At 46.3% G+C, this 57,671-nt stretch carries 47 protein-coding genes (2 of these 47 running past the window's edge); 22 read left to right on the plus strand and 25 right to left on the minus strand.

What is annotated here, in order from left to right:
• On the minus strand, positions 1-321 hold the 5' end (the start) of the coding sequence (locus tag AZI87_RS01775) for a hypothetical protein (protein WP_063204728.1). The gene continues 2,499 nt to the left of window position 1, outside the view; the window shows 321 of its 2,820 coding nt (coding positions 1-321); it begins with the start codon at positions 319-321; its stop codon lies beyond the left edge, outside the window.
• A 157-nt stretch (positions 322-478) separates the two neighbouring features.
• Here AZI87_RS01775 and AZI87_RS01780 point away from each other — a divergent pair, with 157 nt between their 5' ends.
• The 3 genes from AZI87_RS01780 to AZI87_RS01790 all read left to right on the plus strand — a co-directional run bounded on the left by AZI87_RS01780 (position 479) and on the right by AZI87_RS01790 (position 4,932).
• Positions 479-1,945, plus strand: a complete 1,467-nt coding sequence (locus AZI87_RS01780; protein WP_063204729.1) for an anion permease — start codon at positions 479-481, stop codon at positions 1,943-1,945.
• Positions 1,946-2,096: 151 nt separating this feature from the next.
• Positions 2,097-4,247, plus strand: a complete 2,151-nt coding sequence (locus tag AZI87_RS01785; protein ID WP_081112102.1) for a VTT domain-containing protein — start codon at positions 2,097-2,099, stop codon at positions 4,245-4,247.
• On the plus strand, positions 4,237-4,932 hold the full coding sequence (locus AZI87_RS01790) for an endonuclease/exonuclease/phosphatase family protein (RefSeq protein WP_063204730.1): 696 nt from the start codon (positions 4,237-4,239) through the stop codon (positions 4,930-4,932). The genes AZI87_RS01785 and AZI87_RS01790 overlap by 11 nt, the downstream gene beginning before the upstream one ends.
• Here the strand turns inward: AZI87_RS01790 and AZI87_RS01795 are convergent.
• Together AZI87_RS01795 and mtnN are read right to left on the minus strand one after the other, a co-directional pair.
• On the minus strand, positions 4,929-5,684 hold the full coding sequence (locus AZI87_RS01795; RefSeq protein WP_063204731.1) for a class I SAM-dependent methyltransferase: 756 nt from the start codon (positions 5,682-5,684) through the stop codon (positions 4,929-4,931). The two genes, AZI87_RS01790 and AZI87_RS01795, sit on opposite strands and share 4 nt — an antisense overlap.
• Positions 5,685-5,840: 156 nt before the next feature.
• A complete protein-coding gene (gene mtnN / locus AZI87_RS01800; protein ID WP_081112103.1) occupies positions 5,841-6,566 on the minus strand; it encodes a 5'-methylthioadenosine/S-adenosylhomocysteine nucleosidase in 726 nt (241 codons plus the stop codon).
• 210 nt (positions 6,567-6,776) lie between these two features.
• On the opposite strand from mtnN, the gene AZI87_RS01805 reads away from it, so the two are divergent.
• The 6 genes from AZI87_RS01805 to AZI87_RS01830 all read left to right on the plus strand — a co-directional run bounded on the left by AZI87_RS01805 (position 6,777) and on the right by AZI87_RS01830 (position 11,471).
• On the plus strand, positions 6,777-7,139 hold the full coding sequence (locus AZI87_RS01805) for a response regulator (protein WP_063204733.1): 363 nt from the start codon (positions 6,777-6,779) through the stop codon (positions 7,137-7,139).
• A 68-nt stretch (positions 7,140-7,207) separates the two neighbouring features.
• Positions 7,208-8,659 carry a DNA-3-methyladenine glycosylase 2 family protein gene (locus AZI87_RS01810; protein ID WP_063204734.1) on the plus strand — a complete coding sequence of 484 codons (1,452 nt, stop codon included), beginning with the start codon at positions 7,208-7,210 and terminating at the stop codon, positions 8,657-8,659.
• On the plus strand, positions 8,659-9,141 hold the full coding sequence (locus tag AZI87_RS18330; RefSeq protein ID WP_063204735.1) for a methylated-DNA--[protein]-cysteine S-methyltransferase: 483 nt from the start codon (positions 8,659-8,661) through the stop codon (positions 9,139-9,141). The genes AZI87_RS01810 and AZI87_RS18330 overlap by 1 nt, the downstream gene beginning before the upstream one ends.
• 75 nt (positions 9,142-9,216) lie before the next feature.
• Positions 9,217-10,239, plus strand: coding sequence for a hypothetical protein (locus AZI87_RS01820; RefSeq protein WP_063204736.1), 1,023 nt, complete (start codon positions 9,217-9,219; stop codon positions 10,237-10,239).
• Between the two features lie 131 nt (positions 10,240-10,370).
• Entirely contained in the window at positions 10,371-10,898 is a 528-nt protein-coding gene (locus tag AZI87_RS01825; protein ID WP_063204737.1) for a hemerythrin domain-containing protein, read from the plus strand.
• Between the two features lie 3 nt (positions 10,899-10,901).
• Positions 10,902-11,471, plus strand: coding sequence for a cysteine hydrolase family protein (locus AZI87_RS01830; RefSeq protein ID WP_063204738.1), 570 nt, complete (start codon positions 10,902-10,904; stop codon positions 11,469-11,471).
• On the opposite strand, the gene AZI87_RS01835 is transcribed toward AZI87_RS01830, so the two are convergent.
• Positions 11,468-12,457: a YeiH family protein gene (locus AZI87_RS01835; protein WP_063204739.1), complete on the minus strand. Its 990-nt coding sequence runs from the start codon at positions 12,455-12,457 to the stop codon at positions 11,468-11,470. The genes AZI87_RS01830 and AZI87_RS01835 overlap by 4 nt on opposite strands.
• Before the next feature lie 225 nt (positions 12,458-12,682).
• Between AZI87_RS01835 and AZI87_RS01840 the strand changes: the two genes are divergently transcribed.
• From AZI87_RS01840 to AZI87_RS01850, 3 genes are read left to right on the plus strand one after another with little or no spacing between them, the layout of a single operon-like run.
• On the plus strand, positions 12,683-14,227 hold the full coding sequence (locus AZI87_RS01840; RefSeq protein ID WP_253696340.1) for a hypothetical protein: 1,545 nt from the start codon (positions 12,683-12,685) through the stop codon (positions 14,225-14,227).
• Positions 14,228-14,258: 31 nt separating this feature from the next.
• Complete coding sequence (locus AZI87_RS01845; RefSeq protein WP_253696342.1) at positions 14,259-14,864, plus strand: energy transducer TonB; 606 nt, start codon at positions 14,259-14,261, stop codon at positions 14,862-14,864.
• A gap of 21 nt (positions 14,865-14,885) precedes the next feature.
• Entirely contained in the window at positions 14,886-16,703 is a 1,818-nt protein-coding gene (locus AZI87_RS01850) for a TonB-dependent receptor plug domain-containing protein (RefSeq protein WP_063204740.1), read from the plus strand.
• Here the strand turns inward: AZI87_RS01850 and AZI87_RS01855 are convergent, their stop codons facing one another.
• From AZI87_RS01855 to AZI87_RS01865, 3 genes are all read right to left on the minus strand, one after another.
• Positions 16,704-18,230, minus strand: a complete 1,527-nt coding sequence (locus tag AZI87_RS01855) for a chemotaxis protein CheW (RefSeq protein ID WP_253696344.1) — start codon at positions 18,228-18,230, stop codon at positions 16,704-16,706.
• Positions 18,231-18,245: 15 nt separating this feature from the next.
• On the minus strand, positions 18,246-20,336 hold the full coding sequence (locus AZI87_RS01860; protein WP_081112104.1) for a methyl-accepting chemotaxis protein: 2,091 nt from the start codon (positions 20,334-20,336) through the stop codon (positions 18,246-18,248).
• A 292-nt stretch (positions 20,337-20,628) separates the two neighbouring features.
• Positions 20,629-21,378 carry a murein L,D-transpeptidase catalytic domain family protein gene (locus tag AZI87_RS01865; protein WP_063204741.1) on the minus strand — a complete coding sequence of 250 codons (750 nt, stop codon included), beginning with the start codon at positions 21,376-21,378 and terminating at the stop codon, positions 20,629-20,631.
• 360 nt (positions 21,379-21,738) lie between these two features.
• Here AZI87_RS01865 and AZI87_RS01870 point away from each other — a divergent pair, with 360 nt between their 5' ends.
• Positions 21,739-22,962 carry a hypothetical protein gene (locus AZI87_RS01870; protein WP_063204742.1) on the plus strand — a complete coding sequence of 408 codons (1,224 nt, stop codon included), beginning with the start codon at positions 21,739-21,741 and terminating at the stop codon, positions 22,960-22,962.
• 2 nt (positions 22,963-22,964) lie between these two features.
• On the opposite strand, the gene AZI87_RS01875 is transcribed toward AZI87_RS01870, so the two are convergent.
• The 5 genes from AZI87_RS01875 to AZI87_RS01895 all read right to left on the minus strand — a co-directional run bounded on the left by AZI87_RS01875 (position 22,965) and on the right by AZI87_RS01895 (position 31,489).
• Positions 22,965-23,621 carry a hypothetical protein gene (locus AZI87_RS01875; RefSeq protein ID WP_172795498.1) on the minus strand — a complete coding sequence of 219 codons (657 nt, stop codon included), beginning with the start codon at positions 23,619-23,621 and terminating at the stop codon, positions 22,965-22,967.
• Positions 23,622-23,676: 55 nt separating this feature from the next.
• Entirely contained in the window at positions 23,677-26,418 is a 2,742-nt protein-coding gene (locus AZI87_RS01880; protein ID WP_063204744.1) for a PKD domain-containing protein, read from the minus strand.
• Between the two features lie 173 nt (positions 26,419-26,591).
• The gene (locus tag AZI87_RS01885; protein WP_253696346.1) at positions 26,592-28,628 is read right to left on the minus strand and encodes a sensor histidine kinase; all 2,037 of its coding nucleotides are present in this window, start codon (positions 28,626-28,628) and stop codon (positions 26,592-26,594) included.
• The gene (locus AZI87_RS01890; RefSeq protein ID WP_172795499.1) at positions 28,574-29,959 is read right to left on the minus strand and encodes a DUF1254 domain-containing protein; all 1,386 of its coding nucleotides are present in this window, start codon (positions 29,957-29,959) and stop codon (positions 28,574-28,576) included. Before AZI87_RS01890 ends, AZI87_RS01885 begins: the two co-directional genes overlap by 55 nt.
• A 96-nt stretch (positions 29,960-30,055) precedes the next feature.
• Positions 30,056-31,489: a L,D-transpeptidase family protein gene (locus AZI87_RS01895; protein ID WP_063204746.1), complete on the minus strand. Its 1,434-nt coding sequence runs from the start codon at positions 31,487-31,489 to the stop codon at positions 30,056-30,058.
• Positions 31,490-31,693: 204 nt separating this feature from the next.
• Between AZI87_RS01895 and AZI87_RS01900 the strand changes: the two genes are divergently transcribed.
• Positions 31,694-32,383 (plus strand): JmjC domain-containing protein, encoded by a 690-nt coding sequence (locus AZI87_RS01900; RefSeq protein WP_063204747.1) that lies wholly within the window; start codon positions 31,694-31,696, stop codon positions 32,381-32,383.
• Here AZI87_RS01900 and AZI87_RS01905 read toward each other — a convergent pair.
• The 8 genes from AZI87_RS01905 to AZI87_RS01940 form a co-directional block, all read right to left on the minus strand.
• Complete coding sequence (locus AZI87_RS01905) at positions 32,358-34,406, minus strand: YXWGXW repeat-containing protein (RefSeq protein WP_063204748.1); 2,049 nt, start codon at positions 34,404-34,406, stop codon at positions 32,358-32,360. The genes AZI87_RS01900 and AZI87_RS01905 overlap by 26 nt on opposite strands.
• Positions 34,407-34,420: 14 nt before the next feature.
• Positions 34,421-35,638 carry a BamA/TamA family outer membrane protein gene (locus tag AZI87_RS01910; RefSeq protein ID WP_081112107.1) on the minus strand — a complete coding sequence of 406 codons (1,218 nt, stop codon included), beginning with the start codon at positions 35,636-35,638 and terminating at the stop codon, positions 34,421-34,423.
• 49 nt (positions 35,639-35,687) lie between these two features.
• Entirely contained in the window at positions 35,688-36,749 is a 1,062-nt protein-coding gene (locus AZI87_RS01915; protein ID WP_063204749.1) for a hypothetical protein, read from the minus strand.
• Positions 36,712-37,254 (minus strand): hemerythrin domain-containing protein, encoded by a 543-nt coding sequence (locus AZI87_RS01920; RefSeq protein WP_063204750.1) that lies wholly within the window; start codon positions 37,252-37,254, stop codon positions 36,712-36,714. The genes AZI87_RS01915 and AZI87_RS01920 overlap by 38 nt, the downstream gene beginning before the upstream one ends.
• Before the next feature lie 73 nt (positions 37,255-37,327).
• Entirely contained in the window at positions 37,328-38,182 is an 855-nt protein-coding gene (locus tag AZI87_RS01925) for a cyanophycinase (protein WP_216635244.1), read from the minus strand.
• Positions 38,142-39,299 carry an amidohydrolase family protein gene (locus AZI87_RS01930; protein WP_063204751.1) on the minus strand — a complete coding sequence of 386 codons (1,158 nt, stop codon included), beginning with the start codon at positions 39,297-39,299 and terminating at the stop codon, positions 38,142-38,144. Before AZI87_RS01930 ends, AZI87_RS01925 begins: the two co-directional genes overlap by 41 nt.
• A complete protein-coding gene (gene cphA, locus AZI87_RS01935) occupies positions 39,300-41,978 on the minus strand; it encodes a cyanophycin synthetase (protein WP_063204752.1) in 2,679 nt (892 codons plus the stop codon). It abuts the gene before it with no gap.
• A gap of 200 nt (positions 41,979-42,178) precedes the next feature.
• A complete protein-coding gene (locus AZI87_RS01940; RefSeq protein ID WP_063204753.1) occupies positions 42,179-42,727 on the minus strand; it encodes a hemerythrin domain-containing protein in 549 nt (182 codons plus the stop codon).
• Positions 42,728-42,886: 159 nt separating this feature from the next.
• Here AZI87_RS01940 and AZI87_RS01945 point away from each other — a divergent pair, with 159 nt between their 5' ends.
• Positions 42,887-43,090: a hypothetical protein gene (locus AZI87_RS01945; RefSeq protein ID WP_063204754.1), complete on the plus strand. Its 204-nt coding sequence runs from the start codon at positions 42,887-42,889 to the stop codon at positions 43,088-43,090.
• Positions 43,091-43,122: 32 nt separating this feature from the next.
• On the opposite strand, the gene AZI87_RS01950 is transcribed toward AZI87_RS01945, so the two are convergent.
• The 3 genes from AZI87_RS01950 to AZI87_RS01960 are packed head-to-tail and all read right to left on the minus strand — an operon-like array spanning position 43,123 to position 46,744.
• A complete protein-coding gene (locus tag AZI87_RS01950) occupies positions 43,123-44,292 on the minus strand; it encodes a zinc-dependent alcohol dehydrogenase (protein WP_063204755.1) in 1,170 nt (389 codons plus the stop codon).
• 11 nt (positions 44,293-44,303) lie between these two features.
• On the minus strand, positions 44,304-44,870 hold the full coding sequence (locus tag AZI87_RS01955; protein ID WP_063204756.1) for an SRPBCC family protein: 567 nt from the start codon (positions 44,868-44,870) through the stop codon (positions 44,304-44,306).
• Between the two features lie 23 nt (positions 44,871-44,893).
• Positions 44,894-46,744 (minus strand): glycoside hydrolase family 2 protein, encoded by a 1,851-nt coding sequence (locus tag AZI87_RS01960; RefSeq protein WP_063204757.1) that lies wholly within the window; start codon positions 46,742-46,744, stop codon positions 44,894-44,896.
• Positions 46,745-46,920: 176 nt separating this feature from the next.
• On the opposite strand from AZI87_RS01960, the gene AZI87_RS01970 reads away from it, so the two are divergent.
• The 7 genes from AZI87_RS01970 to AZI87_RS18250 all read left to right on the plus strand — a co-directional run bounded on the left by AZI87_RS01970 (position 46,921) and on the right by AZI87_RS18250 (position 56,061).
• Positions 46,921-48,105, plus strand: a complete 1,185-nt coding sequence (locus AZI87_RS01970) for a glycosyltransferase family 1 protein (RefSeq protein ID WP_063204759.1) — start codon at positions 46,921-46,923, stop codon at positions 48,103-48,105.
• Between the two features lie 30 nt (positions 48,106-48,135).
• Positions 48,136-50,277 carry a family 1 glycosylhydrolase gene (locus tag AZI87_RS01975; protein WP_063206531.1) on the plus strand — a complete coding sequence of 714 codons (2,142 nt, stop codon included), beginning with the start codon at positions 48,136-48,138 and terminating at the stop codon, positions 50,275-50,277.
• Positions 50,278-50,286: 9 nt separating this feature from the next.
• Complete coding sequence (gene glf / locus AZI87_RS01980; RefSeq protein WP_063204760.1) at positions 50,287-51,435, plus strand: UDP-galactopyranose mutase; 1,149 nt, start codon at positions 50,287-50,289, stop codon at positions 51,433-51,435.
• Positions 51,436-51,447: 12 nt separating this feature from the next.
• Positions 51,448-52,470 carry a UDP-glucose 4-epimerase GalE gene (gene galE, locus AZI87_RS01985; RefSeq protein ID WP_063204761.1) on the plus strand — a complete coding sequence of 341 codons (1,023 nt, stop codon included), beginning with the start codon at positions 51,448-51,450 and terminating at the stop codon, positions 52,468-52,470.
• Between the two features lie 8 nt (positions 52,471-52,478).
• Positions 52,479-53,585 carry a Gfo/Idh/MocA family protein gene (locus tag AZI87_RS01990; protein WP_063204762.1) on the plus strand — a complete coding sequence of 369 codons (1,107 nt, stop codon included), beginning with the start codon at positions 52,479-52,481 and terminating at the stop codon, positions 53,583-53,585.
• 39 nt (positions 53,586-53,624) lie between these two features.
• A complete protein-coding gene (locus AZI87_RS18075; protein WP_155722479.1) occupies positions 53,625-54,377 on the plus strand; it encodes a hypothetical protein in 753 nt (250 codons plus the stop codon).
• Between the two features lie 307 nt (positions 54,378-54,684).
• On the plus strand, positions 54,685-56,061 hold the full coding sequence (locus AZI87_RS18250; protein WP_253696348.1) for a murein L,D-transpeptidase catalytic domain family protein: 1,377 nt from the start codon (positions 54,685-54,687) through the stop codon (positions 56,059-56,061).
• Positions 56,062-56,121: 60 nt separating this feature from the next.
• Here AZI87_RS18250 and AZI87_RS02010 read toward each other — a convergent pair whose 3' ends face one another.
• Both AZI87_RS02010 and AZI87_RS02015 read right to left on the minus strand, forming a co-directional pair.
• Positions 56,122-56,808 carry a response regulator gene (locus tag AZI87_RS02010; RefSeq protein WP_063204765.1) on the minus strand — a complete coding sequence of 229 codons (687 nt, stop codon included), beginning with the start codon at positions 56,806-56,808 and terminating at the stop codon, positions 56,122-56,124.
• Positions 56,809-56,829: 21 nt separating this feature from the next.
• Positions 56,830-57,671, minus strand: partial view of a response regulator gene (locus tag AZI87_RS02015; protein WP_063204766.1) — the end only. It continues 1,648 nt past the right edge of the window; the window shows 842 of its 2,490 coding nt (coding positions 1,649-2,490); its start codon lies off the right edge, out of view; its stop codon occupies positions 56,830-56,832.

Genomic DNA, 57,671 nt, shown 5'->3' on the forward strand with positions numbered 1-57,671 from the left:
TGTGAACCATTCACTTCTTCGCGGCGCCAAAGCCACATAGCCATTGGGTTCAGCAACTTCAGAGCGGATCACCAGATCAAACTTCTTCGGCGTTTCAATACCGTAGGTGTTCCCAACCACGCGCGAATAATGCTCAACCAGGTTTGCGATATAGACAGATTCGGCTTGAAGGTAATCAGGATAAATCACTCGCACAGATTCATTTTCAATAAAGTGCCAATGCAATGACGGCGAACTTTGCGCGAGGTCAGGAATCACATCCACCGCCCACGCTGGAGCGGCCAAAGATACAAGGGATGCCAAAGACAGAATAAATCTCATGAAACGTCCTTCCGAATATCAAAAACGCTAGTGGTTTTTTTGTTTAAAAGCACGCAACTTTTATAAGGGAAGCGCGAGTGTCATCGCAGTTTTCGTTGAACTCAGAGCATCACTACGTCAGTATAAAAGCACTGTGTTTACACCCCGGAGGCTCTCCATGAAACTTCCTCACGTCAAAGTCGTTCCCGCCGTCATTGCCTTTATCGTAACTTGCATTTTCTGGTTCGTGATTGCGCCCCCTGAAGGCGTCGATATCAATGCCTGGAGATTATTAGGCATCTTTGTCGGCACGATTGTCGCGATCATCGGCAAAGCCCTGCCCATTGGTGGTGCGGCGATGATAGGCATCCTGCTTGTCGCCATCACGCAAGTAACCAACCCAGGCAATCCAGGAAAAGCCATGGCAGATGCTTTGAGTGGTTACTCAAACACCCTGATTTGGTTGATTGGGATCTCATTTTTTATTTCTCGCGGATTTATCAAAACGGGTTTGGGCGCACGCTTGGCTTATCACTTCGTCAGAGTCTTCGGAAAGAAAACCTTGGGGATCAGCTACGGTCTTTCTTTTGCCGAGCTGGTTTTATCACCCGTGATGCCAAGTAATACGGCTCGTGGCGGTGGCGTCATGTATCCCATCAATCGCTCCATATCGGAATCGATGGGATCTTATCCCGACGAAGCTTCTCGCAGAAAGTTGGGCGCGTTTTTAACTTTGGTCGCTTACCAGGTCAATATCATCACGTCGGCCATGTTTATCACGGCGACAGCACCCAATCCGCTAGTGACTGCCGGGATCCGTGACGTGGCAAATATCGATGTCTCATGGAGTGATTGGGCGATAGCTGCGATCGTACCCGGTCTACTAGCCCTTTTGATTATCCCATTTGCTCTTTACAAACTTTATCCGCCCGAGATCAAAAAAACACCGAATGCGGCGGAATACGCAAAAAAGAAATTGCAAGAAATGGGACCAATCAAGTTGGAAGAATGGATCATGGTGGGCGTCTTCTTCTTACTTCTTTTCATTTGGGCCGGAGTGCCGAAATTGATTTCATCCAGTCCTCTTTTTGATATCGACCCTACGGCCGGAGCCTTCGTGGGTTTGAGTGTTTTACTTTTTTCTGGTGTTTTGACTTGGGATGATCTGCTGAAAGAAAAAGGCGCTTGGGATACAGTCACTTGGTTTGCTTCTTTGGTGATGATGGCGACTTTCTTAAACAAGCTTGGAATTATTGCGTGGTTTTCAAATACCGTGCAGACCGATATCGCTAAGATGGGATTGGGTTGGGTTGAAGCGTCGGCTATTTTGATCGTGCTGTACGTCTATATTCACTATCTATTTGCAAGTAATACCGCTCACATCTCGGCTCTTTTTGCGTCTTTCTTTGGAGTGGGTGTCGCCTTGGGAGCTCCTCCATTGATGTTTGGTTTATTTTTAGGATTTGCGTCTTCGCTTTGCGCCTCTATCACACATTACGGAACTGGATCTGCGCCAGTCCTTTTTGGACCAGGATACGTAAGCATGGGCGAATGGTGGAAATGGGGTCTTGTCGTCAGCGTGCTCAATCTGATCATTTGGGTTCTTGGTTGCGCGGGCTGGTGGAAAATTTTAGGTTATTGGTAAAACTCAAAAAGGCGCGGCGCACCCCGCGCCTTTTTTATTTTTGTTGAAATGCAATTTCACGTTTCCCTCTCATGATATCCCATCTGTCAAAATACTCGACCTCGCTGAGTCCAAACTCTTGTTAACATGAAGTTCTTATAGAGGAACGTGCATGAGAGGCGATCTAGTTAAATCGTCAGAGAGAACTATTTTTCGACCAGGACACAACTGCTGGCGCGTGGATCTTTTTCGTCATGCCAGTGTTTTGATTGACTGTGCGGATTTTTATCGAGCTTTGCACTACGCTTTCAGTAAAGCGCAAAAGTCTGTCTTTATAATTGGCTGGGAAGTAGACAGCAGCATCCGTTTGCTACGCAAAGAAGACGAAATGAAAGCGTCTCGCCCGTCTATTCTTGTCGATCTTTTGGCGCAGAAAGCGCAAGAAAATCCAAGTTTACAAATTTATATTCTTCCCTGGGATTCCTCCATCGTGTTCTTGGGCGAACGCGAATTCATGGGGGAATACACCTGGGTCAACAAAGGGTTAGAAAATATTCATTTCTGCTTGGATCAAACAATCCCCTTAGGCGGAAGTCATCATCAAAAGGTGATTCTCGTCGATGACGAAATTGTCTTTTCGGGTGGGATGGATATCGCACGTCAGCGCTGGGATGAGCGCTCTCATCACATTTATGAACCGGAACGCTCTGATGCCAATGGGCCTTACGGGCCCTATCATGATGTGCAGATCATGATGGATGGTCCCATCGTCAAACACTTTGCAGAATTGGCCAGACACCGCTGGCTTGAAGCTGCAGGCTATGAGGCTTTACCTTACGATGGTAAAACCAGCAGTTCTTCCGACTTGCCGCTCGTGTGGCCGATTCAATTCGATTATTTATTTACGGATATGGGGGCCGCCATTGCCCGCACCCTTCCAGCGACGGAAGAGGATCGAGGTTCGCGTGAGGTCTTTAACATGTATATCGACCTCATCAATCAAGCCAAAGACTTTATCTATATTGAAAATCAGTTTCTAACCTCGCAGGAAATCGCCGTGGCGTTAAATGATCGGCTGAGACGAGAAAAAAATCTGCGTGTACTTCTAGTAAGCTCTTATGATCCGCAAGGAGTGTTTGAAACCGAAGGCATGTGGGCCAGTCGCATCGATTTTAAAAGAAGCGTTGAAGATGGTATAGCCAAAGGACGCGTTCAATTTGCCTGCTCAGGTGTGATGACCGAAAAACGTAAAATTATTCATAAGCGCATTCATTCAAAAATCATCGTCATAGACGACCAGTTTATGGTTGTGGGTTCATCGAATCTCACAAACCGCTCTATGACCTTTGATACGGAGTGTGATTTAATCATTCAAGCTCATGACATAGAAGAGCGGCGACGTATTATGCACTTTCGCAATGACCTAATTGCCGAGCATGCGGGCCGTAAAGTTGAAGACATCGAATCTATTTTAAAAGAACCCTACTCTTTTAAAAAACTGATGCTTCCTTGCCAACCCGGTGCGTACTGCCTTTTTGAAATGGATGATGAAAAATTCACCACTCAAAATTTTAAAAAGATCGCCAACAGCGTCGCCGATCCGCAAGTGAGTGAAGGAAAAGCTCTTTTTATCTTTCGCAATCCTAGTAAATACATCGTACCGTTGGCTTTATTTTTAATTGTCGCGGTCAGTGGATTGGTCTGGTTTATCAATGAACACCTATCATGGTTCAGCCCAGAATCCGTTGAAAAATTCTTAAAAACGGCCCGGAGATCCCCATGGGCTCTTTTTCTAGTTTGGGGAATTTACATTGTCGGTGGTTTTATATTATTTCCGGTAACGCTCATGTCTCTCATCACGGCGGCGGTTTTTGGCTCCATCTTAGGCCCTCTTTATGGAATGTCAGGAGCTCTTATCAGCGCCACGGTCATGTTCTATCTGGGACGGTGGATGGGCCACAGAGGCGTAAAAGGATTTTTAGGGAATCGCCTGCGTAAGATCGATCATCAATTCCGTGAGGCCGGGGTTATTGGCGTTACGGTCTTAAGAATGATCCCCGTGGCGCCATTTAGTATTGTTAATATTGCCGCAGGGATTTCTTCACTGCGATTTTCTGATTTTCTTTTGGGAAGTTTCTTTGGGTTTTTGCCAGCATTTATCGTGAAAGGCCTTGTCGGAGATTCGATCACGCAAATCTTTCTACATCCCACCCCGCGCACCGTTGGAATGCTGGCTTTAGGAATTCTGCTCTGGATGTTGCTCGTCGTGGCTTCGTACTTTCTGACGCGATGGTGGCGTAAAAGGAAGCAGTATGATCCTTAGAATCGTGACCTACAATATTCACGGTGCAAGAGGTATCGACGGAAAAAGAGATTACCTGCGCATTGGACTTTTTTTAAAGCATCAGAATATTGATATCGCGCTGATTCAAGAAATGGACACTCGCTTTCATGACCGCGACTCAATCACGGATGTCGAAGAGCTTAAAACGGATCACTTCAAAACCTTCATCGCCGCCCCGACCATGGAAAACTCTGCCGGCTGGTATGGCAATGCCATCTTGTCGAAATTTCCAATGAAAAACCACAACATCATCGACATCAGTTCACCCGGAAGGGAACCTCGAAATATTTTAGAAGTTTTTTTAGACACGCCCAAGGGCCCATTGCACGTCGTGAATACACACAAAGGTTTAAAGCCTTCCGAACGAAATCAACAGATGAAAAAGTTGAATGACTTGCTAGCAAGAAAAAGCGAAGTGCCCTTGATCGTGGGCGGAGATATTAATGAGTGGCAGACTTATTCCGGCGCTCTTAAAAAACTCAACACAGCTTTGCACCCGATCCCATCAGGACCTACTTTTCCCACTCGCGCCCCGTTTTTACGATTGGATCGAATGTGGTGTCGCCCCTCAAATCTTTTTCAAAGTTCTGAAGTTTTAAAAACGAAGGACTCAAAACTTTTTTCGGACCACTATCCGCTGATGGCAGAAATTCAAATTTACTAGCGCGCGAACGCGCTAGTAAGAACAAGTTTCAATCGTGCGGGGCCATTTCCGGCAGGAATCTCGAGTTTATTCATCAAGATTTTGAATCCTCGGGACATAACTTCTAAACGGATCTCTTCGGGAGGAGCGATTCTTTTTTGAGCCGTCCAGAATTTGCCTTCCATGGCCTTGACTCCCGGAATATCACACTCGGGAGTTTGTCTCCATAACACATAATTATTATCCAAGCGCACGGATTCAAAGCTGTCTTCCGGATCATAGTTTTCGGTCCAGACATCTGTAGTCAGAACAAACTTCCCACCCGGAGCCAACGAATTGCGCACAGAATTTAAAAACTGCATGCGCTCTTGACGATCGATGATGCTTGATAAGCAGTCGCGGTCATGGATAAGGTCAAACTTTTCACGAAGTTCTTCTAACTGAGTGACGCCATTAACACCGAATGCAATGTCCAGCTCTTGCGCCAACGCTAATTTTTGGACTACAGAGATTGAAGAGCGGTACACGTCATAAGCCGCCACACGAAATCCCATTTCCGCTAAAGCCATCGCGGCGACTCCGCGACCGGATGATAGATCCAAGGCTTTGCAGCCGAAAGCCTGCGGATAGAATTCATGCACCACTTTTTGTAAGTGAGCGACGGCGTCTCTTTCTGCCAAACCGCCTAACAACAGAATATTGTCTAAAGAAGTGCTTCCTGGAAGAACAGGAACTGCGTTTGTATTAATGTAACCTTGATATAGTGCTTTCATATTTGCCTCCAAGTCAGTTGATACCAGACTTAAAAGCACAGGCGGTGCCACCGGATTTCGCTCTATAAACGAATAGATTCGCTCTGAATCACCCTCTGCCGGGCGGCCGACAGCGCCTCATGCCGAGACATCGGTACCTGCCGAAGTTCCGACAGGCTAAAGCTCTTCAAGACATGAGACCAACTCCGCACACTTTAAAGCGCTCGACTTAAGGAAATCCTTGTATTGATGTGTCGATTGAGGTTTGAGAGTATCCGCCACCGTCTTGACGATGGCAAACGGAAGGCCCTGCTGTTGGCAGATATAAGCGATCGAGCACGCTTCCATATCGACCATCTTTGCAGAAGGGACCCGCGCTTTCAGCAGATTCTTGCGTTCTAGCGATCCCACGAACTCACTTCCTGACAACAAGTCCCCGCGAAAAACGCGGAAGGATTTCTGTTTCAGATGACTTTCGAATTTTCTATTTAGGTCCTCATTTGCAGGCATGAAAATACTTTTTCTATTTTCTGCAGAGACCGACAGGTGAAGCTCTCCGCACGCCATGATTTCAGTGCGGTCATCAAAAGTACAAAGGGCATCATGTTGAACGATTCTTTCAGCGATAACAATATCACTGACCGCGAGTTCAGCATCAATGCCTCCGCCAAGCCCCAACATCAAGACATCGTCATATGTCGAGTCTGCTAGAATTTGTGTCAGAGCAATAGCCGCACTTATAGGTCCGACACCGGTCTTCGCTAGAGTGATTGAATTTCGAGGAGTGGATTTTTCCCACAAAGTCACATCGGAGTGTTTGAGTTTGCGAGATATAAAACCTTGGAGGGCAGCGAGTTCTGAAAACTCACTCTCCATAGCTGCTAGTACGAGATGCTTTTTCATACGAAGTATTTTATCAAAGAATTGCGAACATTTATCGACGCAATGTCGCGCGTCATCACTGGGGTGTTAAGATCCAATCAAGCCGCCTTTAGCATGTATGTCAAAAGTCATTACATAAATGAAACAACTGAAAGGAACCCTTCCCTTCACAGGACTTCACTGGCAAACCTTTTCGACACGTAAGAAAATTGTCCTCAGGAGGACTGTAGCATGAGCGCGAAAAAAGTACTGATCATCGAGGACGCTAAAGACTTGCTTATGCTTTACAAACGTTATTTGCAAAGCCCTGATTGTGAAATTGCAACGGCAACTTCAGCTCACCAAGCTTTAGAATATCTGACCCAAAACAAACCGGATCTTATTGTGATGGACCTCACTTTTCCCGATATGTCGACAATGGATTTTTACGAAAAGATTGCTGCTATGCCAGAGATTGATTCGGTGAAAAAAATTCTTGTCAGCGGACGCGATGATTTGAATACGTGGATGGACGTGTTCAACGCGGAAGAGGGCCTGCGCAAGCCCGTTGAACGCGCGGCAATCACGAAAGCTGTTACTGATAGTTTACGCTAAAATCGCCTTCGGCGATCATGTCCGAAAATAGCCACATTTTTCCTAAAACATAGGATATAGTGGGCTTCATGAACAAGGACGATATCTTTTATCAAGCCATGCTAGCCCGAGACCCCCGCTTTGACGGGAAGTTTTTTATCGGCGTGAAAACCACGGGTATTTACTGCCGTCCGATTTGCCCGGCCAAACCCAAACGTGAAAATGTCGAATTTTTTTCTAATGGTTTGCAGGCTGAAAAAGCAGGCTATCGTCCTTGCTTGCGCTGCCGACCTGAAAGTGCACCGCACTCCCCAGCGTGGGTGGGAAAATCCGCGGTCGTGCAAAGAGCCGTCAAAGTATTAAATGCGAAAGAAAGCTTAAGTTTCAACGAAGATGACTTCGCCGCTCAGTTCGGAGTCACCGCGCGACACTTGCGGCGTCTGTTTATGGAAGAAATTGGTAAAACTCCAAAGCAGCTCTCTTTTGAAAATCGTTTGAACCTCGCACGCAAACTGATTGTAGAAACTTCTTTACCTATCACTGAAGTTGCATTTGCATCGGGATTTGAATCCATCCGTCGCTTTAACGATGCTTTTAAAGACCGCTTTAAAAAAGCCCCGCGCGATATTCGCCGTAACAAAGTCACACCTGGATCAGGATTAAAAATAAGTCTGTCTTACCGTCCTCCTTTTGATTTCCAGGGACTTTTGCAATCGTATCAAAATCACCGGGTGGGAAATTTAGAATGGTTTGACGAAAACACCATGTATCGAGTGGTGGCATTGAACGGACATGTGGGTGTGATTGCCATTTCAGATAATCCTGAAAAGTCCTGCCTTCATGTCGAAATTGATTTTCCCGACACGACTCAAATCCCGGCGATCATTTCTCGCGTCCGTCACCTTTTTGACTTGGATTCAGATCCGGTGATGATCGCTAATATTTTAGAGACAGATACGGGGATTAAAAAGATTCTGAAAACATCACCGGGAATTCGTCTTCCTTCAGGCTGGGACGCCTTTGAAATTGCCGTCGCGACAATTCTTGGACAGCTTGTCAGTGTGAAAATGGGCCGAGAGCTTGTGCATGATCTTATTGAGATTGCGGGCCAGGAAAGCCTTTACGAAAAAGATGGTAAAAGAATCAAACTCTTTCCTTCGGCTTTAGACATCGTTAATGCGGATCTAAGTCGCTTGCGAACCACCAAAGCTCGCAAGCAAACTTTGATGGAATTTTGTAAAGCCGTTCTAGAAAAGAAGATTTCGTTATCGCCCACCCAGGACGTTGACGTCTTTATGAAGGATGTGCAAAAACTCCGCGGGATCGGGCCTTGGACCGCGCAATATATGGCATTAAAAGCGCTAAGACATACCGACACCTTTCCTGCCAGTGATTTGATTTTGGCGCGTACGCTGCAAATTCACGACAAAAAGATTATTGACCAGATGAGTCCCTGGCGCGGTTATGTCGCAGCATTATTTTGGAAGAACTATTCGCAAGACTTAACGAAATCGAAGATCGCGAAAAAAAGGAATCCCTGATGAATTCGCAAAAGCAGTATTTAATGAAATCTTCTTTAGGCCCTTTGCATATCGTGGCCTCTGAACAAGGGCTTCAAGGTATTTTCTGGAAAAAGCAGAATATGCCTTTTGATAATTTAACCGATACAAAACATCCGGCCGTGCAATTTATTTTAAAAACTCAAAAACAAATCGAAGAATATCTCCAGGGCGAGCGTCAGGAATTTGATATTCCCCTGGACCTCATTGGAACCGACTTTCAAAAAAGAGTGTGGTCTCATCTTCAAAAAATCCCTTATGGCGAAACTTGTTCTTATAAAGAAATCGCGGTGGCCCTAGGTGATCCCAAAGCCTGTCGCGCCGTGGGGACCGCGAATGGAAGAAATCCGGTTTCAATCATTGTTCCCTGCCATCGCGTGATTGCTTCTGATGGCACCTTGGGAGGTTATGCGGGTGGTCTTCCGACGAAATCCTTTCTTCTTAACCTAGAACGAAAAAAGTAAGTCTGGTCCCCGTTCGTTGCATACAGTGCAATTAAACATCTTTAAGATCAGGTGGTCCCCTTTCATAATGGGCTCATGCTACAGACTGAAAACCTCAACAAAATCTGGCTGACTCTTTCAAGCAACTCTTCTTTAAAAAAGAAGGTGCACGGTGAACTGGAACGTCTTTTCCAAGAACCCACTTACCAAGGCTGGTGGAAGACAGAACCACGCACCCCTTTTGAATTAAGCCTTCCGGATCTTTTTCCGACGCTAAAGCATGTGGGTTTTATTGACGGCGCAAGGCTTCTGGTGAAGGTCAATCAGATCGGATTTCGCTTGTTCGTCACCGACGGAGCTTGGGTACAAAGTCCTATGCGTGTTTTCCCCGACCCTGATGAAGCACTGGTTCTTTTAAAGCACGTGGAAAAAAAGGGACTACACACTTGGGCTGATTGGGTGATTGATCCGGCCGCGGGCTGTGGTCACACACCTCTGGGTTTTCAAGGATCCGCCAAAAGAATCTTCTGTGATGCCAATGCCCGAGCGCTGACATTTGCTTCACTCAATGCCCTTATCAATGATCTTGCCTCTGAACATTGTTTTGGTCTTCTCAATGACATGAACCGCAAATTTCCCACGCCACTTCGTTTGCAAGGTAAGACTTTGTTCTTAACCAATGTTCCCTTCGCACCGGCCCCGGACGACAGTTCTTTGGCGCTCAATTCCGGCGGTGGTGAGCATGGCGCCGATTTGCAGATAGCCTCGTTTGAGTTAGTTAAAAAATTTTCTGAACAAAATTCCGTCCCGGTGCGCGCCTGTTTTTTGACTTGGACCTTAGGCAATGCCACATCGAATGAGTGGGAAGTGCCTCGTCTCTGCCAAGACATTTTTCCAACCGCCAAAATTCAATGGACTCTTGAGCAACATGATTATGATGCTCCTGACCTGCCAAATCCGGCACCGTTGCGATCAATGTTGCGTCACTTAGCAAGGTCACAATATGTCGTGAAGCACGAAAATAAAAACGTGGAAGAAGCTTATGAAAACTTGGCCGACAAACTGCAAGCGCAAGGTTTTACTCATATCGCTTACGGCTTTCTAGACTGTGAATTATAGAGGGAAATTCACCACAGGACGTGATGAAGAAAACCCCATCTTGAAATCGACCGCAATCTCATTTGGTTGTCGGGAAGAAGTCTGTTGGCATCCCAATTGCTGTTTAAGAGTCTATACTTAAGGAGGATCCTATGAGTAAAAAGCAGACGAAAATTTCCTCTGGAAAAAGCAGCGAACTGGATATTATCAATATGATCTTGGAGGATCACAAGCCTCTGAAAGAGTTGATCGAAGTCATGAAAGATTCTGAAAAGGAACTTGAGGAACGACAAGAGGCTTTTGCCCAGTTTGCTCCGCTTTTAATTTCTCATGCAAAACCAGAAGAACAGTCTCTTTATCGTTATATGAAAGGTGATGAAGAACTTCGTGAAGGCGGTTTTGAAGGGGATGTTGAACATCAACTGGCTGATCAAATGGTCGAAGAAATCATGCGCACCGATGATGACGATTTGTGGAGCGCCCGAGTCAAGGTTTTGGCAGAACTCGTAGAGCATCATATTGAAGAAGAAGAGGAAGAGCTTCTTCCTGATTTCAAAAAACACTCTGAAAGCAGTGATCGCGAAAAATTGGGGCAGCTGTTCTTAGAGCTTAAAACTAAAATTCTTGAGCGTGGTGGCATGGATGCGCCCCATGAAAGAGAATCCCATGCGCGTCACTGATCTATGAAACCCAACGACGTGAGCCGTCGTCATTCGACGGCTCTTCTTATCATCGACATGCTAAACACTTTTGATTTTCCCGAGGGGAAAGATCTTGCGCGCTACACATGGCCTGTTGCCCAAAAAGTCAAAGCTCTAAAACAGAAACTTAAAAAGAAAAAAGTTCCCGTCATCTATCTTAACGACAACTTCGGTCAATGGCGCTCGGATTCAAAAGAAGTCTATCTGAATTGTGCGCATGAAGCGTCTCTGGGTTCAGAGATCGCTAAGATTTTAAAACCCGAAGATGATGACTATTTTATCTTAAAGCCTCGACATTCCGGATTCTACTGCACGAACTTAGATATTCTTTTAGAAGATTTCGGGGTGAAAAATCTGATACTGACAGGAGTCGCAGGAAATATCTGTGTTTTCTTTACGGCCAACGACGCTCATATGCGAGGCTTTAAGATCTGGGTGCCAAAGGATTGTGTCGCCTCTAACACCAAGAAAGATAATGACTACACCTTAGATCAAATGTCACAGGTCTTAGGTATCAAAACCAGTGCATCGACAAGACCCATTCCTTTTTAACGTATCCAATTTTCTAAGATGGCGCCCAATGAAGTGGTGGCCATGATAACCCAAAGTGCCACACCCATGACAAAAGGTTTGATGCCGACACTTTGGACTGTCGCGCGAGTCAGGTTCGCACCAATTAAAAACAAGGTTAGAACTAAAAGACGTTTTGCCACCCACTCAATTCCATGTCCTACGGGTTGCAGTGTTGGTATCCAAGTCATGATACCGGCCATGATCAAAAATCCCAGAATAAACCACGGACGCTTTGCTTTAGCCTCCCCCGCTTCTTGTCCTTGATTCTTATACAGAAGACCAATTCCTAAAGCGATGGGCACGATCCATAAAGCGCGCGCGAGCTTCACTGTCGTCCCCACTTCCAAAGCATGAGGCCCGTATTGAAGGCTGGCGCCCACAACGGAGCTGGTATCGTGAATGGCTAAGGCACTCCAAAGTCCAAACTGTGTTTCATTCAAATTAAAATAATGGCCGATATGAGGAAAAATAAATAGAGCCAGAGCATTTAACAAAAACACCGTTCCCAGCGCAACAGTCACTTCCGGGGGACGAGCGCGAATCACCGGAGCGACAGCCGCAATCGCACTGCCTCCGCAGATCGTTGTTCCGACAGTGATTAGAGTTGAGGTGTTTTTCTCGACCTTGAAGAAACGCCCCATCAGGGTTCCTAATAAAAGACCAAATGTAATTCCCACAACCGTGTATCCGATCCCGCGCACACCGACTTGGCTCACAGTGATCAAGTTCATGCCCGCTCCTAAGCCCACTACAGCAATACTTAAAAGTTGTGACGTCCAAGCTTTCGTTCGCTCTTGATAGGGATTTCCTAAGGTCAATGCCAAAGCCATTCCCGCGATCAAAGCAACGGCGGAAGACACTTGCGGAAGAAAACAAAGAACAGCGAATAAAGGAAATAAAATACGAGCAATATTATGAGAATTCATGAATGTGATCGTGCCTTCTTCTGAATGAACCTGCAACATCGCATTTCGTTTTCGCGCGAATACTTTTACTTTTCCGAGGTAAGATAGAGTGGATCTCTCCCAAAATGCCGGCCCTGGCTAAACGGAGCGCGAAAAAAAGGGCCTCTGTCTAAGGATCAGACAGACGGCTTTGCCTGATCTCAAATATAGGTCCTTCCAAACGGCCTTTTTCTCGGCACGTTCTTTGGATCTAAGCTTCCGAATTAAATTTTTCGGGAGCAGCACGTGAAACGACCCTTTATCTATTCCTTAGCTTTGGCCTTGGTTTTAATCGGCCCAGCCTCTTGGGCTTCGGCGCCCCGTTGTGATTCCATCTTCCTTCCGAGCGTCTGGGCGGAAAATGGCGGAAAACCTTTTCCTGATGATCTGATTTCACTGCAAAAGATTGCCCACGAACAACGTGAGGCCGTCAAAGTTTCTGATTTTTTAATGACTGAAATGCGCGCTCAATCACAAGCCTTGAAATCACAATACAAAAACAAGATTGTTGAACTGGATGTTCTTTGTTTAGGAGCCGGGCCTCAGTGTGCCGCGGCTTCTCTTGTTTTACGGAACACGAAACTAAGAACCTTGGTTGTTGAAAAGACAGATCTGGTGGCAAAAACTTTTGCTGAAAAAGATTTTTATATTAACAGCCTCGAGGCCAGCCGCGTTTCTATGCATGACTTCCCAGGAGGCCACGGAAGCCTTGCTCACTTCACGTCTCAAGGTTACGCGCACTCTTCTCAGTTGGCGGCCCACATTCAGAGTCAGCAGTATGCATCGAAGGTTCCTGTGCTTTTGAAAACAGAAATCGTCGCGGTTAAGAAAGTTCAAGACGGCGGCCGTACCGTTTTAGAAGTTCTTACTCAAGACGGCCTTACCTTCCGCACGAAAAATCTTCTGTTGGGAACGGGCTTAGGAGAAGTCGGCACGAAAGTGAAAGATGGTGGTTACCAAAAGGACTTTGCGCATTTTCTAACTTCTCATGAGGCGCAAAAAGACTCCCTGCAACCGATCATGAGTACGGATGCTTTTTTGGTTTCACTGAAAGAAAACCGCTTAAAAAATCAAAACGTGCGTGTTCCTCGCGAAATAATTTTGATTGGTAATGGGGATGGTTCTCGCATTGCCGTTGAAGCCTTGAATGATAAACATGTGACTTTGCCTGAAGGATTTAAAATCAATTGGATCGGCAACAATTTTAAAACAGCCGAAGAATACGTTGCGAGCCAATCAGGCTGGGATCGCTACATAGATAAGATTGTTCCGCACTATCAAAAAGGACGTGTGACGGGTGTTCCCGGTCACGTTGAAAAGGTGGAAGTCCTGCCTTCGGGTCGCTATCTTGTCACGGTGAAAGATGCGAAGAACAATATCGTCAGTCAAGCCGAGGGCGATATGATTGTCGATTCGACTGGATATACGAACCTAAACGGGAAACTACTAACCGACGCCGTGACAACACCCGAACTCGTGGACGTTGTCGGACCATTGAAAGAGTTGGGTTTGACCGAAACAGTTTTAGCGCGCCAATTTCAAGAAGTGGGCGGCGAAAAACTTCCGATCTATGCCGTGGGGCCCGCCGCAGGAAATTTAGCGAAAGAGACAGAGCTTGTGAATTCTCCGAATAAAAATCCGGTGGCCATCTTTAATACAGTGGCGCGCACATCCCAATTCGTATCACAGCTATTTGGAGTCAAAGCTTTAGAAAGTCGTCGTGGAGATCGCGACGAGCGCCCACCGACCAAGTCGGCAGCGCAAATTATTGAAAGTCTGAAAGGCATTTGACTTCAGATCGTTTTGTGAGAAGTTCAAAGGGTTGAAACTTTCATATTGGATTATATTATCAGTTGCCTTGCATTTATTGGCGGTCACCGCCTTGCACTGGGGTTCCACTCCCGTGTCCTCAGATATTATTGAGGTCGTCGATCTGACGGTGATGAATGCGCCGCTGAGTGGGGGCTCTTCTCAGAACAAACTAGCGGCCCCCGCCACTTCTCAACCAAAAGTTCATCCTTCCACAAGCACGGCATCAGAAAAAGCGATGAAAGCACAAGACACGGCAGCAGATGTCGCGCAAGACGGTCCCGGCGATGGGACCTCCACCTCAAGCAGTGAATTTGGCGGTGGAACGGCAAGCTATAGCGAGATCACCCGATTTCCCAAGGTGAAAAAAGAAATCAAAGCTCAATATCCCGAAGAAGCCAAAAAATCAGGCATTGATGGGCCGGTCGTCTTAGAAATTATCATCGACAAACTGGGTCAAGTGCGTGAAGTTCAACTTATCAGCGGCCCCGGCCATGGTTTGAATGAATCCGCCATCGAAGCCTTGAAAAAATTCGAATTTCAACCAGCTTTCAAAGGCGAAGAATCTGTTGCCGTCAAGATCCGCTACACCTATAGATTTAAATTAGAAGTTAACTAGTCCGCTCAAAGGAAAACATCTGTGAAATACTCGAGTCTCTTACTGACTGCACTTTTAGGCGCTGCCGCGCACGCGCAAGAAAACATCCCGTCTTTCGAAACTGTTGTTGAAGACGTCGTTTTTAATACCTCTAATAAAGTCGTTATCGATGAGGAGACTATTAAAGAATCTCGCGCTCCGAACATCACGACACTGCTTTCAAGCCAGGCCAATATCACCGTGACAAGCACACCTTTTCAACCCAATTCGATCTTCATTCGTGGTGGTGACTCTAGTCATGTGATGATCATTGTTGATGGCGTTCCTTTTTATGATGCCTCGACCATTCAACGCACTTTCAATTTAAACTCACTGGATATTAAATCCGTTCGCCGCATTGAAATCATTAAAGGGGGCCAGACGGTTCTTTACGGTGGCCAGGCCTTAAGTGGCGTGATCAAAATCGACACAATTCCTCAAGAGTTTAAAACAAAGACCGGACTTGAAGGCCAGATCGGCACACAAAATTTCCGCGACATCACCGCCGTTCACACTGAAGCTTTGGATGAAAACAATGCTTTCATCGTACGCGGACATGGCGCGTGGAGAGATGCAGAGTCTCCCGTTTTAGGATCTTCAGAAACCTACGCTCGTAATAACTGGAATGCCGAAGGGACCTATGCTTGGAAAGGAGCGGTGGAAGGAAATCTGAAGGCGCTTTTTCTGCAAGACCTGAACGAATCACCCGCTTCCAGTCGCGTGAACAATCGCATTTACGACACGGTGGACTTTGATCAGTTCACTCGCCAGATCGGTGTTTCGTCGAATTTACGCTTTACTCAAACAGCTTGGGAGCCACGTTTGGCTTTGAGCACACAAAACAGTCTGCGCGATTACGATTGGCCTACTGTGGTTCCCGTGGATAATCCCACAGGGACAGAGGAGGATTATGGCGCAAATCTTCGCACGGTGCGCTTGGATTTTACTCCCTATAAAGGCGACAACCTGACGGTGATCGGTGGCTTGAGCTATATTTATGAAGATTTCGTCTTTAGAAGTAAGGGTGTTGAACAGGTCAATACCTTCTCTGAACAACGTGGCCTTTTCTTAAAAGGCGACTACGCTTGGAACAAGGATTTTTCATTGGCTCTCGGAGGACGTGTTGAAAACTGGGGAGATCAAGACCCGGTGGGCACATTCCAAGTGGGCCTCACCCTCTTTGAACATACAAAACTAGAAGTCGCTTCGGGCTATAAGATCCCTTCGCTGTTCCAATTGTACTCCCGTTACGGCAATCCAGATTTGAAAGCTGAAAATGCCAACCAATACAGCTTGATGCAAGAATGGAACATTAATGAAAGCCAGAATCTTTCCGTGACTTTGTTCTATTCTGAATTTTCAAATCTTCTGCAAATCACGGGTTCCCCGGGCAACATGAAGTACAACAACGTGGCTAAAAGTGAAACTCGCGGTGTCGATGTGGCCTACACGATCCGTCCTTTTACGGACGCTAGCGTCGTGGCAACTTACGGATACCAGGAGCCTCGCGATTTAGAAAACGACCGCTGGTTGCTTCGTCGCCCTCTGGTCAATGGCAGTCTTCGCTATATTCAGGCTTGGGGAAAACATTCCGGTTCAGTGGAATTGATTGGCGCGGGCACACGTTCTGACTTCGGCGCTACGGGTATTGTGACTTTACCTGGATATGTAACAGCCAATGCGGCTTACTCTTACGCACTCAATGAAAAGATGACGGTGTACACTCGTTTAAACAATCTAGCGGATCACCGCTATGAAGAGACTTACACGTATTACTCTGAAGGATTTAATGGTTCTTTAGGTGGGGAATACTGGTTCTAACTAAGAGGCCGCGGGAACACCCGCGGCTTGCGCCTCAATTTTTTTAACAAATTCCGCCACTTCAAAAATCATCAAGGTGCGTTTGTTTCCCAAGGCGTCATTCATCTCTACTACTTCCTTAATGTCACCTTGAAGATCTTTATTGGCTTGCGGAGTGAGTACCGCGGGAATACGCAGTTTCATTCCTTCATCCAGCGTGTTGATCGCATCGACTTCATCTACAAGAAGTCCGTACTTCGCTCGCTCTCCTTTTACAATCAAAACGCGCGACTGACTGCGATCCGATAATGCTGTCATTCCGTAGAAAACGCGAAGATCCACAACCATCACAACTTCCCCACGCATATTCATCATACCGGCTATATAGTCTGGATAGCCTGGAGGACAAACCATGTCGTCGGTGTATTTGGCAATCTCGTCGACCGCCCCTAAACGCGTCGAAAGCATGTGTTTTAGACGGAAAGATAAATAGGGTTTTCGGTCACTGGCTCTTTTCTGATGTTCCTTCGCACTTTCTTCTTTTTTGCCGTAAAGCGTTTGGTGACCTCGCGTGATCGCTAAGATCTCTTGATCTGAAAGGATTTGAGTTTCTTTAAGAAGCAAAATATGCAGATCCGGCTGCGGGCATACCAGTCCCTGCATCATCTCCACTTTTTCTTGCTTGAACATCGGCACTGGCAAAATGTCCTCTTCAAAGAACGTCACAATGCTGTCAACACAATCAACCAGGAATCCCACTTGAACTTTATCAAGCTTCAAAATCACAATACGGCGTTCTTCAAGCTCGGGGACGGCTTCCGGCTTTTGAAGCTTTAGAAACATCTGAAAGTCTAAAATGGGAATGATCGTACCGCGCAAATTAACCATGCCGATACAATGATCGACGGCAAGAACACTTCGTTTGATTTCGGGAACTTTGATAATTTCACTGATGCCAGAGATTTTTAAGCCAAATTCCAGGCCGCCTGATTTAAAACTGATGCACTGAGATCGCTTTGACTTCTTCTTTACGACCTCGGTGCGTTCTGAAGTTTGAGCCTGCTCTAAAATCTGCGGAATGTTTTCAATTTTAATCAGCAGCGCAGGATCAATGACCTCAATAATACGGTCCCCGCCATTCAACTTTAAAACGCCTCTGACGACGGACTTGGGGCCCTCTATTTTTTCATCCATCCAAGATATATTGTCTTCACTGACATTGAGCATTTCAGAAGTCGCGTCAAAAAGAAGGCCGATGCGCACTTTATGGATATTTATGATAGCGACTTTTTTGTTATCCTGCCCGGCTGTCGTCGGAAGGTCCAAAAGCTTCGCCATATCTACGATAGGCACAACAATGCCGCGAAGATTGAACAACCCCGTCAGATATTCTGGAGCCAAAGGTACGCGGGACACTTTGTCAGGAAAGTTCACCACTTCCTGAAGAGAAGAAATAGAGACAGCCAGTTCCGTGTCACTTAAGCGAAAGGACGCGAACATCTGAGTGCTCGCGGTCCGTAGCTTTTTTTGTCCAGATACTGCATCCATTCGTTTTCCTTTGGATTAAACTACGAATCTGGAAACGGTTTTATTCAGCTCTTCGGATTCATCCACCAAGGCTTGCGTTGAATGCGCAATCGACTCGGCAGCGGCCGTTGATTTTTCGGATTCAGTAGAGATATTCTGGATCGCGATGGCGATATATTTAGCCGCACTCGATTGTTCTTCAGCCGCGGCATTCACGTCTGAGATCGACATAGTCGTTTTCTCGATACCTGCCACGATTTTTCCAAATGCCTCTCCGGCCTGTTTCGAAATTGAGCTTCCTTGTTCCACACGTTTGACGGACTCATTAATCAGCTTAGAGATTTCTTTCGTCGCCTGAGAGGATCTTTCAGCAAGTTTACGGACCTCATCCGCGACAACGGAGAATCCTAAACCATGTTCTCCGGCACGAGCGGCCTCAATGGCTGCATTGAAAGCGAGCAAGTTTGTTTGACTGGCAATTTCACTGATCACTTTGATAATTTCGCTGATATCTTCTGAAGATTTATTGATCAACTCCATTGCTTCAATGGATTTACCAATCGCAAGGTTCCCCGCCTCAGCTTCTTTTTGAGTGACTTTTGCAAGTTCATTGGCTTGACGAGTGTTATCCGCGATGGATGAGATAGATGCTGTGAACTCCTCGATGGAAGCATTGATTTCTTCAACAGTAGAGCCTAAAGTGGCCGCTCCGATAGCGACAGAAGAACTTTGTGTCGCTATCACCTTCGAAGACGAACCGAAATTATGAGCGGAAGTGACTACTTGCGAAACAACCCCACGCAAGTCAGAAATCATTTTTTTAAGCCCCTGGGCCAACTGCCCGATCGCATCGTCTGAATTCACAGTGATCTCTGATGTTAAGTTTCCATTTGCAGCCGCATTCACGACGGTCAATAACAAATCCACTTTTTCTTGATCTTCCTGAGCTTTGCGTTTCACGGCCTGCTCAAGTTCGACTTGCTCTGTGATATCTGATGCAAACTTGACGACTTTATAAGGTCGTCCGTTCATATCCATGATTGGATTGTAGGTTGCTTGAATCCAAATACGCTTTCCACCCGCGCCAAAGCGCAAGTAGCGACCGGAATCAAACTCTCCACGATTCAGTTTTCTCCAGAAGTCTTCATACTCTGCACTGCGAGCATATTCAGGTTCACAGAACATACGATGGTGTTTTGTCACGATCTCTGCAGAGCTGTAACCCACCGTCTTTAAGAAGTTTTCGTTAGCAGAAATGATTGTGCCATCCATATTGAATTCAATCACTGCTTGAGCTTTACCAATGGCAACAATCTTACCTTCGTATTCTGCCGTCTTCATTTTTGATTGAGTGACATCCGTAGCAAACTTAACAACCTTATAGGGTTTCCCATCAGCATCAAAGATGGGATTGTACGAAGCATTGATCCAAATCTCTTTGCCGCCTTTACCGAAGCGTTTGAATTCACCGGCCACAAATTCACCGCGAGCTAGCTGTTCCCAAAAAGACTTATATTCCGAAGAGTTCGCATAATTTTCTTCGCAGAACATACGATGATGTTTTGTTTGAATTTCACCTAATGAATACCCGACAGCGCCTAAGAAGTTTTCGTTGGCGTTGATGATAGTCCCGTCCAAATTAAACTCGATCACGGCTTGAGCGCGACCGATCGCGGCCACCTTGCCTTCGTAATCCGCATTCATTCTTTTTGATTTTGTGATGTCTGTGGCAAATTTGATGACTTTAAAGGGACGACCCACAGAATCAAATACGGGATTGTAGGAAGCGTTGATCCAGATTTCTTTACCGCCTTTACCGAAACGCTTGAATTCACCTGCAATGAACTGGCCCTTTGCCAAGTTTTCCCAAAAGGATTTATATTCGGGTGTTTTTGCATATTCAGGATCGCAGAACATGGCGTGGTGATTGTGCTGGATTTCGCCAAGAGAGTAACCTACGGCCCCTAAAAAGTTCTCGTTCGCCGTAAGAATAGTTCCGTCGAGGTTGAACTCAATCACCGCCTGCGCACGGTGGAGCGCTTTGATCTCTTCTTTTAACAAAGTCAATTCGTCCACATTAGAAGTATAGGCGATTGTGTCTTCCGCGAATTTCCTAGCAACGCTCATGAGGGTCTCCCGTAGAATTTGTGTTCGATATCTATTTCGGTAGCCTAGGGATTTGCTAAATATGAAGAAAACGTGACGATCGATTTAAATGCATCTGACCTGAATGTTATAAAATTGTAAGTTTGCTACGTTGCTTTTTTGGTGTTCGTTTCAGACATCCGAGTTTATTCACGTTCTATAGGAAAATTTTGTTTATTTTCTTTAACAACTCGCGAGAGAAATACAAGGGTTCACAAATAAAAAAACGGAGATCGAAACCTCCGTTTTTAAGCTTACGCAATGTCTTAGCAGATTATTTTACTGCGTAAATCAGGCTTCCGCCTTTAATGTATCCAATGACGTTTTTCAAGTTTTGCATAGAAACTGCAGGGCATCCCCAGCTTCTTCCTTGCTTCACGTTCGTGTCTTGAACATAGTTCGCTCCATGGATGACAACGGCGCGAGAGCGAGCTTTCGAGTTCGTTGATGACAATCCATCAAGGCGAAGCGAAAGTCCGTGACCACCTTGATAAGTTTCAGCCGTGCGGTAGTAACCTAAAGAGCTGGCATGCGCACCTGATGTATTGCTAAACTTTTCCGCATATCCATCGTGGTTTGCATCTGAACCTTTACCGTGTGCCACACGAATAGCCCACACGGCTCCCGTCTTCATGGAAATGATATAGAAACGAGGCTCTGAAGAGTGCTTGGCGAAATCAATCACGGATACGTAATCCTGATTTCTGAAATTGTTTTTGTTAGCGTCGAAGTAAACCAAAGCCTTTGCGAGTGCATCCGTACGAACCATACGCGTCGGATCTACGTAATTGTATTTTTGAAGAATGCCTTCACGTTGAGAGTCAGAAAGGCTTTCTGAAGCATCGCGAGGGATTGTGGCATTTGCGCCTGGATTATCGACGATTTGTTCCTCTGTAGTGTCATCTGGCAGACTGGCTGTATCACTGCCGCCATTTCCCGCACAAGCCGCTAGGGATAATAAAGAACTTACCAATAGTGTTGCTGTGAAACGAGAAAAGAACGATTTGTTAACAGTCACTTGCATTCAACCTCCAAAGTTGTGTGTGATGTGCATGAACAAACCTTAGCGGATGAAAATTACTTCGCAGAAAAAATCGTTACTAAAACACAAAGAATAGGACCAAATACTGAGCGCATTTTGAGAGACCTTTTAGTTCGGGCATTTATTTTGCGTGATGACATACCTGTCTTTGTGAATTCACATATATGTCTTTGTGAAATGACAGAAATTTGTATTGAAAACTTCGCGTAAGTTTCTCGGAAAAACAAAAAGACGGTCGCGAAATTACCCATTCAGTGTGGAAAGTAGAGTTCATTCTCATTCTGAAACAGCAAATTTCTTCAGCACCAGAATTAAGAGCCGAAAAGAATTTATGGGGAAATTATGAAAACCGTCATGACATTTTTATCCGTTCTGTCTTTGTCATTACCTGCTGTGGCGGAGCCGTCAGCCGCGGGTGCTGCGACAGCGGCGGTTGAACCTTTGACACCCGATGAATTGATCGCTGTCGGCCTTGAAGAAGTACCGGTCAACTTAAAAGCCATCATTAAAAAAATTGACGCTCTTCCCGCCGCGGTCTCCGCTATGGATCCAGGCGCTCAACTGGTCATCCCGGAACTGCCTTCCTTTAAAAAAGGTTTTCAAGCTTATGAAGCCAATCGCAAAACCTGCATCAATGACCAAACCCGTGCCGCAAAACTATGTCGCGAAGAAACTTCTCCGAACTTGCAAACAACTTTGCAAGGTGTGAACTTGGTTCTAGCAGGCGTAAACAGTTTGGCCGTCAACGACGCCTGTAAGTCGTTTTCAAAAGCAATGACCTTGGCTCAGGCCGGAATCACGGCTTACACCGTCGCCTGCGGGGCCATGCAGAAGAAATGTGATTTATCGTGTTCAGCAGCTGCGAGTGGAATGAAAGAAATGATCCAGGCCCTGCACGTTTCAAAAGCCACCTGCACACCAGGGCAGACCGGCGCAGGGTGCACGGAAGGAATGAGCCAGTTAGAATCACTGTATAACAAAGCTTACACAGAGATGAAAAAAGAGATCAGTCTCCAAAGCAAAAAAACTCTGCACTCAAAAGAGCAGCTTTGTAAAAAGACTTACGGTCTTCTTTTGGCTTCTTCCGCAGCGTCCTTGGTATCCATTGTATCATCGTTAAAGCAGGGTAAATCCTGTGATGAAGAATCAAACGGAAGCGAAGGTGGTGGTGGCGGAACCGCGGCTGTCGCGCTCAGTGAAAAGCAGGAAACAACATCGTCCCAAACTGCGACGCCTTCACAATCTTCAGCAACACCGACCCGTGCAACGGAAGTTGCCCCAAGCCTCTCGTCCTCTCCAACTAGCTCCGCAGCGTCGGAATCAGCGAATAGAACGTCTGATACGGTGGCCATCGAGGCACCCAACTCTCGTCGCGAACTAGCTTCTTCTCCTACTGAGACTGTCCCAAGTCAGGATTCAGAATTAAGAAAGTATTTACCGGGAGGAAGCAAAGCGGCCGCTTCCGTATCCGCAGACCCGCACCCAGACATCACCAGTGCAGGCGGGAAATCAAACTTTGAGAAAATGCGAAATCGGTTTTGGGAGTTGGGACTGCAGGGCGATTAAAACTATTTGCGAAGTTCCAAAGAAGATTCAGCAAGATTGTTTTCCTGCTGGTATCTGACGTTTTCCCAGATCTTTTTACTGACCGGACCTGGCAACAATCTTTCAATCTCGGATTTCTTCTGAGGTTGCAAGGCGGACCACTGATAAAGCACTTCCGCTTTCACTTCTCCTAAAGATTTACGAGCTTCCAGACTGTTTGATTTATCTTCGATATATCCATTGCTCACGACATCTTTTAAAACCCCTAAAGCTTCCCCATTCGGAGCGTCTTGCAGCGACTCTAAAAGAAGGTCTAAAGCCACGTTTTGCAAGATCACCTCATCGACGGTCAACGCGGGGGCTTGCAAAAGCTCACTGAGTGATGAAATCACCCGGTGGTTCTTTAGCAATTCCTGTCGCTCTTTTTTTTCTGTTTCATCCAAGAAAACTTTCCGATGCATGCGATGAAATGCACTGAGCTCTTTTTTGTAGGCGTAGTCTTTCCACACGGGAGCACTTTCACCCTTGCGGGCCTCAGGAACCTCCGATGTGGGATTTTGCACTATCGCCGTCGGACCGTCTGACGCCGGAGACGCTGGCGCCTCGGGAGAATGTTGCTCGACGCTGGGCTTTTCGTTAGGGCTGTCGTTTTTAACAGAAAGAGAAGTCATGACTAGCATGACTCCTCCGACTGCAACCGCCCCCACCGCTATGGCTAGCTGTTTTTTATTCATCTTAGAATGCTCCGCGAGTGAGAGTTTTTCTGAACAAGGATCTATTCAACTCTTTCGCACCGTCATTTTGGAAGTAAGCCGAACCATTCAAGTATCCATTTAGCACAAGGATATTGTGATGGATCGCTGTTGACTGTACGAAGATGTTATAGACTTTACCTGTGTATTTCATTGGTGTGATTGATACGATCTCATCCAAGACACCACCTAATTGCACCAGGTCCTCGCCCACTTTGAAGTCTTTCGCTGACTGCATGAAGCCATTCGAAGCTACAAGTGGATGGTTTGGAGTTACTTTAATTGAGCGGCCCGATTTCATACGCATCAACAAGATGTCGTGTTCCGTATCAAGAAGCTCTGTCACCCACTGATCCACTTTCGTTTTTTGGATAGCTTTACTTCCCATGCTTTGAGCACTTTGCAATGAAGCTACGAAGGCATAATTCTTCGTCAAGGCTTCAATGAATGGAACGTACTTCATATCCGTGTTACCTGCTTCTTGGGCAAGAATCAGCTGTTCAGGTGTGGCACATGAAGACACACACACTGTCGCTACGTACACCGTAGATGGCATAGTACATGCCGCATTTTTCGAAGTTGGTGCAATCCATGGTTTTTCTGGGTTGTAAGCACGATCCATGAATGTTGGATACAAGTGCTGACCGCTAGAATTCAGAGCCACAGATGTCTTACCTGATTTCACTTTCACGTCATCGAACTGAGCCAGGAATTCTTTAATGATTGGCAATTGATCCTGACATTTCACCATCCACTCATAACGACCTTGCGCTTGAGAATTGCTTAAGCTGTCTTGCGAACAACGTCTTGCGACGTAGTCACGGCAGTAACTTTCAGCCACCCAAGGACCATATTGAGTCTCTGTACCTTCCAACTGAACTTTGTGGTCGATACAAGCGTAAGTGCTGACTTTCGTCACATCACGCTTATTCACGATCACACCGATCTGATTTGCTGGACATGTTTGTGAGCTGTTAGCTTCTTCAACCGAAGTTGAAGATTCCTGTCTGCGTACAGCTTCTGGGTTGCCGTCACAAACTCTTTCTTCCACTGGCATAGCTTGACCGGCACAACGTTCGTTACCTACTTGTGTTCCTTTGTCATCAACACACACGAAGATACGTGACTGTTTACCACCACAGTCCGCAGTACAAGCTGTGAAGTTTTCTGTCGGAACGTATTTATATGTAGGACATGCACCTGGAGTTTTAATAGAACCCTGGTGAGTATTTGAACTTACGATTTGACCGTCTTTACAAGTTTGATCTGACACTTCTGTGAAGATATCAAAGAAACCTGTTTCACCGAAAGCACAAGTCAATGGAACTTTCACCTCACCAGTCACAACATCTGTTTTTACCGTGCCATGGGAACCGAAGTCACCACAACCATTGTGACAAGAGTTTTGGTTGAAAGTATCTGATCCGGAAAGAACTCCGTTATTACAAACTCTTTCTTGAGACACGCTCGCGCAAGAACCTGCAGGAGTGCTAGTCGAGTACAATACTTTAGATCCACCATGAGGAAGAACACTTCCATCTGGCAATCTGCAAGATTGGCCTTCACAAGAACCTTCATTAGTGACTTCTTTTGAGCGAGAGATTTCTACCCAGCTCAATTTTTCACCACTCAACTGACACTGTTCTTTGATCACGTCACGGTAAGAAATTTCTTTCGTCCCGTTTAATCCGCAGGCCACCGTCTCTGAATAGATGTCACCTTGAGATTCGCGGATTTGATCTTTCACCTGACATGAACCAGGAACTTCTGGTTCTGGTGTGGGTTCTGGTTCAGGATCTACAGTTCCTTTAGTCACTGTGATGGAATGCTTCAAGTTGAAAAGAACTTGGTTTGTGTCGCCTTTTAATAAAACGGCGCTCACTTCAAAAGTACCTTCAGCCGCATAAGTATGCTGAACGTTTTGACCTGAAGCACTTCCACCATCACCGAAGGCCCAACGGATTGCACCGACTTGATCCGCCAAACATTGCGGCATATATAAAGACAAGCTGACTGGGGAACCGACTTTGGCTTCAGAAGGACCTGAAATCGCCGCCGCTGCCGTACAAACCACCTGATCTTCTTCTTCAGAAATCACGATGGTTTGCGAAAGCATTTTTTCACCACCCGGATTGCCGACAACCAACACTTTCACCGTGTAAGTACCAGGTTGAGCGTAAGTATGTTGGATGGCGTCCATAGAACTCACAGAAGGAGTTCCGTCACCAAATGTCCAATAGGCATCTAGTAAAGTCATATTCTCAGGAATACCAACATCAAATGTCACCGGTTGACCGGCTACACCTACGGTAGGAGCGATCATCACAGGTTCACTGGCGACAACCACTGTTTTAAAAGAGACTTCTTGAGACGTCGTACCGCTCACGTCTTGAACTGACGCCGTCATCACGTAAGTACCGGCCTTTTTATAGACCGATGTTACGCTGGTCGCCGTTCTTGATGAACCCCCTGCAGCTTTCCACACAACTTCTTGTGCACTATCGCAGGACAACTGCTCGTTGAGCTTGTATTGGATCGCTTCGTTGGTCTGGCCTACCGACTCACCTTCGATTTTAAGGTTGGCCGTGCTGACCTTTTGCGAACCCGGTTTGCAGGTCAGCGTGGAACTAGATAGATCCATCACTTCGCTGCTCTCTTGAGCCTTCTGACACCCCACCGACAGTAACAACAATCCTGTTGCAACTAAACGCATCCCTCTGTTCATGGAAAACTCCTGGGTTGGTAATTCTTATGTTTAATTCTCAACCCAATCTTCGTACGGTCTCAACTTTTTTAAGGGTGTTGGATCATCATGACTTAGTGGACTCTCTAAAGATTTGACGCTTTAAAAAGGATTTTTAGAAGTTCATTTTTTTGTCGAAAGTTTGTTCAGGCTTCCTATGTCGTCAAGAGACGTTTCGGGAAAAGCAGGGTGACCGTCGTCCCAGAATCCGCGCCTACAGCGGAATGCACGGATTGCACTTCGATGACTCCATCAAAAAGTCGCATATAATCGCTGACCAGGGTCGTGCCTAGCCCTGTACCGGTTTCGTTAGCTGTACCTCGGCGAGAAAAGAGCTTTTTTCCTTTAAAGATATTCTCAAGCTCCTCGGGAGGAATACCGGTCCCTTCGTCTTTCACTACAATGCCGATATGTTCATCGCGTTCGACGTAGGAAAGAGTGATTGACTTTCCGGATGCGGAAAATTTGATCGCATTAGATAAAAGATTTAGAAGAACCTGATTTACCAGCGCCGAATGATCTGCTTTGACGTATTTTCCTGAAGGAACGCGCGAATGAACCCGGATGTTTTTGTTTTCTAATTGCCAGGCGCAGTGCTGAACAGCCTCTGCACACGCCAGACTTAACTCGACCAGTTGTAACGGAGCCTTGGATTTCAAGGAGTAGACGACTTCTTCATTACGAACCGAATGCAGGATCTTATCCAGACGCTGAATAGTAAGATTGATCTTTTGCGCGTGTTCACGAACCTTAGGGTGCTCGGCCAGTTCTTCGAGCATTTCTGAATGGTACATCAAACCGGATACGGTGTTTGCTACGTCGTGAGAAAGGACACGAACCAAACGATGGTAACGGTCTTTGTCCCCCGCAGCCTGCTGTGCTTGGCGCTTTTCACGGTCCAATGTTTTGAGTTTGTACGCCAGTCCCAATGACAGGACCAACATTTCTCCAAGATTCGCAAAAAGCAACGAATATTGAGTGACGGAATTTGCTTTCACAAACCCATGCAAAGAGCCAATCCAGAAAAATGTTCCAATGAATACCACAAGCCAGCTAGCAAGAAAGTACAGCGCCAATTTGTTTTTAAACTTCACTAATGAATAGACGCCACAGAAAATAAAAAAGAGAATAGCTCCAGCGATGGAAAGATCAATCCAGTATCCAAAAATGAAGAGTTCACGATGGGTGGGAGCAAAAAAACTCGCAAGCATCGTCACTATCCCCAACCCGCAGAAGACGGCTGTTCCGTAGTAACCCACGGAAAAATTTTTAGTGATATTCAAAAACCGTCGAACGAAGACTGAAGCAGTAAAAAGGGTCACTGACGAAAAGAACATTAAATAGTTTGAGAAAACGAAGTCGGGAGTGGGTATTAAATACGTATCAAAAACACCATGAAGAACCATGGCGGTTACACCAAAGCTTAACGCGAAAAAAGCGTAACTAATATGATCTTTTTGCGAGGTCGCCAGACCCACAAAGAAGTTATAAACAACCAAAGACAGAATCCCACCTATATAAAAGAAGAAGACGGCTTTGGCGGTTTCTTCCTCTTTAAGAAATGTCGCTTCATCAATCACCTGCACTTTTGTATTTAAGGCGTGATGGGAACTTCTTTTTAGATACAGGACTTCTTCACTATGAGGAGGAAGTTCGAGGGGAAACGCGCCGAGCCTTGAGGGATAAAGACGTCTATTAAGAGGAACACCGGGACCAGAAATTTGCGCAACACCATCTGCTCCATATAATGAAAGACGGCCTGCCAATGGCGAATCTAAAAACAAAATTTTCTTTTCGGTTGTCGGTGACTCGTTTTGCAATTCGATTCGGATCCAAAGATCTTCTGCGCTATAGCCCATGGCAATTTCGGGCTCTTGAAAAGATGTAAATGAGACATCTGCGGGATTTTCTATCTGAGGAGAGCTTACTCCCGCCGATAAATTCATTGAAATGCTTGCAAATGCATTCGCAGAAACTAGGAATGAGAACGCAATGATGTAATACCGAAGTTGAACCAGCGACATGTGGAATTCATTATTGTTCGCGAAGGCAACGAGGTCAACACATCTCCATCCGCGAACGAAGCCGGTGCCATCAATGCCTTTAGATGAAATAGAATTGTCCGCAGTGACGAAAGCTATTTTTTGGAAAGTGCCGAAGGATTGACGGCTGTCATGCTTGGCTTTTTCCAAAGCCCTTCTTGCACTTCTTTTGTCGGCGCATACATTCTGAGTACGGCAACGAAGGGTCCGGAAGGTGCGGGCAACCAATTGGCTTCTTTTGATGTTCCGGGAGAATGCCGTTGAATATAAACCGTCAAGCCACCGTCACTATCGCGCTTAAGCTCGGAAAGCGCACTTGAGCTGATCGCATAGCGGTTCAGCGAATTCTTAGACAGATACAAATTTTCGTCATACATGGTTAAGGACCAAAAAGCCTTTACCGGCGGCAGGTTGTTTTTTGTAAATCGCAAAGTGTAGTTATACTTCGAAGCATCTAACTTTTCACCGTCGTTGATTTCATCCACGCGCCAAGCAACAGTCACCGCTTCTTCTCGAGAGCTTCCATAGAGTCCGATGTAAGCTCCCACTGCGCGGTTGAGGTAATTCTCTTTAAAAAATTTTCGTGAGCCGTAAAGATTTCGGGTATCACCCGTATTGTGCGCGACCTCTTGGATCTCGGCCAAACCTTCGGCGAACCCTTTTCGAAGAGCCGCGCGCTGTTCAGGATTCAGTCTCGCTAGTTCAAAAGAGCTTCCCGGTATAAGCCCCAAACTTTCGAAATCCGCGCGAAGCGCTTTTTCATTTTTCAACACCGGCGCCAAGCTGAGAACAAAATTAAAGGCTGAAAAATAGGCATCTGGATCGTTTTTATCCAGAACAGGTGGAAAAGTCACAGCTGGCTTTACAGGAGGCGATGCCGTCTTCTGAAAAGCACTCAGAGGTAACGCCTGATATTGAGATTGCAGGGACTGAACCTTATCAAGATCCTCAGAATTTAAAATTTGCATGCGAAATAATGCCAGCGCAAATTCGGTCTCGACCTTAATGACACGCTGAAATCCCGCAGTGCTTCCGCTCCAATGCGGCCCGACGATTAAGAAAGGCCCGTCTTCCCTACCGTCTTTTCGAGTGCCGATGTAGTCTTCATTGTAGGTGTAAAGATCCACGATTTGAACAGAGTGATAACGATCCTTCGTGATCTTAGGAAGAGAAATCACGAAAGGCTCTGCACGTAAATCCATCAACAAGTAACCGTAGCCCACATCGAGGTTTTGCGAAGGAACGCGGATGTTTGCATTCGGCAAAGAGACTGTGGTGCGCAAAGTATTCACCGTGGCTTTAAAAGACTTTGAATCGCGGTTATAAAATTGATCGTAAATAACACGGACATTTTCGACCATGGGGTAGGCATAAATAGTCGCTTTTTTGGCAAGCATTTCTAAGTGACGTGTGCGGGCATCTTCGGATTGAGCATACACGGTGCTCGGAAACAAAAACGTCAACACCACCAGCCACATCATACACCCCCACACGATTACCATCCTAACGACAAAAAAAAAGAGGAGTCCAAAGACTCCTCTTTACATTGAAATTATACAGCTACGTGCAATCAAACACTATTTGCCGTTTACCGGTGGGATCACAAACGAGCCCGCTCTGGCATTTAAGAACTCAGGAACAGAGTTTCTAAAGTCCGCCAAACCGCTGGTACGGACCGCCCCATTTGTCGCTTGATAGCTTGGATGCGCGTAGTTCGCAAAACGACCTTCGTCAATTAGGAAGTAACCACGGAAGTTCGAACCGTTTTTAACTTTGTCATCGATCTCATAACGATCGCCCGATTTTCCAGATGCGGCTGACTTCGAGTAATCAAGCGGCGCTACCGTAGGATAACGATCTACTTCGTAGACACCTTGCTCGATCAGATTCACATTCAGAATAGCGCGAATGCCCTGGGCGCGGATCGTGGCGGCATCCGAAGTTAAACCGTTGGATTCACCAGCGCCATTCGTCAACAACATGTATTGCCATTTGTACGACGAAGTTTGATTCGCGTAGCGACGGTAAGGATAACCTTCACGAGTGGCTTCACGCGCATAGACACGGTAAACATCAGTTCCTACCGGCAAAAGATGGCGCATATAGGCCACCGCGCGATTTTCAACACGCGTGCAACCATGCGAGCCCGGATTGGCAAAGAAGTTAATCATTTTGCCGCGAGTGATTTCGATCGGCTTGGAACCGTCTTTACCCCAGCCCATCGTTCCGTGAATCCATTGATAGTTCACGCCGCCGTTTTCACCTTCCGGAGTCAGCTTCGCTGCATACCAACCAAAAGCACCATAATTGGACTTCTTACCTTGGTCGTTTTTAACAATCCATCTTTGTGAACCCATGTACAGACTCATGCTGTCCGTAATTGGTTTTGGAATCGTGCTGATATCTTGACCTTTGGTGTACCAGCGCGGGTAAAAACCAAGACCGTCTTGATAGAACTTCACCCATTCAGAAATCTTTCCATGACCCACCCAGGTTTTGTAGGCATTTGGATCTTCTTCTGAACCTTCCTCAGGACGTCCCACAACCATGTCTGTTTCCATCACCAAAGTATGAGGACAATCCGGAGTCACCGTGCAACGCTCATACACACGAGTTTTTTCCGTCGCTACGTTTTGAATCACGAAATATTTCGACAAAGGCAGAACGAACTCTTTTTCAGATAAATAATCTTTAGAGACATAGAGCTCACCTTGATTAGAAATGCTGGAAGACTTCACGATCTTCACTTGCACCAATGGGGTCGCTGCATTCAACACATCATACACCTCAACGATATCGTTACGATAAAGTTTCCCGACGATATTGCCTGGAGCGGTCGAGTTGCTAGAACGAACGTTCAAGGAATCGGCTGAAATATAATAGCGCTTTCCCACCACCAGTTGGTCTTTGGATACTGCCTGCTGAGTCCCTGCTGATTGCGCGTAGGTTACCGCGCCTGAAGCTGTCACCACTAATGCCGCGAGTGCGGCATTGATCAATGAATTTTTCATGTCATCTCCGTTTAATTGCACATGGAGGCAAAGCAAGAAGCATGGCACGGCTAAAAGCAAATCAGTTGGAGTACAAGGTGTCCTTCCCGTTTTTTACATGAAGTAATTCCAGGGACTGCCCTAAATTGTAATTAACCGTAATTTGTACTTTCCCCCTTCGGGGATTATTCAATGATTTCCGCTCTTAGACCGAAGGAAGCACTGATGTCGATCCTGGAACAACTTCTCGCTCCCATGACACTGTCAGATTTTTCGACAACTCATTTGTCGCGGGAACCCTATGCGGCGCCGGAAAAAGCGTCTTTTCTTCGCAATTGCCTTTCGTGGAACACACTGAATGAAATCCTCTATACCGGCCATAAAAATTGCTGGCTCCCTTTACAGGGAAAGCTTCCTATAGAAGAAGAGCTTTGCACGGGACAACTGACTTTCAGTCAGGCACGCAAAGGGTTTGAATCAGGCCGCACGGTTTTAGTTCGTCATGCCGAGCAAGCCCATCCCCTGTTCGCCGCTGTCGCGCGAGATTTTTATCGATTATTCAACGAACCAGTCGATGTTCAACTTTACTGTACACCTTCAGGACAAGAAGGTTTTGACTGGCATTATGATTATGAAGACGTGTTCGTCATTCAAAGCGATGGAGAAAAAGAATTTCGTCTTCGCAAGAACACGGTGAATCCGGGAGCCTTGATTCAAAAGCCTTCGCAACTTGAGGACTTGCAAAAAGAAACAACTCGCGCGGAGTTGCGCTGTTATTTAAAACCAGGAGACTGGTTATACATTCCGGCAGGCTATTGGCACAAAGCTTTAGCCCTCACGGATTCTTATCATATTTCTGTGGGCGTTCTACGTGGTAAAGAAAAAAAGCCTAGCGTCGGAAGCCTCCACCTCTAAAACCGCCACCGCCAAACCCGCCCCCACCGCGAAGCAAAGGTTGATGATCCCCTGCGGGACGCTCGGGCAAATCGCGACGCTCATTAAAGTTTCCGCTGGCATGCATGTTCTCTAGTTCATTTTTAACGCTTTGATTATCGCGAGCCACATCCGACCACGTACCGGGACCTGAGTAGCGCTGCCAACTGTCTTTGCCCGTACGACGATAGACTTGTCCGTCTTTGCGAGTGTAGACGATATTGTCGTTATTACCCCGAGCGAACTTTGCACCTCCGATGGTGTTGACAGTCATACCTCGCCCCGTGGGCCCAGTGATCACTGAGTGCTTTCCCCATTTTGTATAGACATTCGTGACATCGACATTCACATAAACGCCACCCCAGCAACATGTGCCCCATCCCCAAGGATACATCATCGTGCTCATCGCAAAGCCCATAAAAAATCCATCGGTGTAGCCCCAGCCGTAACCCGCGCCGAATCCGTAAGTCGCCGAGGCTGGATACCACACCGTCGAACTTTGATAAGACGGATAGTTATAGCCAGTGCCATAGACGATAGTTCCATCTGGCGAAACGTAAGTACCATTGTATCCAGGAGTGTAACCTACAGTGACGACATCCTTCGTAACACTATAAATATGCACATAGGTCACATAATAAAGTGGCGAGGAGGCCGGTATGTTATAAATTTCTTTTGGCACCGCCACTGCTACAACCCAAGGCCCTGCCGGTGAGTCTGAAGAAAACCAAACGGCATTCTGCACAACATAGTACATTTTATCTTCAACCTTGATGAGCGGCGAATTGCAATTTTTTGCATACTCTAACGAGGTGCCCGTGATTTTTTCCCACTGAATTCGACCTTGATCGCATTCGATTTTTTGTGGCTTCAGATCTCGTTTCACCGTCGCCGTTTGGGGAATTTGTGTCGCGATCAACGCCTCTGTCGACTGTGAAGTTCCTGGAACGGAGACCAAGATTTCAGCGACGGGACTGTTCGCAGGGATCTTTTTAAAATCTGCTGGAAGTTCTTTAGCGGAAACATAAGCCCAATCCCCAGAAAGATCTTTATTCTTAAACCACCTTCCGGACACCAAGACGTAATACTCGTTACTTTTTGAATCCAAGAAAATGGAATTCGAAGAATTGGACATATAAAGAAGACTTGTGCCAGAGATGGACTGATATTGAGGGTCCCCATCGGATTGCAAAAGTTCAGTGGGCTTTGTGGCGATGAAAATTTTAGGTGTTGCATTGCCATAAATGCTTTTGCCATCGGTGGTCTTTCCCGCAATGGGATCGACTTTTTTTTCCTTAATCAAATCATCTTTGGTCATTTCGTATTTGGAGGAAGGACCTTTGCTGATTCGGTATTCACCATGAAGTTCAGAAGCCTCAAACCATTTTCCCAAAGCCCAAAGATAATAAGGCTTTTTGTCTTCATGCATGATAAGAGCCGAGGAATTGAGTATCCTTTGCACTCCTTTGACTCCTTTGATGTCGGTCCATACGGGCTCTCCATCCACCATAATAAGCAGACTAGGAACCGTTGAAAAAATGAACTGTGGGGGCGTGTTCTTAAGATCCGCCACTTTTTTTACTTGCTCCCCGTTGACCTCCAAATTTTTTAAGAGCGAAGCATAGGAAATTTCCATGCTTTTTCCGGTGAACTGTTTTTCCATTTCTTCTTTCAAAGATTTTTCCTGTTCCGTAAGAGAAGGCAGCGTCACCTGTTGTATTTTTAAATCTCGAATATCCACACGGGCTTGATCTTTCGAAATCATGGCGGATCCGGTAACCACCATACTGCCATAACTTTCGTTTTTTCCGTCTTGGACTCTTAAGGCGGCTCGCGCTTTTAAAACATTATCTTTCAAAGATTCGGCTTGAGGTTGAAACACCGTGACCTTACGTTCATTCGCAATCTTATATTCTTGAGGCCAGCGAGGCTGTTCCGCCGGAGGTGTTGCGGGAAAAGCCTTTAACGAAAATAAAAGCATCGAAACCATGACAAATTTCTTCATATCTCCTCCGAAGATTAAAAAGCCTGACCGACACTAAAGTACCAGGAAATTTCGCCATCACCGCTGGCAACATCGACACGAAAATCGACGGGATTATTGCTGGCGATCTTAAAGCGCAACCCCGTTCCTCCACTGGTCAAGGTGTCATCGAAATTCACTTCATCCAGATCGTGCACCACCTGTCCCATCCCGGCGAAAAGAACAAGCCCCCAGCGGTCAGTGAAGCGATAGCGATATTCCGCTTGCGCCGCCCATAAAACGCGGTCCCGGTATTTACCGGCTTCAAACCCCCGCAAATCACTTTGAGATCCGAACATGGGTAAAGAGTAAAACGGCACATCACCGTAGACAGTTTCTGCAAGCCCCCTCATTGCGAGAACGTGCGCCGGAGCTAAACCAAAATAGCGATTGTAGGAAAGACTGTAGGTCTGATAGTCATGATTTTCTCCGAAGTCTTTGTCATGGAATAAAGCGTTTCCACTTAAGAGTCCGCCCTTGGTGGGATAAAAGGTGTCATTTCTGGAATCATACTCGATCTTAAGACCGGGCACCCACGTGGATGTTGTTAACTTTTCATCGATGAAAGCCGGCATATTGAAATCAGGAAAAGTATTCTCCAATTCAAAAGCCACTAATGTCAGACCGACATAAAGACGATCGAAAATTTTTGGTGTTACTTGCAAACCTGCAAACTTGACATCTTGCTGAAGTAGCACTGAATTTTCTTTGTTTTGCGGAAAGCGACCCACGCCGTAAAAGTTGGTCAACATACGAGCCGTTCCGAGCGCAACCCCCACTCGCCAACGATCTTCACGCAAACGACCTAAGTAACCAATGGCTCCTCCGTAAGATTTCTTCTCGGTTCCAAAGGCGGCCGCACCTATGACACTTGGCGACTCCCCTTCTTTGTGGGAAAAAATATACTGCGCCACCAAGGCCAGTCCCCATTCTTGTGACGGATTGTAAAATGGAATGGGAGCAAGCACCCATTCAGAGTCTTTGTTTTTAATTTGGGGATTGACCGGCAATTGTTCAGTGGGTTTAGCCGCATTCAAGTTTCGACGATCCAACGAATCTAAAGCATCAATATCATCGAAATCTGAATACACCCTCGCTTGTGATTGATTGTAGCTAGAATTCGCGTCGTCCGCATAAGCATCTTCTTGCGCCCAGCAAAAAGCAGGCAGCAAAACTAGGGTCACCACAAAAAGGGCTGCAAATATTCCCCGCATATTATTAGTGGATGCTCGTTCCAGAACTCAGTCAAAGCGACTTTTGTTTTTAGCGATCTTTCTGCCAAAATTCAAAAGACGCAGAAAAAATCACTCCGAATTCACTGGACGTTAGAGCCCCTTCTTCATGGCCATTGAAAGTCTGAAAATAAAGACCCATGGTCGATTGATAATGAGCTTGTTTAAAATTCACGCCGATACTTCCAAGATCACGAAAATAGGATGCACCAGACATGTGCTGAAAACCAAAAAGCACATCCATTTCAGATCCGCGATACGTGTGTGCTCCCAAAGAAAGACTCCAGAATTTATCTTGGGGTGATTCAAAGGCATAACTCAGATCCGCTAAGATTTTCCAACGCTCCATGTTCCACCCCTGCCCCATCGTCACTCCTAAAAGAGGATCTCGGTCCGGAGAGTAGCGGCGCAGATCGTTGGTGACAGAACTTGTGATTGTGTTCCCTTCGGAATCGAGATTCAGGGCTCGCCAACTGATAGATAGACCTGTCGTGTATTTATCTGAAACTTGCCACATCAGTCCGGGCTGTACGTAAAAGAACATTTGCTGTTGAAAATCTTTTTCAGAGGCGACAGGCGTTTTTTGAAAAGTCATAACGTCTTTTTCTTGGAAATCGACTCCCACCGTAAACCCCCAGGCCGTTTTGTTTGAAATAGGGCCAGCGTAAGAAAGACCCACCAAAGATCTTTCATAAGTGATTTCTGAATCGGAGCTAGAAGTTTGTGTGTACTGGGTGTAATTCGAAAACTCGGAATAAAAAAGACTGAGACGAAGATTTTCATCATAGGGAGACGAATAGCCTGTAAACAGCGGGCGAGAATTCAATTGCCCTTCGCTTTTTAATCCTTCCCGTTGACCTAATTCAGAGTAACCAATGGCGGTTCCGGCGACAGACAAAAAAGATTTTTTATCTGCAGCAAACGCTAAACCCGCTGGATTGAATAAAACATTCCCTGCGGAACCCTCAAGGGCCGCGCCCGCATTTCCTAGAAAAGCCTCAAAGTGACCGGCGGGGCTCGAGATCAACGATCCTTGCGCCGGTTGAAAATAAATATTACTGAATATGGCGATTGTTATTGTTACGAAGCGCATCCGACATTTCTGGGGGCATCAGGTTCGTGATCATATCCAAGGTTGTTCCCATGAATCCTTTCTCACTGACTTCCATCTTCATATCCAAAAATTCGTCTGTCATCGCTTCAGCTTCTTCATCAGTAAAAAGACCTTGTGCGGTGGTGAACATGTGGCCTTCTTCTTCTTGAATGTGATGTTCTAAGGACTGGCGGAGTTTCCTTGCGGTGGCCTTCCACGGTAAGTTTGCTTTGTCTTGCACTTGCAGGACACGCAACAGACCTTCGGCTTCCATGTGTTCGCGATACGCGTGCATGGCTTCATCTTTAGACGCCTCTAGCATACGTAGAGAGTTGTAAAGCACCGCCTCTTCTGCGCGCGCATGTGGAATCAGAGCTTCGACGATCTGCTCAATTAAGTCGGACCGTTCTTTCGAGGCTTCTCGAGTCTCATCAAGCTCAAGCAAGCGGGCTAAGAGTTCTTTTACATCGTCATGATCTTTACGGAGAGCTTCATAAATAAGCATAGTATCCTCGCTTTAAAAATTTATGATTCAACCGCGCGGAGCCGGTGGCAAGTCCGGCGTCGGCCGGCTTGTTCTAAGACAGGGACAGCGCCGTGCGTTTTTTCAAATCAAAGACTTCAGGTTCAGAAAGAACATGTAGCTTCACATCATGAATCGACATCGTCTGGTCCGCAGAGGCCTCAGAAATATTTGTGTACGTTACGCCCCGGCCATCTAAGACGTAAACTGCATTTTCACCCATGATACGAAACTTTTCATTTTCAACGATGATCGCCGTCCCTTCATCAATCCCAATTCCCAAGACGCCGGGATTTAGGGCGACCGCCCCCAAAAGTCTGCCAATACGACCCCGCTGAGCAAAGTGCTGATCGATGATTAAACTTTCCACAAATCGCATTCCCGGAGCCATCATCCAATTTCCCACCTTGTGGGATTCGGCATTTTCTCCTCCAACAAGCATGATTTCACCCATCACACTTGCTCCGGCAGATGTTCCTGCAAGCGTTCCACCTTTTTTAAAAACGTCGATGATGTAATCCATCACCAATGTGCCACCAAGCTTACTGGTCAGCTTTAACTGATCCCCACCGGTGAAAAAAACCACTTTCGCTTTATCAAACATTTTTTGCAGGTCCATATTACGAACTTCTTCGGGCTGATTGCAGTGAAAGTGTTCGATTTTTTTGACGCCCAGTTTTTTAAAGATTTCACGGTACTCGGGATAAACTTCTTCGGGCACTTCACTAGCGGCGGTGATAACAATGAGCTTTCCGCCATTCACTCGGGCGGCGATTTCTTTTAAGATTCTTTTTTCTCCTGTTTTATCCTCACGTCCTCCAATGATAATGAGTGTTCCGTGGGGATGGAGTACTTTGACATGTCTGGCTTCAGATCGACGGATCTTTTTCTTTGCGGATTCCATAAACATCAAATTCCCTTCTTGATTCAGGAGGTCTGTTAATGAAATTTAATTTTCCATCTTTCATCAGGATCTGTCCTCGGGAAATTACATGTTTCATCTCAAAGGTCTGTTTATCAAACACAGCGATGTCGGCGTCACAGCCGACGGCAAGGCGCCCTTTCCGGCTGAGTTTCAAGGCTTGAGCCGTGTTGCTAGTAAAATGTTTTAACAAGTCCTCGAGTTTAAAACCATGTTTAAGCACACAGGTTCTTAATTCATACCAAAGATCTGCAGGTGGGCCTTTGCTGGCGTCAGATGACACGGTCAATTGATCCAAGGGACCTTTCATTTCCAAATAGACTTGATACCAATAACTGAAATCACGATCCCACAAATCAAGATCCACGTAACATCCTCGTCGCGCCATCTCGACAGCCTCTTTGATAAGAGCTTCGCTGCGACCGATATGAGTGATGTGAAAGTTTCCGGGTAAGACGACATGTTTTTCCATCAAATCACGCAAGGTCTGCATTCGGCGATTGCCATCGCCCACATGGATGTGAGAGATGCCTGGCTTATTTGCCAGCATGCCGCCGACATAGGAATCAATGCAGGCTTTCGCCAAATCCTTAAGATCCGGCTCTGGAGCACGGCGATCGGCGATGGCAAGTTCTCCGACACCAATCACTTCGGGAATAAAAATAAGATCGTTACGAACAGAATCCGTCAAAGTTTTCGGAGGACAATCATAACCACCGGTATAGCAGTAGGCCGTCAGCCCTAACTCATTAAAGGCTTTGCAGCGAGCGATAAGCTCGGGCATAGACTTTGTTGTCGTATCGACTCCAATGGTTCCAATGAGTGTCGTCACACCGCCAGCGACAGCTTCGGATAATAAAATACTCATGGACTGTGAATGAAAGCCTCCGATTTCGCCACTGCCACCCGCTAAGTGCAGGTGAGGATCAATCAGTCCCGGAATCAGATAGCAGCCGGTGCAATCCAGACTTTCGATTTCAAGATCTTTAAGCGTTGCCGCTTCAAGTTTTCCGATTTTACTAATACTAGTCCCTGAGACAAAAATATCTTGTCCCAGAAACTGTGTACCATCGAAATACTGACCCTTCTGCAGATAGATAAACATTTATTGCCACGCTACATGGGAGTCTTCCTGATAAGGTCTTTCCTCGGGCTGCGGAAGATTCAAAATCGACACAGGGTCGTATTCACGCATGGCTTTCATGACCGCGCTAATATCCTCGTAAAGAATCACAAGGATTTCGTCTTCCTGAATCTCTGAAAGCCCTTGGCTCACAGCCGCGTCCTCTTTCAGACAAATTTCATGTTCCAAACCAGGAAAGTCTTTGTTAAACATCTCGGCGATAAGTTTTGGTAGCTCTCCATGCAGGCGACCCCGAAGGTCTGCATCATCCCGCAAAATGACTTTATCAAAGTATTCGGCGGCTTTCTTTGCCCCTGAAAGAATGATTTCTGTGGAGCGATCGCCGGGAAGTCCCAAAACCACCGTCTTCTTGAAATTTGTCCAGCGACGCAGCATCTCACCGACGTTCGTGATTGCATCTGCATTGTGACCGTAGTCCAGTATCGCGTAACCAGCCCCGACACGATACAGGTTTAAGCGACCTTTGTTTTCCGATGCGGGGTGGAAGTTCTGAATAGAGTCTAAAACTCGTTCTGCGGGAATTCCCATTGCGATACTGGCGGCCAACGCTGCCAGTATATTTGAAATTTGGAACTCGGCCATGCCGCCTAAAGTAATCGGCATGTCGCTGGCGTAGGCCAAACTTTGCACACTTCCTTTGTACGACATCACTAAGTGACCATCTTCAAGCCAGCACGCATCTCGCCCCATCGACAGTTGTTCGGCAAATGCAGGACTGTCTGGCTTAGTTGAGAAGACAATGATATTGCAACCATGCTTTTTAACGCGATTGTTATGAATTAATGACATGCAGTGCTCATCATCAGCATTGAGCACCAAAGTTCCCCCACGCCGAACACGTTCAGCGACAAGCGATTTGATCCACAAAATATCGTCCACCGTTTCGATGCCATCTTGTCCGATGTGATCGGAACGAATATTCGTAATTATGCCCACGTCCGACCAATCATAGGCCAAGCCACCACGAAGCAAACCTCCGCGAGCTAATTCTAAAACCGCGCAATCGACGGCTTGATCACTTAATACCATGTCTGCTGAGAGTGGACCTGAACAGTCACCCGAACATATTTTCTTTTCACCAATCCAGATACCATCAGTATTTGTCATACCGACGCATTTTTTTCCATTGTCGGACATAATTTTATGAAGAAGCCGTGCTACGGTTGTTTTGCCGTTCGTTCCCGTCACACTTAAAATAGGAATACGAGCTTCTTCTTCATCTTTATACATCATATCGACAATCATCGAACCTACATGCGGCTCATCTTCTTTCTTATCCAGAAGATGCATCCGCAAACCCGGCCCCGCATTCACTTCAATTATGACAAGTCCACCTTCTGCAATGGACTTCGTAATATCCTTAGAAATTATGTCGATCCCACAGATGTCCAGACCGACCAAACGCGCGATGCGCTCACAAAGGATTCGCACTTCTGGTGACGCGGATTGAGTCACATCAATCGCCGTTCCGCCACTAGAGAGATTGGCATTCCCACGCAGGGTGATTTTTTGATCGGCGCTTGGGATGCTTTCGACATTCAGACCTTGTTTTACCAGATGCTGCGTGAGGATCGGGTCGATAACAACTTTAGAAAGATAGCTTTCATGCCCATCACCACGTAAAGGATCTGAGTTGAGCTTTTCTATGAGATTGGCAATAGTGCTTTTCCCATCGCCGACCACAAAAGGTGGCACGCGCTCTGCCGCCGCCGCGAACTTGCCATCAATAACCAACACACGATAGTCCCGGCCTTGCTGCATTTCTTCAATAATGAAACGCGACGAGAGGGCCTTCGCATTATGGTAAGCCTGCTTTAACTCTTCCACGTTTTGGAGGTTTAAGTGAACTCCCTCGCCGTGATGACCATCAAAAGGTTTCAAAACATACGGAGCAGAAAGCCCTTCAATCGCAGAAGCAATTTCTTCTTCATCATAAATAGTAACTCCATGGGGAACAGGGATTAGTGCTTGTCGCAAGAGAGATTTTGTCATCTCTTTGTCTTGCACTAGATCCGCCGCGATCAAGCTTGTGCGATCGGTGATCGCCGATTGCACGCGTCTCTGCTTCACACCATAACCCAATTGAATCAGACTTTCTGATCCAATACGTTTTGTGGGAATTTTCTTTTTCTTTGCGGCCTTAACTAAGCACTCAGCACTTGGACCCAATGCACTTCGTTTATACGCCTTTTTAATATTGTTTAAGAAATAAGGAACGTCGACACTGGTGTTGTGCAACACATCTTCAACGAGATTGAAAGCCGAACGAAGGCATTCCACCATGCCTCCCTCATTATCAAAGCGAATGATCACATCGTACAGGCCCGGCTTCCCTGCATAACGAGACTTACCATATGTCATATCCATGCCACTCATCGTAGAAAGTTCCAATGCCACGTGCTCAATGATGTGAGCCATATAGGTGCCTCTTTCTAAGCGTTGGAAAAATCCCCCAGGAACGCCTGGTGAACACGTATGATCGTAAAGACTGGGAAGAGCTGTTTTAAGCCCATCGACAAAACCAGGAATTTCATTGCTGGGCTTATCTGTCCACTCTTCAAGACTCACTCTCATGACCATAACGGGAAGATGGTGATAGACATTGGGACCATAGATCGGTTTAAAACTGACGATTTTCATGAAGCAGCTCCATTTGCAACCACTACAATTAACACGTCGTTTTGTAGGCAAGCCAACAGGCGATCTTAAAATTTCTGACTTTTAATTACGCCCTGAGTTTTTTCATTGTCGTTTGTCCACAGAGTTTATTTTAGCTTGATTCGGGACAAAAATTTCTTGGGAAAAAGCCGTATTGCTGTTTGGCAACACGGCTTTCATTTTTAGATCTGACGTTGATGAGAGCTCGAATGGCTGTGCTTTTGACTCAGAGGATGCATCAGAATTTCTATGTCCTCTTCCAAAGCTTCCTCCACTTTGGTTTTGTATTTATTTTTCATTTCTTTCATATCTTCAGCAATTTGTTGCTCTTGTTCTTTCGTAAACCATTTTTTAGCTTGCGGAAAGATTTCGCCTTCTTCTTCTTCGACGTGGTGTTCGACGATCTCACAAAGAACTTTGATTTTTGCTTTCCATTCTTCTTCTTCCGCATCCATACGAGAAAGCTCATTTAAAAGAAGCGCCATCACGTGATGTTCTTCTCCGCCTTCCCACGCCAGCTCTTCTCCTTCTTTTTCTTTAGCGGCCGTTTTTAAGGGCTCATAGAAAACTTGCTCTTCAGCTTTGGCATGGGCCGTGAGTTCTGTTTTTAAAGTATCGAAAAGATGTTCAGCTTCAGCGTATTCTTCGCCGTCCAGACAGTCTTCGATTTTTTCAAAAAGTTTTTCGACTTCGCGGTGGTCTTTTTTCAGCACGTCATAAATGCTTGCCATAATTACCCCCCTTTTTATCCTTATAGGCTCCACAATACCTTTTCAAAATATGAGTGAGCACATCCTGTGTCGAATGACGTGGTCGTTTCCGTTTCTTCGTCGAGGGGAAAAAATGACAAGTTTTGATAAGATGAAGGAGTGAAATAACCAGGAGGTCTTATGCATACCCATGGAAGATCCGTTAAAGGTCATATCAAAGACACCGAGCGCGATAAAAAGCAGGATAGCTATCAAACCACCGGCGGAAGACAGAATATGCGCCAAACCCCTGAAAAGAACACTCACAATTATACGCGAGATGATCTGGGATACAGTGACCGTGACACCCGCGGCTACGACAAACATCACAAAGGAAATTATTAAAAAAAGCCCGCGTTTATCGCGGGCTTTTCAATTTAATTTTTGATAACGACTTTGACGCAACTGTCTTGTTTATCTTTAAACATCTTGTATGCGTCCGGTGCTTGATCGATGGAAATGCGATGAGTGATAAGGAACGATGGATCCACTCTTCCTTGCAAAATCAGATCTAAAAGTTCTGGCATATACTTTTTGACATGAGTTTGTCCCATCTTCATCGTCAAAGCTTTCCCGAACGCTGCTCCCATGGGAACTTTATCAAGCAAGCCTCCATAAACACCTGGAATCGAAACGGTCCCCCCCTTTCGGCAGGCCTGAATCGCTTGGCGAAGTGCTACAGGTCGATCCGTCGTCATCTTCGCTACCATTTTCACATGCTCGTATTTGCTGTAAAGATCCGTCCCATGCGCTTCCATTCCCACCGCATCAATGCAAGAGTCAGGGCCGCGTCCACCCGTCATGATATTCAAAGAATCCAGCACGTCGACCTCTTCATAGTTTAAGGTCTCGGCATTGCAAACCTCACGGGCCATACGCAAACGCTCTGGAACATGGTCAATAGCGATCACGCGCTCAGCTCCCAGCAAATACGCACTTTGGATTGCAAAAAGTCCAACGGGTCCACAACCCCAGACCGCGACTGTATCACCTCTTTGAATATTGCAGTTCACCGCGGCCATGTATCCCGTGGGAAAGATATCACTAAGAAAAAGCAATTTATCATCGTCCATATCTTTGGGAACAACCAATGGCCCCACATCCCCATATGGGACGCGCGCATACTCGGCCTGGCCGCCGGCATAACCGCCATACATGTGCGAATAACCGAACAGACCAGCACCACCGTGACCGTAAACTTTTTCCGCAACTTCGGGTTTGGGATTGCTGTTATCACAAAGAGAGTAATCCTTGCGCTCACAGAAAAAACAATGACCGCATGAGATATTAAACGGCACAACGACTTTATCACCGATCTTTAAGTTTTTCACGCTGGGACCCAGCTCAACAACTTCACCCATAAACTCATGCCCTAAGATATCCCCTTTTTGCATCGTCGGAATAACACCGTCGTACAAATGCAGATCAGAACCACAAATCGCCGTCGAGGTGATCTTCACCACAATATCGCGAGGATTGAGAATGCGTGGATCTGGAACCTTTTCAACTTCAACATGGTTACTTCCTTGCCAACAAACTGCTCTCATCGGTGCCTCCTTTAATGAAGTGCCGTTTTAGTTTCGTGTTCTCGATTATTTCCTGCGGGCTGCCCTTCGACGGTCGGTATTTCTCGGGCTTCAAAAAGGGCACGCAATTTAAACAAATTTAAACGCAGATTTCGGCCGGGACTTTCCCCAAGAAGTTTTTCAAAAAGCTCGGTGATTTTTCCGCCGGGAAGATCATAGGCTAGTTTTACTTTTACTTGTGTTCCTCGACCGTAGGGTAGTTCCAAAAACTCCACTCGACCGGAATGTTGAAGATCTTCGGTGGCGCCGACTGATTTCCATGCAATTAAAGAAAAAGGCACTTCCTGAACAATTTCACAGTCCCACTCGATGGTCTTTTTACCCTTAAGGGCTTTCCAAACCCAATGCGATTTCGTCTCTGAAGTCACAACGACGGATTCTAACTGCTCTGTAAAAAGAGTGAAGTGTGTTACATCCCGCCAGAAGTTATAGAGCTCCTTAGCAGAAGCTTGGATGGTGATTGCCTCCTCTGTGTAAACATCATCGGGCAAGGTGTTTACACGCTGGCTTTCCTTCGAGCTGACTATTTCTTTTTCCATGACTTCTCCTTTCTTGAAGAGAATTAAAGATCTAAATCTGGTTCAGGGGGTGGCAGCGGCGGCGGCTGAGGCGTCGACAGGAGTTCTCCGCGAGTGTACCCCGCTCCACGAGTGGCGCGTGCCATTGCATTGATTGAAAATTTCGGTGTGCGATCGGCTTTGAAAAGCCCATTGGCTTCTTGGAAAGTGTCGGTAAATTGCGTGTAACAAAATCCGCAAAAAAGATCGACACGGTGGATGGCATCCATCAACTTCTCATACTTTCTTCTAAACTCTCCCGATGATTGCACTGACGAATACCCCCAAGTGGAAGTTCTTTCGGATGGATCGACAAAGGCGATACCACCAAACTCCGTGATCATCACTGGTTGACCTCCGTGCGGATAACCTTCAACAGTCAGGACACGTCCCCCAGGACGATACTTCGTTAGCACATCGCCAATGTTTTGATGAGAAGTGTACTTTTTCAAAATACGTTCAGGCTGATCATCGTAGTCATGAATTCCTAAAAGGTCTGTCGCCGTACTTTCCCAACCGTCATTTCCGATGCAGGGCCGTGTCGGATCTAAGGTTTTAGTGATGTGATACAGGGCTTGCACACAATGCTGATGACTTTCTTTTTCTGCCAAGTCCGGCACTCCCCAGGATTCGTTGAAAGGCACCCAAAGAATTACACTGGGATGATTCATATCTCGATCTATGACTTCGACCCATTCTTTCAGAATTCTTTCCACCGATTCATGCGTGAAGCGGTAGGCACTGGGCATTTCACCCCACACCACAAGTCCCAAAACATCCGCCCAATAGAAGAATTCAGGATCCTCGATCTTTTGATGCTTTCGGACTCCATTAAATCCCGCTGCTTTAATCAATTCGATGTCCGTTTTTAAAGACTCGGATGACGGAGGTGTCATAAATGTGTCGGGCCAGTATCCTTGATCCAGAACCATGCGCAAATAGTAAGGTCGGCCATTCAACATGAAGCGATCGCCGTGAAAGGCCACACTTCGCAAAGCCGTATAGCTTTTCACTTTATCCAAAAGAAAATTACGATCCCACAGCTCAACATGAACTGTAATCAACGTAGGCTTTTCAGGACTCCATAAAAGTTCGTTGCGAAAGTCATCAATACCTGGATCCGAAAAAGCGATGCGACGGTGCACTTCTTTGTGAACGACATCGTAAGAGTCTTGAGCCAACAGTTTTCCATCACATTCCATACGTACGCGCACTTGAAGACCGTCAGCACAAGGACCGGCGACAAAAACTTCGCATCCTACTTCCCATCTTTCAATGAGCGGAGTCAGACGCAATTTTTCTATGTATGTTTCAAAAACTTCCTCAATCCAAACGGTCTGCCAAATTCCACTGGTGCGTGGATACCAGATACTGTGTGGGTCTTTTTGCCAGTCTTGTTTTCCACGCGGCTTTGCTAAGTCGAAAGGATCGTCGTCCGCACAGACTGAAATCACTTGATCACCGGTATCGCTTAAGGCCTCGGTGATGTCCAGTGTAAAAGGTGTATGACCCCCTTCATGACTGCCTATATACGAACCGTTCACCCAAACTTTCGCTTCGTAGTCAACGGCACCAAAATGCAAGAGTATTCGCTTGCGTGCAATTCGTTGCACCTCAAAGCGACGTTGGTACCAACAGCGAGGATGAAATCCCGTATCGCCGATTCCACTGGCTTTACACTCTGGCACAAAAGGCACCTGGATTTTAAGTGGCCATTCTTTAATTTGTGACGGGTGTGAAAATACCTGTGCATCATCAAACAAAAAAGACCAACTGCCGTTGAGTGACATCCAATTACTTCGTTGAAAGTTTTTTCGAGGATACGGATCTAAGGTGATTTCATTTCGCTGTGGCATGGAACCCTCCGCGTTAGCTAGAGCGCAACTGCTTCTAAATATGAAAGCCTGTTGTCGTTTTCGCACTATGTATTTAGGCACCGGCCTCGGAGACCTTTTGAAACCGCATTCAAATTGGATTCAAAATAAAACTCACCAAAAAACATTTTCCCTCAACAACTTTCGAAAGGTGCAACATGAGTCTTACTTGTGAAGCTTCAGACTTGCTTGTGTTCTCTCATCTCCGCTGGAACTTTGTATTCCAAAGACCTCAACATCTTATGTCGCGTTTCGCGACCTTTCGTCGAGTGTACTTCATCGAAGAGCCGATTTTTCATTCGGCCGATGAAGCGGAGTTGGAACTTCATCAGTCCAAAGAAGGTGTGACCGTGGTCGTCCCTCACCTCCCAGAAAAAATCGGAGCGAAGGATCATGATTTAGTTCTGCAAAAGCTGCTGGATAATTTAATGAATGAAGAAATGATTGAAGACTACGCGGCCTGGTACTACACGCCGATGGCGCTGAACTTCAGTCGTCATCTTTCGCCTTCCGTCACTATTTATGACTGCATGGATGAGCTTTCTAAATTCCACGGTGCCCCCCGCGAACTATTAGACCGCGAGCAAGAACTATTAACGAAGGCCGACTTGGTATTCACCGGTGGCTACTCGCTGTATGAAGCAAAAAAAGACCGACATGAACATGTTCATCCGTTTCCAAGTGGAATCGACATTCATCACTTCAATACGGCTCGAGGCAATAAGAATGATCCCGAAGATCAAAAACACATTCCTCATCCACGCATGGGCTTTATTGGCGTGATTGACGAAAGAATGGATATTGATCTTGTTCGCCAGACGGCAGAACTTCGTCCCGACTGGAACTTTATTATGATTGGCCCCGTCGTAAAGATCGATCCTGCAAGCTTACCGCAGCTTCCCAATATTTATTATCTAGGTAAGAAGGACTATGCCGATCTTCCAAAATACATGGCGGGTTGGGATTGTGCCTTGATGCCTTTCGCGCGCAACGAGGCCACTCGTTTTATCAGTCCCACTAAAACTCCGGAATATTTGGCCGCCGGCTGTCCCGTGGTTTCCACACCTATTCGCGACGTGGTGGAGCCCTACGGCAATCGCAAACTTGTCGCCATTGGCGAAACCGCGCAAGAATTTGTGGCTCATATCGAAGAGGCTCTGGATCGCAACAAGTACGATGCCGACTGGCTGGATGTTGTTGATGAATTTTTAAAAGACATCACTTGGGACGAGACCTGGAAAAAGATGGCGCATTTAGAAACACATCATACCCGTCTCAAAGCCATGCTACCGGGATTGAAGAACACGGATTCCATGAACATCAACTTTTTACGAGGAATGTGATTTGTGACCAAACCAGAAATTTGGATAGGCATGGAATGCACGTTGAATCGGGTTGGTAACAGATACTTTAACCAGCTTGATTATAACGGCCACCTTCTTAGAGATAGCGACTTAGATATGTTTGCCCAATTAGGTGCTAAACGCATTCGCTATCCTTGTGTTTGGGAGCAGGTCTCAAGCAAAGAAGGCGTCTATAGCTGGCAGGGCATGGACCAGCGCTTGGACGCTCTTCGAAAACGGGGACTTGTGCCCATCGCAGGACTGCTTCATCATGGAAGTGGTCCCCTATTCACGAATCTTTTAGATCCCCAGTTCCCTGAAAAATTGGCGCGTTATGCGCGCGACTTCGCAAGCCGCTATCCTTGGATTAATGACTACACTCCTATCAACGAAATTCTAACCACAGCCCGCTTTAGCTGTCTTTATGGCCATTGGTTTCCTCATCGTCACGACGATCGTAGCTTCACGAAAGCGCTGTACTTACAGTGCAAGGCCACGTCCATGGCCATGCAGGAGATTCGCAAAATCAACCCCGAGGCCCGACTGATTCAAACCGAAGACATGGGACGTGTTGAAAGCACCGAGCTGCTGACTTACCAACGCGATTTTGAAAACAATCGTCGCTGGTTAAGCTTTGATCTTTTAATGGGAAAGGTTGATTCGGCCCATCCTCTTTACACCTATGTAAAACACGGTGTGACCGACGCCGAATTAAAATGGCTGCAAGACAATCCATGCATCCCTGATATTCTAGGTATCAATCACTATCAGCTTAGCAATCGCTATTTAGATGAACGCTTAGAGCACTATCCTTCTTTCCTGCACGGAGGGAATCATCTGCACGCTTATGCGGATGTCGGTGCTATCGATACCGGGCAACTTGTCTCTGCGTCACCCTACACTATTTTCAAAGAAGTCTGGGATCGTTACCATCTGCCGCTCGCCGTCACCGAAGTTCATACGCGCGGGTACCGTGAAGATCAAATGCTGTGGATGTCAGAAATTTGGCAAGCCACCACGAAACTTTTGACAGAGGGTGCTGATATTCGTGCGGTCACGGCCTGGAGTCTTCTCGGAACCTTCAACTGGAATACGCTGTGCACACGTGATGAAAGATTTTACGAACCCGGAGTGTATGACCTGCGCACGCCGGACGGTAAACCTCGCGCCACCGTTTTGACGAAGATGGTGAAGTCGCTTTCGGAAACAGGGACATTTGAGCATCCGCTTTTAAACGAAACTGTGCGTTGGCGAAATCCCTCGCGGGCGCTCTATGCTCCGGCTTCTCTGTATTCAGAACTTTCCGTACCGTCAAAAAATCGCAAAGCCGTTTTAATTACTGGAGGAAGAGGAACTTTGGGTCGCGCATTTGCTCGTGTGTGTGCTATTCGTAACATCCCCTACTTTCTTTTAGATCGCAGTCGCTTGGATATAACCAACCGCGAAAAGGTGCGCGAGATTCTGAATGATATCAAACCTTGGGCGGTGATCAATGCCGCAGGCTATGTCAAAGTCGATCGCGCGGAATTTGAGGCCTTGAAATGTTTTAAAGAAAATGTCGAAGGTCCTCGCATCTTAGCCGAAGAATGCGCAAAGGATCACATCGCATTTCTGACTTTTTCGTCCGACATGGTTTTTGATGGGCTTCAAGAGAATCCTTATTTAGAAAGCAGTCAGGTAGCTCCGTTGAATGTTTATGGGCGATCTAAAGCTCAAGCTGAAGAAAAAGTTCTGACCGCCTACGATCAGGCCCTGGTGGTACGTACAAGTTCCTTCTTTGGCCCCTGGGACGAATACAACTTTATCACTCGATGTTTAAAAACTGTTAATCGTAATTTGAATTTTTATGCACCGGAAGACACGAAGGTTTCGCCGACATATGTGCCGGATCTTGTGAACGCCAGTTTGGATCTTCTGGTCGATCAGGAAAAAGGATTGATTCATTTAACAAACGACGCCGATGTCAGTTGGTCCGACTTTGCCGCGATGGCGGCCAGTCATCTTCCGGAAAACAAATCCGACTACATCATCAAAAAGTCGTACCAAGAAATGGGAGCCGTGGCACGTCGGCCAGCCCACAGTTCATTAAGCAGTGAACGCTATCGACTGCTGCCACGTTTAGAAGATGCTTTGGACAGATACTTTCAACAACTGGAAATAGCGATTCAATAAGGAGACAACATGAAAACGGAAATTGGAATTGCAGGTGCTGGATTCGCAGGAGCCGTTTTAGCCCGAGAACTTGCCGAAACGGGTCGCTTTAAAATCACGGTGTTTGATGAGCGCGAACACATTGCGGGAAACTGTCACACCGTCCGTGATCCCGAAACCGGCGTTATGGTGCATGAGTATGGTCCGCATATTTTTAATACCAGTCGCCAAGATGTCTGGGACTATGTCAACCGCTGGTCCCCCTTCATTCCTTTTACAAATCGTGTGAAGGCCGTCACGGAAAAAGGTGTTTTCTCTTTGCCAGTCAATCTTTTGACCATCAATCAGTTCTTTCAAAAAAAAATGACTCCTCTAGAAGCCGAAGAATTTATTAAAGAGCAAAGTAAGAAGGATATTTCAGAACCTCAAACTTTTGAAGAGCAGGCTTTGAAATTCTTAGGACCCGATCTTTATCGAAATTTCTTTTATGGTTACACGAAAAAACAATGGGGTGTTGAACCTACAGAACTGCCCGCCTCGATCTTAAAGCGTCTGCCCGTGCGGTTTAACTATGACGACAACTACTACAATCAGAAATACCAGGGCATCCCACAAGAAGGATACACGGCTATTGTCAAAAAAATCCTGGATCACCCTGCGATTGAGGTCCGTCTAAAAACGCGTCTGTCTCCGGAAGACAAATCCAAGTTCCATCATATCTTTTGGAGTGGTCCTATGGACGGGTATTTTAAATTTAAATTAGGACGTCTGCGCTACCGCACTTTGAAGTTTGAGCGCTTTACTGCCGAGGGCGATTTTCAAGGAAATCCGGTCATCAATTATTGCGAAGAACAAGTCCCGTACACACGCATCACCGAACACAAGCACTTCGCCCCCTGGGAAGAACACCAAAAGACGGTCTGCTTTAAAGAGTACAGCGCCCTGTGTACGGAAAAAGATACGCCTTACTATCCCTTGCGTCTTTCTGAAGACATGTCGTTGTTAAAACAATACATGGAGCTTGCAGAGTCAGAAAAAAATGTGACCTTCATCGGTCGCCTCGGAACCTATCGCTATCTCGACATGCATGTCGTGATCGGCGAATCCCTAGATCTTGCCAAAGTATGTTTAGACAAAAACACAGCAGAATGGCCCCGCTTTAGCCATTCTCCGATTTAAAGGAGGAAAGTTATGCGTGTATTAGTTACTGGCGGCGCCGGTTACATCGGAAGTCACGTGGTTCGCCAACTTATTGAGGAAGGTCACCAAGTGCTGGTCCTTGATGACCTGTCAGAGGGGCATTTAAAGGCGGTTCATCCGGAAGCTCTTTTTATTCCCGGAAGCACGGCCCACTCGGAACTATTGGTTAAAACTTTTCAAGAATACAGAATCGAGGCTGTTTTGCACTTTGCCGCAAATATCGAAGTGGCAGAAAGCGTCGAGAACCCATACAAATATTATCACAACAATGTTTCAAATACGGTGACACTTTTGCACGCTATGCATGAAGCGAAAGTAGAAAAGCTGGTCTTTTCATCCACTGCCGCAGTGTACGGTGAACCGCAAGAAATTCCGGTCGAAGAGCATCACTTACGTCAACCGGTAAATCCCTATGGCAAAAGTAAAATGATGGTTGAAATGGTCATCGAGGATTTTGCCAAAGCCTATGGCTTGCAGTACGCAATCCTAAGATACTTCAACGTCTGCGGAGCAGCCCCCGATGCAACGATAGGGGAAGATCATCCGCACGAAACTCACTTGATTCCGCGCATTTTAAAATCGGCACTGCAAGCCCAGCCCGAGGTCAAAATATTCGGAACCGACTATCCCACGCCCGATGGAACCTGCGTACGCGATTATGTGCACGTCATGGATTTAGCGACCGCGCATACTTTAGCTTTAACTTCTTTAAGACCCGGTAATAACGAAGTCTATAATATCGGAAGTGAAAAAGGTTTTTCCGTGCGTGAAATTCTGCAAGCCTGCGAAAGAGCAACGCAGGTTGAATTTATCGTCAAAGAAGAAAAGCGTCGGCCCGGAGACCCCGCTGTGCTGGTCGCCAGCAGCCAAAAAATCCAACGTAAATTAGGATGGCAACGAATGTATCCGCACATTGACACCATCATCGCCCACGCCTGGAACTGGCATCGCACTCATCCCAACGGCTACAGCGAAAAGCACGCGGAATTCAAAACACAGTATCAACAACTTTAGGAGGAACTATGAGAGACAATCAAAAAATCCGTTATGCCGTTGTCGGTTTAGGACATATCGCGCAGACGGCCGTTCTGCCGGGTTTCAAAAATGCCAAAAACTCGGTACTGACCGCTTTGGTCTCTGGCGACGAAACCAAACTGAAAAAGTTAGGAAAAAAATATAAGGTCGAAAATCTTTATCACTACGATGATTATGAAGAATGTCTGAGCAGTGGTTTGATTGATGCCGTCTATATTGCCACCCCGAATGTGCATCACCGTGAGTTTGCGGAAAAAGCGGCCTATCACGGCATTCACGTCCTTACTGAAAAACCCATCGCTACTACGGTCTCTGACGCGATCTCGATGATGAGAGCCGCCGACCGGAATGACGTGAAAATGATGGTGGCTTACCGTCTTCACTTTGATCCAGCCAACCTTAAGGCCATTGAGATTGCACAAAGCGGCAAGCTGGGCGAGTTGCGCATTTTCAACTCTCTATTTTCCTATCAACTGACAGATCCTACCAACATCCGCCTTCAGGCAGAGCAAGGTGGCGGACCACTTTTAGATATCGGTGTTTATTGTTTAAATGCCGCTCGTTACCTTTTCCGTGATGAGCCTGTGGAATGCTTTGCTTGGACGATGAATAGTTCTGATGAACGTTTTAGCGAAGTTGAAGAGATGATGTCGGTAACATTGCGTTTTCCTGAAACTCGTGTGGCTACTTTCACGATCAGTTTCGGTGCTTCCGACACCGCTTCATATGACGTTGTCGGCACCAAGGGCTGCCTGCGTTTAGAGAACGCTTATGAGTACGCCGAGGACATGGAGCTGACGACGACAATCAATGGAAAAGACAAAACCTACACTTTCAAAAAACACGATCAGTTTGGTCCAGAGCTGGAATACTTCTCTGAATGTATCTTGAAAGATCAACAACCAGAACCTTCCGCAGAAGAGGGTCTTCTTGATATTAAGATTATTGAGGCTCTATTTGAGTCAGCGCGATACGGTAGACCAGTCAAACTCGACTACTTCAAAAAAACGACTCGCCCATCGGAAGCGCAAAAAATTAAAAAGCCGGCTCGGTCGGAACCCGATGTCGTTCACGCCCGCAGCCCTCACAATTAATAACTTGGCTGACATTTCAGCCATAACAAGGAGGAAGACATGGCTACTAGATCAACCAGCTCAAGGAGCTCATCAGGCCGTAGCTCTACTGGCAGAACTCGTTCTTCGTCATCTGGTTCGGGCTCACGCTCGAGCACATCATCATCTCGCTCAGGCGGATCAAGCTCTCGCTCTGGCGGTGAATCCACTCGTCGCGCGTCAGGAAGCTCGTCGGGTCGCGGTTACGAAGATATCTACGAATCTCGTGGTGGCGGACGTGGCTCCTATGAAGACTATGGTGGCCAAGGTTCTCGCCGCTATCAAGATTACGGAGGCAGAGACGACATGTACGAATCTCGCGGTGGTGGTCGCGGATCAGACGACTACGGCAGAGAAGACTACGGTCGTTATGAAGGATCACGCAACTATAGCGGCGGTTATGGTTCGGAAAGAGAACCATCTCGTGGTTATGGCAGCAGCGAACGTTGGAGTGAAGAACGCGGTTCTTCAAGAGGCGGTTCAGGTCGTTACAGCGATCAAGAGCGTGGCATGAGTCAACGTCGCTACTCTGAAGACTTCGACGATGACCGCTCTTCACGTTATGGTCGTGGAGGTTCAAGCTCAAGTCGCGGTCAAGGCACGAACTACAGCAGTCGTGATTTTGACGACGACCGCATGAGCCGAAACTTCAGCGACGACGACGAAGATACAAGATACGGACGCAGCGGTAGCAGCCGTTGGGAAGATGAGGATGATGACATGGATGACTATGATGAAGTCAACCGCAGTCACCGCTCATCAAACACTTACTAAATCTTTCGCGCGGGAAGACCTATAAACGAAACAGGTCTTCCTGCCACATCTCCCGAAATTTGAAAACGACATCTATTCAACATTCTTTTTCTTTGCAGTTACATTTTGGAACTAGCCACAAGAACCGCTCCCCGAGCGGCTTTCAAGACATTCTCTTATTTCACACATCCATCGTCTGGTTTATTACAGAATGAGGTCCTGTTCTTCAAAACCCTTGTCCTGATTTTGAAGTATTCGTAATGTTTTATACACAGTCCGGGTAAGTCCTCCGTTAGTGTTTGTTAACGCACAAATTCATGGAGGAATAATGCCAATTAGCAAAAAGAAAACATTATTCTCACGTTTCAGCACTGCGCTTTTAACTACATCTCTTCTCACGATGGTTGCCTGTAGCAACGGTGGCGGAGGAGAAGTCGCTCTCCCGGATGACCCGACATCAGAAGGAGCAGCCGAAGCACCTTCGGGAACGGTGGAAAAACCCATCACCGAAACACCAGGAAGTGTGACCGACTCACAAAGAGAAGCCATTCTCAAAAACTATGACCACGTCGATCCCTCCCACATAGTCCCTTATAAATCTTTGGAAGACGCGCTTATTTACTTCCACCAAAACAAATCGCGATTCTCGAATCAAAATTATCTTTCCATTATCAACTTCGGACAAAGCTCTAAAGAAAAACGTTTCTATATCATTGATATGAAAACCGGAAGCGTATGGGCGATGCACGTAGCCCATGGAAAGGGTTCGGATTCCAACCACGACGGTATGGCTGAGAAGTTCAGCAACGTCTCTGGTTCCAATGCCAGCTCTTTGGGTGTTTATAAAGCGGCAGAGTCTTATAACGGCAGCAATGGTCTTTCGTTGCGCCTTGATGGACTTTCTTCGACGAACTCCAATGCCCGTTCACGCGCTATCGTCATTCATGGTGCGAACTACGTCCAAGAATCCAATGTGATTCAAGGTCGTAGCTGGGGATGCCCGGCAGTCGCGATGGAAAATCGTGATGCCGTTATTAAGTATCTAAAAGGTGGCAGTATGGTTTACGCCGTGGTCGACACAGGCGGCACCGAAGCTCCTTCTGTCCCGTCGGTTCCTTCTGACGGCACTTATACCATGCATGCCCTTTCTTGGGAGACTTCAAGCAATCCCGAAAGAAAGCAATGGTCACAATACCTCATGAAACTTCTTTTAAACGACTGGAGTTCATTGCTTAACGGCGCAAGTGACATGAAAGACTTCTGTCCACGTTACGCCTCTTTAAGCAATCATGATCGTGCCAACGTGTGGGCGCAGCTTTTCTCAGCAATGACAAAATTCGAAAGCAATTACAATCCTCTGTCTAGAATGCACGAAACAACGATGGGTACTGATCCTATCACGAAAAAACCCGTGTATTCCGAGGGTCTATTGCAGCTTTCTTATCAAGACATCACGGGTTGGAATTTCTGTAAGTTTGATTGGAACAAGGATAAAAACTTAAGTGCGACGAGCCCTAAGAAGACGATTCTTGATCCGTACATCAACCTTCACTGCGGTGTCGGCATCATGGCAAAACAAGTGGCACGCAAAGGTGTCATTAAATTAGGAACTGGTGCTTATTGGGCCGTGATTAAAACCAATAGCAAGTATCAAAAAATCAGCCAGATCACTTCGATGGTCAGAGCTCTTCCGCTTTGTAAATAATCCGTCTTTGCGAAAATCTTGAAACCACCGCTGGGGCCCCATTCTGGGGCCTTGGCTTTTTTAGTAGCTGCGCTTTGAACGAATCCACAGACGAATCGGAGAGAGTTCTTTTTCCGTGATCCCGACGAAATGAGCGTGAATCTTGAACAAGGGCTCAGTACCAGTCAATTCCTCACAAGAATCAATACGCAGAGGAATTTTGGGAATACCAATTTCTTCAAATAAAGGTGAGTTCATACGCAGAATTTTACCTACGGGCACCGCTGTTGAAGAAGAAATAGTCACTCCTAATTCAGACAAAGCGGTGATCTCTGTTTTCGTCTCCCATTCCGCCTTAAAGCGCACACTGGCAGAGGAAAATTGAACCGTGTCTTCAGGTTTCTTAACCAACAGATTGCGAATCTTCGCTAAAAGCAACTCGGGGTCGATCGGCTTCACAATATAGTCATTCACACCGGATTCTATCCCCTTTTCAATATCCGATTTTTCTCGTTTGCCCGTCAAAAGTATCACGGGTATTTTCGCCAAAAGAGGTTGCTTACGGATCGTGCGAGTGAGCGCATAGCCGTCACCGCTTCCAGGCATCACGGCATCGGTAATTACGAGGTCAAAGGCGCTTTGCGCCAACGAATGCAAAGCTTCTACGGCATTTGTGCAAGCAGTAACAAGGTGTCCATCTTTGCCGAGAAGCGCTTCCAGTGTTAACAAAACACTTCTTTGGTCATCTACAATTAATATTTTTGCCATCGCTTCTCCTTCCTGCCCTGATTAGGCGGCTTTCTTTTCTGCTAAATATGTTTTGAGTTCATTTAAAGACGTTGTGAACTGTTCTTCAATCTGTGTGATGAAGTCTGCGGCCGACGGCACTTCGGTCAATTGTTCCACCGTCGCGCAAAGCTCTGCCAATCTTTGTGCTCCTAAAGTGGCCGCCGCTGACTTTAAGGCATGAGCCGCTTCGCTTAAACCGGTCACGTCAAATTCTTGGAAAGATTTTTTCATCGAAGAAATCAATCCGGGAGCTGAAAACTCCAGATCCTCAATCAAGACCGCCACGAGGTTTTGATCTTTTACGACGTAACTTTCTAATTGAGCGAGAGCTTTTAAATCCAAAGTGATTTCTTGAGCCGGAAGCCATCGTTGCAAAACCTCTAGCAGGTGCTGAAGTTCAATCGGTTTGGCTAAAAAGCCGTTCATGCCGGATTCGGTGTAAATACTTTTATCCGCACCACCTGCATCAGCTGTTAGTGCAATGACCGGCGTCTGAGCTTTTTCACCTTTCAGCTGACGAATGCGTTTCGTTGCCTCAAAACCGTTTAATACCGGCATCTGGCAATCCATAAAGATCAAATCATATTTCTGATGCTGGCATTTTTCAAAAGCCACCAGACCATTGCTTGCTAGATCCACATCCAGCCCCAGTTTGCGCAGATAGTTCTGTGCTACACGTTGGTTCACTACTTGATCTTCTACAACTAAGACAGTGCCTTTAAAGATTTTTGCAAACTTCGTATCACTGAATCTAGGAATGTCCTGTTCATTTGCTATCGGCAAAGTCACCGTGAACCAGAAATTCGATCCCAGACCCACGACACTCTCGACGCCTATTTCAC

Origin of the sequence: Bdellovibrio bacteriovorus (genome assembly GCF_001592745.1) — a bacterium.
Taxonomy (GTDB): domain Bacteria; phylum Bdellovibrionota; class Bdellovibrionia; order Bdellovibrionales; family Bdellovibrionaceae; genus Bdellovibrio; species Bdellovibrio bacteriovorus_B.

Excerpts from the sequence above, each read along its gene's own strand:
- AZI87_RS01955 (WP_063204756.1), bottom strand. The coding sequence starts at position 44,870 with ATGGAAAAAGAAATAGTCAGCTCGAAGGAAAGCCAGCGTGTAAACACC.
- AZI87_RS01970 (WP_063204759.1), top strand. The coding sequence starts at position 46,921 with ATGAGTCTTACTTGTGAAGCTTCAGACTTGCTTGTGTTCTCTCATCTC.
- AZI87_RS01990 (WP_063204762.1), top strand. The coding sequence starts at position 52,479 with ATGAGAGACAATCAAAAAATCCGTTATGCCGTTGTCGGTTTAGGACAT.
- AZI87_RS01910 (WP_081112107.1), bottom strand. The coding sequence starts at position 35,638 with ATGCGGGGAATATTTGCAGCCCTTTTTGTGGTGACCCTAGTTTTGCTG.
- AZI87_RS01810 (WP_063204734.1), top strand. The coding sequence starts at position 7,208 with ATGAACAAGGACGATATCTTTTATCAAGCCATGCTAGCCCGAGACCCC.
- AZI87_RS01875 (WP_172795498.1), bottom strand. The coding sequence starts at position 23,621 with ATGCTAGTCATGACTTCTCTTTCTGTTAAAAACGACAGCCCTAACGAA.
- galE (WP_063204761.1), top strand. The coding sequence starts at position 51,448 with ATGCGTGTATTAGTTACTGGCGGCGCCGGTTACATCGGAAGTCACGTG.
- AZI87_RS01830 (WP_063204738.1), top strand. The coding sequence starts at position 10,902 with ATGAAACCCAACGACGTGAGCCGTCGTCATTCGACGGCTCTTCTTATC.
- AZI87_RS01920 (WP_063204750.1), bottom strand. The coding sequence starts at position 37,254 with ATGCTTATTTATGAAGCTCTCCGTAAAGATCATGACGATGTAAAAGAA.
- AZI87_RS01780 (WP_063204729.1), top strand. The coding sequence starts at position 479 with ATGAAACTTCCTCACGTCAAAGTCGTTCCCGCCGTCATTGCCTTTATC.
- AZI87_RS18075 (WP_155722479.1), top strand. The coding sequence starts at position 53,625 with ATGGCTACTAGATCAACCAGCTCAAGGAGCTCATCAGGCCGTAGCTCT.
- AZI87_RS01905 (WP_063204748.1), bottom strand. The coding sequence starts at position 34,406 with ATGAAGAAATTTGTCATGGTTTCGATGCTTTTATTTTCGTTAAAGGCT.
- AZI87_RS01880 (WP_063204744.1), bottom strand. The coding sequence starts at position 26,418 with ATGAACAGAGGGATGCGTTTAGTTGCAACAGGATTGTTGTTACTGTCG.
- glf (WP_063204760.1), top strand. The coding sequence starts at position 50,287 with ATGAAAACGGAAATTGGAATTGCAGGTGCTGGATTCGCAGGAGCCGTT.
- mtnN (WP_081112103.1), bottom strand. The coding sequence starts at position 6,566 with ATGAAAAAGCATCTCGTACTAGCAGCTATGGAGAGTGAGTTTTCAGAA.
- AZI87_RS01820 (WP_063204736.1), top strand. The coding sequence starts at position 9,217 with ATGCTACAGACTGAAAACCTCAACAAAATCTGGCTGACTCTTTCAAGC.
- AZI87_RS18330 (WP_063204735.1), top strand. The coding sequence starts at position 8,659 with ATGAATTCGCAAAAGCAGTATTTAATGAAATCTTCTTTAGGCCCTTTG.
- AZI87_RS01865 (WP_063204741.1), bottom strand. The coding sequence starts at position 21,378 with ATGCAAGTGACTGTTAACAAATCGTTCTTTTCTCGTTTCACAGCAACA.
- AZI87_RS01960 (WP_063204757.1), bottom strand. The coding sequence starts at position 46,744 with ATGCCACAGCGAAATGAAATCACCTTAGATCCGTATCCTCGAAAAAAC.
- AZI87_RS01870 (WP_063204742.1), top strand. The coding sequence starts at position 21,739 with ATGAAAACCGTCATGACATTTTTATCCGTTCTGTCTTTGTCATTACCT.
- cphA (WP_063204752.1), bottom strand. The coding sequence starts at position 41,978 with ATGAAAATCGTCAGTTTTAAACCGATCTATGGTCCCAATGTCTATCAC.
- AZI87_RS01825 (WP_063204737.1), top strand. The coding sequence starts at position 10,371 with ATGAGTAAAAAGCAGACGAAAATTTCCTCTGGAAAAAGCAGCGAACTG.
- AZI87_RS01945 (WP_063204754.1), top strand. The coding sequence starts at position 42,887 with ATGCATACCCATGGAAGATCCGTTAAAGGTCATATCAAAGACACCGAG.
- AZI87_RS01940 (WP_063204753.1), bottom strand. The coding sequence starts at position 42,727 with ATGGCAAGCATTTATGACGTGCTGAAAAAAGACCACCGCGAAGTCGAA.
- AZI87_RS18250 (WP_253696348.1), top strand. The coding sequence starts at position 54,685 with ATGCCAATTAGCAAAAAGAAAACATTATTCTCACGTTTCAGCACTGCG.
- AZI87_RS01950 (WP_063204755.1), bottom strand. The coding sequence starts at position 44,292 with ATGAGAGCAGTTTGTTGGCAAGGAAGTAACCATGTTGAAGTTGAAAAG.
- AZI87_RS01855 (WP_253696344.1), bottom strand. The coding sequence starts at position 18,230 with ATGGATGCAGTATCTGGACAAAAAAAGCTACGGACCGCGAGCACTCAG.
- AZI87_RS01795 (WP_063204731.1), bottom strand. The coding sequence starts at position 5,684 with ATGAAAGCACTATATCAAGGTTACATTAATACAAACGCAGTTCCTGTT.
- AZI87_RS01895 (WP_063204746.1), bottom strand. The coding sequence starts at position 31,489 with ATGAAAAATTCATTGATCAATGCCGCACTCGCGGCATTAGTGGTGACA.
- AZI87_RS01835 (WP_063204739.1), bottom strand. The coding sequence starts at position 12,457 with ATGTTGCAGGTTCATTCAGAAGAAGGCACGATCACATTCATGAATTCT.
- AZI87_RS01915 (WP_063204749.1), bottom strand. The coding sequence starts at position 36,749 with ATGCGCTTCGTAACAATAACAATCGCCATATTCAGTAATATTTATTTT.
- AZI87_RS01975 (WP_063206531.1), top strand. The coding sequence starts at position 48,136 with ATGGAATGCACGTTGAATCGGGTTGGTAACAGATACTTTAACCAGCTT.
- AZI87_RS01925 (WP_216635244.1), bottom strand. The coding sequence starts at position 38,182 with ATGTTTATGGAATCCGCAAAGAAAAAGATCCGTCGATCTGAAGCCAGA.
- AZI87_RS01930 (WP_063204751.1), bottom strand. The coding sequence starts at position 39,299 with ATGTTTATCTATCTGCAGAAGGGTCAGTATTTCGATGGTACACAGTTT.
- AZI87_RS01890 (WP_172795499.1), bottom strand. The coding sequence starts at position 29,959 with ATGATGTGGCTGGTGGTGTTGACGTTTTTGTTTCCGAGCACCGTGTAT.
- AZI87_RS01860 (WP_081112104.1), bottom strand. The coding sequence starts at position 20,336 with ATGAGCGTTGCTAGGAAATTCGCGGAAGACACAATCGCCTATACTTCT.
- AZI87_RS01900 (WP_063204747.1), top strand. The coding sequence starts at position 31,694 with ATGTCGATCCTGGAACAACTTCTCGCTCCCATGACACTGTCAGATTTT.
- AZI87_RS02010 (WP_063204765.1), bottom strand. The coding sequence starts at position 56,808 with ATGGCAAAAATATTAATTGTAGATGACCAAAGAAGTGTTTTGTTAACA.
- AZI87_RS01790 (WP_063204730.1), top strand. The coding sequence starts at position 4,237 with ATGATCCTTAGAATCGTGACCTACAATATTCACGGTGCAAGAGGTATC.
- AZI87_RS01805 (WP_063204733.1), top strand. The coding sequence starts at position 6,777 with ATGAGCGCGAAAAAAGTACTGATCATCGAGGACGCTAAAGACTTGCTT.
- AZI87_RS01785 (WP_081112102.1), top strand. The coding sequence starts at position 2,097 with ATGAGAGGCGATCTAGTTAAATCGTCAGAGAGAACTATTTTTCGACCA.